Source organism: Methylophaga thiooxydans DMS010, assembly GCF_000156355.1.
Classification (GTDB): domain Bacteria; phylum Pseudomonadota; class Gammaproteobacteria; order Nitrosococcales; family Methylophagaceae; genus Methylophaga; species Methylophaga thiooxydans.
Genome location: NZ_GG657888.1, coordinates 1 through 55411, shown reverse-complemented (window position 1 = coordinate 55411; position 55411 = coordinate 1). Strand labels below are relative to the sequence as shown.

Below are 55411 nucleotides of genomic sequence, written 5' to 3'. Positions count from 1 at the left end.
TTTACCGGCTTCGATAACAGCGCCATTGGTGCCGGTGACTTCACATTGGCCGATCGCGTATTCGAATGGGTTTCGCTCGGTGCCTTCAATTGATGCGAGACGACCAAAGTGCGCTTCATCGGCGCTATCAGGCAATAACTGCTTCGCTTTATAGGCTTGATAGCCATACATCTCATGCATGCCACCCGCCATGACCGTGGCAAAGATATTAAACGGTGAACGGCGCAGACGTGGCTGACCATCGGTTCTGCTATCAATATTCGCCGTTAAACGGGCATGTAATTCTGCCAATGAAGGACGTTTAAACGCCATTGAAAGCCTCCCAGGCATAATTGAAATTTAAAAGCTGGCCGTCTGCTGTTTCGATGTCGATATCTAAGGCTAACCATTCAGCGCGTGGGTAACTGGCTGTGACTTGCACGGAATCAACCACTTCATCATCAATGAGATGCTGCAAGGCTTCATCGGCATAGTCTTCAGCGGCTTTTCGCACAGGCTCGGTTTGCTTTTCACGTTGTAACAACCAAAGCCGTGAGCCGATCAAGTCACCAGAAACAGACGCCAAGGCATCGCCCCACCAGCCACGTTTATCATTGGTGCCATCGGGGATGACGTCATCTGAGTCGGCTTGTCTGTCAGTGAAAAGCGCCACGATGACGGCTGTTTCCAGTATCGCGACGTAGGTAATTTTTAATGGATCGGTTTCCAGCACAAAGCGTGGACGACCATTTTTATTCACCATTTTGATAACAAAATCCATCATGGTGTCATACTCTGATTAGGGTTACTGGTGGTGCCGCCACTATCGCCATTATGATTGTGGCCGTTATAAGTAGAACGCATGCTCGCCATGGTCAGACCATCGCTATCGACGTGATCGATAATGTCGCCGGTGACGTTCAGTTGGCCTTCGATACGAAAAACCGGCACTTTGGCCGTGATTTGTGTGTTGGCAATCAACTCCATCAGGCCACCCTGCTTGAGGTGAACGAGTTGTCCTTGACTATCGTAGAGTGCAACTTCGCCCGGCTTGAGACTGACTTGACGATAGCGCTTATCATCCATCTTGATGCAAACATAGCCATTGGTTTTACCGCCAATAGCCGCGACGACACCTTTTGCTCCGGGTAGTGGCACGGATGTTATGCCGTAATCTTGAATGCGAGGCACCTCAATCACCTCACCAGATAAGGTTTCGATCTGCACCATTTGAATCGGTGGTGCGTCATTGACTTTAAGCAAGGCACCGACACGTAGCATTTGTTGCAGGCCACGTTTTAATGGTGACAGTAATTTCTGTAAGCGACGCATTACCAGACACCGCCTTCATCGTTTGGCTCTGGCAGGGCTTGTAGTTCAAACGCTTCAGGCAAACCAAGGATCAGCTCAGCGCGCAGCCCTTTATCATCAACTATATAGGTGATGCCTACGATCAATAGGTCACGATTGACATTCAGGTAGTGGTCTTTCACTGCGATAAGGCAATTGGGTTCGATCAATTCATCGTCTAAATACCAGCTCAGCATCGTGTAATTAAATGTCTGAGCTTTCGCTGCAGAAATATTTCTATGCCATGTGGCTCTGGCTTTGCAGCCAGCGGCATCTAAGGCATCTTCAGCTAGAATAATTTTAGGTCGATGACGAGTAACGGCTTTATCTGCCACGGTAGCTGACACCGATACCGTATCTATCCAGGCACTGCTGGTTTGGCCTTTAACCGTGTAGTGACTAAAGCGTTCGCGTGATGAGCGTTTACGACTACCGGCTTTAATGTTGACACCGGTTTCTAAACTGCCTTTCAGGCGTCGGGTTCCGGAACGTGTGATTTTTAGGCCACCCAAACCATCAGACACTAGCAGTACTGCTCTGATTTTAGCGACGGTATCGAGCACTTCAAAGGTGCTTTCACCTTCATCTGATTTCATTGTGGCAAACGGTTTGCTGGTATCAACCGTTGAGGACACCGGAATACCGTATGGCTCACAGAGTACTGACGCACCCTCTAATTGGTTACGACCAGCCCACTGAAACGATGGCGCGCTACAATCAACCAGGTCACCGGTTGCATCACGCCCTGCTACTTGAATGCCATTAGTGCTGTCATCATAGCTATGATCAACTTCATCAATATAGCCAGTGATGACCGTGTGATCATCAATCGTCACCTTGCAGGAATCGCCATCGTTAATAGGGCGTGGCGCGCTGTTTTCAGACCATTTATCAGTCAGCTTGAGATTAAACTCATTCGCAATTTGAACAATTGAACGATTGATCCGAACCTCTTCCCAGCCATACCAGTCCAGACCATTCACTTTCAAGGCGACATCATGCATCCAACACCTCCAAAGTCTGACCACCGGGTACAAATCCGGGGTGACCGATGTTATTGCGAGAGACGATATCGGTTGCACGATCAGCGTCTTGGTAGAGCTGATGCGCAATCACTAATGAGGGCAATGTCGCTTGTGGTGTATAGCGACGAACTTGCTTGAGGTTGGCGGCACGTTCTGTCAGGTCTTGAACCATGGAAGCCCGTAAATCTTGCAGTGCGATATAGGTCTCATCGTCTGCCGCTTGCATTTGCTCATCTAATACCTCAGACAGTTCATCACGTGCGGCAATCGCATCTTGAGCCGAGTCATAATCACGGGTACTAGCCACTCTGGCCGCTTCAATTTGTGATGATTGTTGTACCAGGTTAATGATTGCCTGCTGATTTGAGGCTTGCTGAACACGACTTGGCGTGGTGGTTGGCACGGCGGCTGATTCGCTACCAAAGCTGAACAGTTTACGAAACTGAGTCATGGCAGAAAGACTGCCGACACTGCCAATCACCTGCCCCGCTAAGGCATCGGGCAAACCAACAAAATCGGCAATGGTGGCATCGATAACACCTAATCCGGAAAAGCGTGACTCGATATCGGATAAGACGGTTTTCGCCTGTTCTTTCACCCAACCTGGAAAGCCGGTAACGCTGTATGCCGATGTAAATTGTTGCTTCACTACAGCTTGTGCGTTTTTGGCCGCTGCATTGACGCGTTGTTGCGTGTCAACTTTTGATGTTGGCTTGGCGCGTGACTCAGCTTTGTAAAAAGTCAGAGTAAATCGGGCAATACCACCTTCTTTATTGGTTTCACGCAAACTGCTGGGGCCAGCCTGCACACGGACACGTCCGAGGTAACGATGAACTAAGGTGCCAGAGCCTTTTTTGTTTAAAGCCTCAATCAGTTTGTCACGCTGCTGCCTGTAATCTTCACCCACTACAAAAGCAGGAAAGGAGTACACAGCATCTTTGCCGCCTAAGTCTTCGGCATAGGCATCATCTTTAAAGGGATAATCATGCAACTGGACACGGCGACCAAATTCGAGCGTATGGTCATCAACATAAAACTCAACGCCACGGAATGAGGATTGTTGAAGTTGCTCGCGCCATGTCAATACTTGTTCGGCCATTACAGATTCCCCACTGTAGGGCCAGTATCGACATTAATATCCATGTCATCGCTTTGGATATTTTTGACCTGGACACGCTTATCGGTGACTTCAATTTGCAGTTGGCTGCGTTTTTCCGCACTTAATGCGGCCTGAGCATTATCATTACCAAACAAAGCCAAGGCTTTAGCAATCGAACGGCCTAATGCGTCAGCAAACTCAGTGCCTTCTAATGCATTATCATAAATAACCTTACCGGCTCCGTAACCTGCCAAACCAGCAGCGCCAACTGCTAAACCAGCAGTACCCATCGCTCCGGCACCCATCGCTGCTATTGTTTTCATATTTGGCGCTGCTCTAAGCATTTGCCTACGATTAGGTTTTTTTACTTTTGGTTTCTTTTTTGGATCCATACCCGTTGGATCCATGCCGCCGCGCATATTGACAACATAAACAGGCGTTACCCCATCCATCCCGCCTAGTGCACCACCCATGGCGGATTTAGCTTTGCTGCCTTTAACAAAGTCGGAGATACCCTTGCCACCTTTATAGAGTTTCCTCGCTAGGATAGCTGTGCCACCGACTGCAACCAGACCTGCTGCACCTTTGATGAGCATATCCAGTGTTTCTTTATCAATGTCATTGATCGTGTCCGCCAATGATTGAATGTAGGTAGTCAGGTTTGAGTCAGCAAATTGTTGCCAGGCAGTGTAGAGGTTTCGCATAGCGCCTGCGGCATCATTTGCTGCTCTGGTCGAGTCTTCTAATGTGGTGGTGCCATCAGCGTGGACATTCATGAATTTATCTAAGCTTTCCAGCCCACCAGTGCGCTGGAACTCGGCAGTGGAAGAATTGAATGCACGCATGGCTTCTGCATCAAACACGGTGCTTAACAGTGTTTTTTTGCCTTGTGTTTTTTTGATAATGTCGACCATGATTTCATTGATTGGTCGCAACACTTCTTCGCCACGACTTAAAGCTTCAGCATCAAATATTTTGATGCCGCCGCTTTTGAGCATGTCTATTTTCTTAGCATCACTCAGTGTCCGCATTAAGGCTTCAAAAGCCGTCGCTGCCATCTCTGATGAGCCGGTACCCTGACGGATAACCTGCAATGCCGCACCCATCTCACGAATAGCAGGAATACCTTGCCGCCCCATCGAGGTGTAAGCGGTGACAACACGAGGGCCTAATGCCGCAATATTTTGCAAGGTGAACGCGCCTTCTTTACCTTGCACATTGAGTGTGTCGAGTGCCGTAAGCACGTCTTTTTCCAAGACGATGCCCATTTTCTGGAACTCACCTAGCACTTCACCAATCGATGTGCCTTCTGCACCGGTTGCCTGGATGGCTAAACCAATGTTGCGGATATTGGCTTCAGCAAAGTCCAGGTCACCGGTTTTCTCGACAATAGATTCAATCGCGCTGGTGATTTGACTTGGGTCAACTCTGATGTCGGGTGATTGTGCCGTTTCATAGATTTTCTTTTTCAGTTCATCGATTGCTTCAGCACCGATATTGGCTTGAATGCCTAGCCGAGTGAAGCGACGCTCAAGCGAGACTAAAAACTTGGCTGTTCCGGCACCAGCGGCACCGGTCAATAGTGCGGTGTAACGATTGCCTAACTTATCAAGCCCGTTACCAAAGCTGCTGACACTTCTACGCAACACGCCCATTTGACGTTGGCCTGTTTTGCTAAAGCGTTTCCAACGGTCTTCATTAACACGCATCTGGCGGCCGAAGTTACCTCCGGCGTTGATGTTGATGCTGGTTGTTAAGTCGTTTTGGCTCATCGTTTCATTAGCTGCGTATAAAAGAGTCTTAAAGGTCTATTTAATGTGTAGTTAAGAGGCGTCTGGCTGTACTGGCTGAACTTAATCGTCTGCCAGTTCAGGTTCTCCGCCAGACGCATCATGCTTCCCCCGCTGCATGACAGACTCCAGCACTGCCTGGTCTAATCGTTCTGCATGAAACTGAAGCAGCTCAAAATCTTCACGGTGAAATTTACGCAGGTCATCAATATCAACAATGCCGTCATAATCACCAATAGATTCAATCTGCTTCGCCAAGGTATGAAGCCCCATCAATGTCGGACTGACAGCAAACACATAGCCATCATCTGATGCCGTGACACGTTCAGACGCTAGCCCCGCATCAATGATGTCTCCAGGGGTTAACTCTCGCAGCAAGACTGTAGTGTGGGTTTTATCGCCCATTTTGACGCCGTGTTCGAGTGAAATTGTTATCGTGGCCATGCGTTTATACCTTCTCCGCCATATCGCCTGACATCTCGACATCCGCACTGGTCATGCCATGCTCAATCACATTCACAGTGAAGGCGTTACGCATTAAATAACGTTGGCCGGTATCAGTGATAAACGTGACGGTTTTGTTTTTCCACTTATTCACCTCTGTCACGTCAACCGTTGACGTGAGCAGGATTTTAAACTTCAGGTTCGGTGGTGAATCTGATTCGGTGAAATAGGTTTTGCCACCATGGCTCGACGGTTCTCTTGAAACACCACCCGGATCTAACGTGGCTTCGTTTTCTGACTCAATAACACCGCCGTCAATTCTGACTTTTACTTTTCCTGTGACTTGTTCGCTCATTGCTTACTCCTAAATTTAACGACGATATTCAGTGTGCACAGCCGTGACACGTAGGTTATTGATGAGTTTTGGTGAGTCATACATATCCAGACGGTCTGGATCGTCATCATGAATTTCAGCGATGATTGTGGCTTTATAACCTTCATAATCCTGGCACCAGCCGCGATCCATAAAGACGGTATACAAGGCTAAAAACTCATCTTCCATGGCATTACGCGTCACCACCGCCTGACCGGCTGGAATATCAAAATCATCATCCGCCAGCTTGTGACGCGGGAATTTTTGAGACACCATTGCCCGTTGCTCAAAGCGGATGCGTTCTAATGTTTCTGCCGTGTTGATGTTGAGATAACTGTCATCAGCAAAGCCGGACGCATTGGTTTGATACATACTGATTTGACGTTCAATTCGTACCAATCCACCACGATCAACACTGTAAGTAGCAATACCATCGAACAGCAGCTGATTACGCTCGGTACCATCCCAACGCAGTTCTTTTTTCGGTGGCTTAATACCAGGCAATGCCAGCGTTCTTAGCTGACGTGCCGGGTCAATTTGCAAGGAAGCGGCAGCGACAACACAATTGACGCCAGCCCATAGATAAGGCGGAGTCGGTGAGTCATTGGTACCCATGCAGGTGACGTGTGGGCCATTTCGTCCACTGCCAAAAGTCCCGGTTTCTGAGTGGGTGCCTTTAAACGCAGTAAATGCCCGAAAGCCGATGGCACGCATTGGCCCCCAGCGACTTTCTGCTTCGGCTTCTAGCACCACTAAGTTGGCTGTATCGGTATAAGGCACTGCAAGCCAGTTGTACCATTCATCACCAATAGCAGTGAACACATCAGTAAGATCAGGATTACCGGTACCGCCAGACATGGCCACAAAGGTGAGGCCGACACCATCAGGCAAGGCTTCATCGTAGAAATTGAGTCGCATATCAATATCGTTGCCGGTTTCACCTTTCCACTTACAAGTGATATCGACCTCAGTCGACTCTGCACCATTAACTTCGGCTGTTACCGGTAAGGTCGTCTCTGCCGTAATGGCTGCAACGATAGCGCTGGCAATATCTTCATCCGTGTCAGCAGCGTCAACACCAATGAGTAAGCGATAGCCTGCGATGTAAAGAAAGACTGTGCCTCCTCGCGTGGCCGGGCCAGTAACGGTGATTGACCCGGTTGCTTGTTCACCGCCTGATGCATCATCTAAAGCCAAGAACCACTTTTCAGTAAACTGATCGGCATTGATTTGTGCCTTGCCCATTTCAGCCAACATAGAGCCTCGACCAAAATACGCTTCCAATTCTTCAGGGCTATTGGCACGAACTGCTTGCCCCGCTGGAATCGTGCCGGTTGACAGTCGCTGACCGATAACCAGCATTTTAAAATCAATATTGGCATTACCTGCCAACCGATTACTGAACTCAATGGCTGTAAACGGTAGACGTAATTTTTCAGGAATCGTATCAAAAGAAATAGCCATGCTTATGCATCCTTATCAGTTGAATCTGTGGGTTTGGCAGCAACGGCTTTTTTGGCATCCGTTTTAGCCTTGGCCAACGCTTTTTTAATGTCGGCGTCACTGGTTAGCTCAATCGCATCACCGTCTTTTATCCGCTTCAGGTAATACACTTCACGTGGCACGTATTCACCGTGCTGATTTAACAGACCGCCGCGTAGCTTTCGCACATTGACAGCCTGCTTGGCGGGTTTGATAAAAATTCGGTCTGGCATGGTTTATTGCTCCAATGTTATGTGGTCAATAGCGTCGGGTTCGTCGTCGCCGTCGACCAATGAATGTTCAGCATGAAAGGTGACAAAATCAGCCAACGTTGATGGGTCAAAGTCATTAGGAAATGGCATATTTGGCAACTCAAAAGTGACGGCATACATCGTGGCTTTGAAGCTTTGCTCCAGCTGCATTGAAAACAGATTCCTGACATTCTTCAGCGCCAGTGAACCGACCCCTGCAATCGTCGATTCATGCAGCTTAGGAATCAGTGCCGCTAAAATGTCATAAGCACCAATGGTGGTTGTGTCACCTCGACGCCGGGCGCTGTGGTTACCAACGTGACGGGTGATGACATACACATCAAAACGGCCATTGAGGCTACCGCGTGAGTTGCCTTGACCACCGAGAAACGTGGTGTAAACGCCCGGCGTTCTGTTTGAGGCAACCAACTGTTTCAGTACTGCCAAGTTCAACGCGCTGGGTAACACTTCAGCAGCGCTTAATGTATTGCCAAATAACGCCTGTGCTTTTTCAATGATGTGATCTTCAACGGTGCTAATGCTGTTCATATAAAGCTCTTATCTTTACGGTTAAAGACATTGCCACCGGTGTTGATTTTCACTGTGTTTTGGCTGAGAGGTTTGGCACCTTCTGTACTGATACCAATGCTCAATTCGCCACGGGCGATGCTTTTGAGTGACTTGACTGCTTCGTTGTACCGGTCTTTTACTTCATCGGGCGCTAGATTTTCGTACAAGTAATAGCGTGTAATTTCGCAAGCAATACGCACCAATGACCTTGGCAGCGGGTCAATCGGCAGGCTGTAACGGCCACCCAGATAACCATCAATCATGCTGTCTGAGTCGGCAATGGCTAAATTAATGACGTCCGTGTCCAGCTGACCCGTGTTTTGCTTATCCGTAAGCTGGATCAGTTCATCCTCTCCATATCGGGTGACCAGGTCTTGTTGTGTGCAGTAAGGCATCGTTGAGATATCCGCTTATAGCTCGACAACGCTGAACATCGGATCGGCTTCCAGGATGGCGACCTCTTCTTCGCTCAGCTCGACATCATCACTGCCTGACCAGGCACGACCTAAACGACGAAACCCATCCCGCATCACGGTCACACGGTAGTGTGGTAAAGCGTTCTGTTTGGTGCTTGGTTTAGAATCAGGGTCACTGTCGGTTGTAGTGGTTGTTGTGGTTGTGCTGTTTTTGTCTGAGTCACCGCCACCCCCATTATCATCAGCTTCTGAATTCGTTTTAGACTGAGCCTGCTTTTCGTCCTGAATGACTTTCCAGGCTTCATCACGCTCTTTGGCTGTAATGCTGTCCAGACCATCAAACTTTTTCAGTTCTTCGACGGTAGGCTTTTTGTCGAATGCCTTCTCACGTAGCAGTTGTAGTAAGTTTTCCATCATGCGTTCCTTATCTTGGTTATCAGGGCGGAAAACCGCCCTGATAAAGTTGTCTTAAAGGCTGATTAACTACGCGCCGCCGGTGGAACCGACAGACAGTTGCCAGAAGCCATACACGCCAGTCGCTCGCGCTTCGGCACCAAACTTGTATTCACGCTTATTGAATACATCATCGTTTTCCATATCCGTCTGGCTGACGAAGACAGGCTTCTTACGCATCTGGATAATGAAAGGCTTCACAGCGTTGCGGGTGTGGTGGAGGAACCAGACAGTATCAGACGTTAACCCCGGATTGACTTCAATTTTGGCTGTGCCTTTGTAGGGGTTCGGGCTGTCATCGTCGAGCTTGTCGGCTTCGACCAATTTACGTGCGACAGCTTCCAAAGCCGGTGGCACTTCGAGCAAGTCGGGTACCAGACGCAATGGCATGCCTTCGTCATCGGTGAACTTCATCATTGCAGTACGTGCCGCACCGTAAGACGCCGCTGCAGCCGCTGATGTTGCCGCGCTCAATGCCACTGTCAGTTTGTTCGATACCGAATCTTCATTCACTTCATGATCGGTGTCATAGAAGTACTGACCATCAAGACCTTCATTAATAAAGGCGTTGTTTTTCAGATCGTCCAAGATGATGTCGTGCAGTTCACCCGCTGAGTCACCCGCCATATTGGCTTGGGTGTTGTAGATACCCAAGGTGTCATCTTCGATATCGTTACGATCAACCGCGATGGTCGTTTCCCAATCTTCATTGGTGGCAGTGTATTTACCGGCTTTCAAGGCTTTGACATGCTTTTCACCCACCCATTTACGCATTTTCGGGAAACGTTCTAACCAGGCGTAGTCTTCGGTCTTGGTGCTAGACATGACCTCCATCGCAGTCAGTTGCCAGTTACTGGTTCGGGCTTTGAGTGCGTTATGGAAGACGGTTTTCAGGCCAATAAAAATATCTTGAATAGCCTGTTTGTTAATGATGATGCCGCCAAACGCCAGCATTGGCATTGCATCACCCATCATGGCCGTATTCAATGAGGCAGGGCCGGTCATTAGGCTGGCTGGCAATGACCAGTCAGCCGCCATCGCGGAGGTCATCATTACGAGAGCGCCGACGATGGCCATCGGCAAGAGAATCAGTTTTTTCATGGTGTCATCCTTATTAATTAGCTAAACCAGTGAAGTCTTAGTCGAATTTGACCCAGACGCCGTCAACATCAACGTCGACAATCTTGCCTGCAGCACTACGGGAGCCGGTGTCGTCAGTGTTAGCCACTGTCTGGTCATCGACGATGTAAGCGGTGGCTTCGATATCGGTGCGGTCAATCGAGCCATCGTTTGCAAACAAGAACGTGCCTTTGCGTACATCAATGGCTTTATCACCGGCAGAGCCAGCACCGTTATCAACGTGCTGGTCTGCACGGCCTACGGCTTTCAAACCGGTTGCCGTTGAACCAGCCTCAGCATTGCCAGATGAATCAAGCACAACAATAGAGCCAGCAAAGATGACACTTGATGCCGCCACTGGATGGTTGTGAACTTCACCTAACCGTTGCGGGGTATTACGGTCTTTGGTTAATGCGGCCATTACTTATCTCCTTTGAGTGATTTGGCGTATTCGGCTGGCTCGACACCCAATTGCGTACAAACCGCCAACTGCGCATCAGACAGAACGGGGTTGCCGTCGTCATCGACTTGCTGTGTGGTGGTTTGTTTACCTGTCAGGGCGGCAATGGGGGCGGCTGATTTAAGGTAGGACTTCAGCACATCAACCGGCTGGTCTTTAGCCCACAGCTCCATGGCGGGAGTGAGCTTGCCATCTGCTTTGGCTGCGGCAATCATGGCGTCCTTGTCATTGCCATCCAGGCGCGCTGTCAGAGCAGCAATTTCTTCGCCTTGCTCTTTAATAACAGCCATAGCGGTGTCGGGGGTAGCCGCAGTGGCAGCAGCAACAGCTTCATCAGCGCTATCGGCTTTTTTCTTTAGCTCACCGAGAGCATTGCTAACCGCTGTCAGCGCAGCAAGCCCTGAAGTGTCTTTCAGCTCCAATGTGGTTGCCATGTTGGTAACCTGCTTATTCATAGCAGTCAGAGCTGCAGTCACCGCTGATTCATCGGCATCAGCTGCAAGGCCAAATAATTGGCGTAACAGCTTTAAAGTCTCCTCGTTCATAGAAGCGTCCTCTTGTTTTGGTTGCGGGAGAAGGGAAGCCGCTGCCAATACATCATCCATTCCATCAATGGCTGGGTTATTGGTTAACGCGACATGAAGTAAATCCAAGACATGACCTGTTTTGGGGTCATAGGTGAAAACGGGTGAAATATATTTATATTCTTTGTTGGTGATGAAGCCGTTGGCTTTTGGTGTCCATTCAGGACTAGACAACATGAGACCTTTATCAGGCACCCAACTCAACGCGGCAGGCTTACCCCAACCGGCAGCGGGTGCAGGCTGACCATTTTTAGCAGCCAACAAAGTTTGGTGTTCGTAATCGAAAACGATGTCGTTCTTGCGTGATTGAACGCGATTAATAAGTGCAGCTGCAGAAACATCATCAAGATACCAAGGGCCACTCCCTGCCATCGCACCGCGAGGGGCATCGAACTTGCCAGCAGGAAATAACTGGACGGCACCATCAGTGCCGACCAGTAGTGAGCAGATTGCAAGCGCTACGTTATGCATAGCGACCTTGAGGGAATGATGTCATGGCGAGTCTCCTGTTCGTCGTTTATTTCAAGAACAGGTGCCACTCTACGAATGCGGGGCAAAAAAAATGCCCTGAAACAGTTCAGGGCATTAAATATTTGTTGTTATTGAAGATACCGTCTACGCATAAAAACGGCAACAATCAGAAGTTAAGATGCAACCGCTTGACCTATGCAATTAGCTTCAGCATCCAGCATTGTCCATTTACTACGTACACTTTTTGACGTGACAGCATTATCAATCTTGCGATTTTTTAGAATTAGGAGCAATGCCGTCATATATAGTACCGCCCTTAAAAAGAGTGAACCTCTGACAATGTGATAAAAGACAGTAAGGTGCATTTCTTTTTGGGCTTTTAATATCAGTTTCTTTTGATGCTCTGACTCTGTTTTTAAGAAAGCATCCTCCCAACGCTCTTGATAACGTTTTAACTGAGGACTATTTTTAATATCATTCCGGCCCAAAAATAACGTCAGGATAAAATGCATCGCACTTAACTGATGGGTGTATCTAATCACCCCATTCAAAGTCGTGCGTGTAATGCAATACAATTCATTATCAAAATCAATTTCTCCCGCTTCAGCGGCATTGAATAATTGATCACGTATATCAAAAAGGCGCTGACGAGTAGAGTCGTTCAAATAGCTTCTATACTCAACAAACCAGGCGTACCAAATCCCAATAAATAACGCGATCAGTAATATTGAATCATTCAATTGTGAATCCATCACACATCCTCCGGTCTTGTTTCGCCTCTTGGCGTTAAGTCACTAGATGTTCTCTTACTGTCCACTTCTTTTTCATACATCTCTTTATATGGTTGATAGCGTTCAACCACATTTTTTCTATGTCTTGACTGACCTCTACCATATAAAATCCCGAACACACCAAAGAGACCACCGAGCAAGCCAACTAGATAACTACTCTCTTCAGCTGACTTTTCATCCTTGTTAATTTCAGCGTGGATTTTCGCGTTAATGCCAATATCAGCTTTTGTTGTTTTACCAGCCCATGAAATTGCAACTGGCGATAAAAGATATAGCCCTAAAACCAATGCTGACCCAGCAATAAACCACCTTATAGTTTTTGACCACTCAGCAGCTCGCATTGTTGCGATACTTCCCCGAAGCGATGCATTTTCAACGAGTAAGTCTGTTCTTGATTGATATTTGTCTGCCATCAGGCACAAAAAAACCCGACACCAATCAAACCATCAGCATCAGGGTTACTCCCTATTAGTAGTTATCCATAATAAGGCATATTGTCACAGTTTTACATATCCAAGCAATAGCAACACTATTAAAGACCGCTTAACCCCGTTTAAATTCCCGCACAATCGTTTAATACTTTTATATTCCAATACTGACCGCACATCAACAGTTAAAACAGCTTAGAACGGCACACAGAGATTCAACGTAGTGCATCTTGAAAGTGTTCGTAAAGGGTATCAATTATCATTTGTTCATCGTCTTCTGACACACCCAAGTAGGGCCTGGCGGGAATACCTCGGTCTTCATCACCGAACTGATGGGTCGCGCCCTGGATAAGGTTGGTACCCATTTCCATACTCTGGCTGCTGGTGTTATAGGCTAGCGTGTCACGCATGAATCCTTCTAGCACCAGCACCTTGTCGGCGTTTTTCTTTTTACGTGCCTGATATTTCGGATCGAGTGGCTCCCATGGGTTACTTTCAGGATCGACTTGCTGATCCCATCGATCATGGGTGCTGTTAAGTAAACCTTCACCGATATCGATAAAGGCGGGTTCCAAGTCTTCACCGGCATCGACCAGGGCGCGTAGCCGGGCGGCGATGGCTTTATCCGGGAAGCTATAGTCGATACTGATTGATGCGCCTGCCATTATTCACCTATACTATGTTTATCGGTTGCGATGCTGGCGCGTACGCCCATAGCATCAAAAACCCGCCAACCTGGTGCGTCAGGAAAAGTGGCCCCATCATTCTTCATCCCCATACACCAGATACCCCTTACGCTGACTGTTCAGGTAATTACGGCGTGATGTCGGGATAAACGTCCAGCTTTCCAGTAACCCCTTTCTCACATTGGCCACCGCGACCAGGTACCGGCCTTTACCGATATCGTAGGCTTTGACAATGCGAGAGCGCAGCACCACTTTGCCAGTGCCGTTGTGTTGCTGGAACGATAACCAGACTTCATAAGGATTGGTCAGCAAGTCGTCCAGTAACGGCAGGAACTCAGCACGGGCGGGATCAATATGTTCTGATAATGCCTTGCTGTTGAGCAGAAACGGTAAGCCTCCGGGGGTGTAGAGTTTCTCTTCACCCACTTGTTTTTGCAGCTGCTCATATACTTCTGCTTTTTTATTTAAGCGTGATCCCAACTTCACCGGCGACTTGGTGAAAGGTATCTGTTGTTCTCTGCCAGCTTCAGCCCAGCCTTGTGGTGTGAGCGTTGTCCACTGAGTGCGTGTTTTTGTGTATTGCGCCATCACATCATCAGCCAGCTGCTCACCAAAAGCGGCTCTGCCTGGATTATAGGCGAAGCCCGGATCAACACCTTTGGGTACGCTTACGGTACGAGGCGACGGGCCTCGGACACCGACCACTTTATCTTCCAGTTCTACTGCAGGAGCGTTATCCGGGCCAGTTTTACCGAGCTTATCCATATCGCGTTTGCTGAGTGTTCTGACCCGACACTTGCAACCCCAGCCGTTCTGGGGGTAATGGGTCTGCCAGAATGGGTCGTCGGCATCAAGGATTAATCCGTCCCAGGCTACATGCTCTGGCCGTGGATGCTCGACAGCATCATTGTGTATGTACTGCCAGAATGGTCGAGTGTGTTTGACTTGCTGCATCTGGGCATATCGACCAGCGTTATGGCTTTGATACAGATTGGTCTCGTAGATAACCCGGCTGCGCCAGTTGCGACCACCGTTATAGCCCCAGCCGTGCTTGCTGACTATCTGATCAAAGTCTTTGCGAAAGTCCTTCAGGCTCATGCCTTCAGTAATCACTTTGTCCATTGATGAACGAAAATCGTTAAGCAGGTCTTCTTTCATCGCCCCGGCAATGACAAAGGCACGGGCATGCTGGCCCTCATAGATATCTGTCCAGGATGCCGTCGGCAGGTTCAGCTTGTCACGAAACGCATCAACCGCTTTATTGAAAGGCATGGAGCCGTAATTGATGTTCATTTAGCCAGCTTCATGCAATTTTTGCTTCAGCAGATAACCTTCCAGTTGCCAGATTTTATTTTTGGCATTCTCATAGGCTATCTTCTCACCTATTTCAGCGTCGAAGTTTTCTGGACTAGCGCAAGCTGATTCACCTGTTACAGTAAAGCCATTTTGTAAAGTTAAGCAGCAGACAGTTAATTGGCTTCCTTCAAATACGTGATACTGCTCTGACTTGATTACAGCCTGAAGCATATCTGGAGTTAACCTTGGAGCGTTAAGTTCTTTCTTTTGAATTTCATTTTCTATTTCAGTCATTTTCAGACACCTCATAACGCCCAGCCAGCTCAGCGGTGGCCAGCGCCATTTGAATCACGTCAGCAAGTTCTTCCGGGTCAAGAAAACCGAATGCTTCGACCAGGCGATCCTGAAAGTCTTCTAGCGTGCCACCGTTATCATCCACTTCCTCTAATAAGGATTTAATACGGTTATAAAGGTCGTCTAACGGTGACTGTGCTTGTGTTGCCAGTTGATTCACAACACCATCTAACTCTGTTTCATTATCACCGGCTTTGGCTGCAGCGGTAGCGGCGGCATTCGGGCGTGCAGCATCATTTTGTTCAGGGGTGTTAGTTGGAACCGGTTCATAGCCTTCACCATAGATCTCCGTCAGTTTTTCTTGGTTAAGCCGGTAGCCCATATCGAACAAAAGCTTATCGCGTTCGGCGCGTTCGTTAAGTTCTTCACCTTCCTCAGAGATGAACTTGATACGTGGGCCACGGCGTGGATCGGCACCGGGAATATTGAGTGCAACCATTGGCCAAAGTAGGTCACGGTTTAAGGTGCCAGCAATTTGCCGCACGTCACTGACCAGCAGATCATGACGCACTTCATTATGGATATCACCCAGGTTAGAACCCAGACCGGTATTTTGTGCCGTACTGGTTAAGGTGCCACCGAGAATCGCTTTAGACTGAACCGACTCGCACCAGTTGATCATAAACTGGTATGGGTCGCTGGCTCCCTTGGCGGCCTCTTTAAAATCGACATCCATACCATCGGGCATGATGCCTGCAGCACTGTGGCCGATACCAATGACGGCGCGAAGCAAGGTATTTTTTTCTTCATCACTGGCACCGCTGGGGTAAGTGCCGAGTCGCATTGGTATGCCATAGACTTCCAGAAACTCGGCCAGATCCCGAATGCTGTAGTTTTTAAACAGGTATGGCCATGCGAGGATACGATGCAAACCGCCACGGGCAATGCTGCCAGACTTGGCTTTATGAACATGCGTTACCCAGCCAAACGGCCACAATTCATCACCTCTGCCACCACTGTTACGCAGCAGAATCTTTTTGCGATCATTTTCATCGATGGTAAATAGGCGTGCTGATTGATGCTCTAGCGTTGGTAACAGCGTTTTACCCAGCTTATGCCAACCGAGTTCCAGCATCGAATAGCCTTTGCCAATCGCATCACCGATATCGAAAAGGTGATCTTCGAAGTCTTCCATGTCAAGCAGCCACTCTTTGACCTCTTCGGCAAGCGCTTCTTCTTTTTTATCGGCATTACGCGGTGCGACCACATCCCAATCGACACCCATCAACGCCCGTTTTCGCTTACTCATTTCCGCAAAGACATGGGCATCTTTTTCTTCCATATCTTCAAACAGGTCGGCCTGTTCGACCAGATTGCCTTGTTCAGCTGCTTGCAGAATGCTGGCTAACTTGCGTGGTGTTAAACCACCTGAAGGATGGTTCTCAAACTCTTTACTGATAAAGCCGAGCTTGGATGTTTGCTCTTCACTCAGTGCTTCTCGCACCTGTACTGGCTTACCAGCGGCATCTACGATTTGACTTGTTCTTACTTGTTCCATTGTTACCATCCACCGCCTTTTTGCATCAGGCTGCTGTAGTCGTTGTCGGGGTTGTCGCGTTCGGTTTTGCTGGGGGCTGCTGTCCACTCAATCGGTGAAGCCAAATCAAAGCTGGCAGCATGCGCCATGACCAAACTAATCGCTGCGTCACCGTGTCGGCTTTTGGCAGCATCGGTTTTACCATCGGGCAATTTCGGTACACCTTTAATCACTTGCAGCGCACCGATATCGTCTGCGACATCGGCATCACGCGGGATAAGAATGGTGTCGTCCTCAAACGCAGCTTTGAACTTGGGCATATTATCCAGGTACCAGCTTTGGCTAAGCATCACTTCTTCGACCACATTGACGCCATAGCGGTACTTGGCTTGCTCTGCCAGATACTGACCATTACCACGGGCATCCAGCTTGGCCGCACTGAATCGAGGCAAACGATCACAGATATAAAACAGCACCTGCTCTTGCTGCTTGAACGGCACGTTGTGCAGTTCAACCATAAATGGCACTACGCGCCTGAGCTGCTGACTGATGGTCATCGGTGTCAGCACGGTTAAGTCACCGGAGCGACCAAAATCTTCGCCTAAAACGTGGCGTAAATTGGGATTTAACTGGTCTAAAAGCGGCTTTAAATTAACCTCACACCAGGCCAGCATTTCTGCCTGGCGAAGATGCTCTGGCCACAGGTTGAACTCGGCGGTACCGGAATAGCGCAGCACCGGCACATCATGCATGCGGGACTCACGTAGGGCGCGGCTGATATAGGTGCCACCGCCTTGTTTGGGGACGCAGTCATATTCTTCTTCGGCATCTTCGGTACTGGCAGTATTTTTACGAAGCCCAGCTTTCCATTCGTCTTCGCCTTCTTGTGTCCATTGAATTTTCTGAATTTGGCAGATGCGTTTATAGAGACCCATTTCACACGCATCATCCAGTGTGATTCGATGAACGCTGTAATCTTTTTTTCCAGATCGACTGTCTTCGATGAGTTCATTGAACAGGTTTTCTACGCCATTATGCGTAGAGATGATTCGAATTTTGCTGCCCCACATCGTCAGAGCTAACGCAGCTTTTAAAAGCTCATCAAGTGCATCATGGAATGCCGCCTCATCAATGCAGACATTACCCTGACGACCACGCATATTGCTGGGTCGTGAGCTGAGTGCCTGAATCTTAAAGCCGCTGGCAAAGCGAATAGTGAAGGTGAGAATATCTTTGTCTTCATCTTCAAAGATTTCCTCTTCAATGGCTGAGGCAGCCTTATTGAATGACTTAGCCCACATCGAACAAGCATCAATAAACTCTACGGCCATCTCTTTATTAGAACCAACGTAGTAGCAGTTGGTACCGCCCGCAGCCTTTGACGATGAGGCGGCTAATACTTGATCGGCTGCTTCAGCCCAAGTTAAACCTGTACGTCGTGACTTTTCAGCAAGCTTAAGAATACTGTCATCTGCCATCCAGTTCTTTTGATATGGCAGCAGGACATCATTCGGATCGTAATCTTTGTATATGGCTAAAGCAGCGCCCATCGCTTAACCCAGCCCCAGTATTTCTGTCTTGATTGAATCAATTGCTTTTTGGCTCATGCCTTGGCTGACCATAGACTTTTCAGCTGTCGCTGCAGCTTCGTTAGCGGCTTCGGCTCTGATGGCTTTCTCTCGCTCTTCATTCATATTGGCCGCTGACTCCAGTCGCTGAACAGCGAGTGCCAATTGAGCCAGCATTTTTGGCTCTACAGGGGTATCACCTTCAGCCATATGCATTGCTGAATCAAACGCCATCGTGCGGATGATTTCATTGACTAACTTACCAACCTGGCCTTGCGGTGCAGCGCCCAGCTTGCCGATCCACATGCTGGCCAGTTCGCGTGATTGCTGTAGTTTGGCTCCGACATCTTTCATCTTGACGGCATATCGATTGACCGCAGACTTGCTGACGCGATCATCAGTGCCGAGCTGTTCAAGGATGGCATTGATTTGTGCTGTGGCATCCAGTTGTGAGACTCGCGGATCTCGCAACAGGGTTTGCAGCTGCTCCAGAATATCGGCTGGCAATTGCTCAATGGATGAGGCGCGAGCCATTATTCAGTCGTCTCTACGCTGATGGTGATGGGTGAATAAGAATGTGACATCCCAACACCAAAGAAATAACCAGCGGCAATGATGTAGCAAAAAATAACCACACTCTTTAACACTTCTTTGCCGAAGCTCTTTATATCTTGCTGTAACAGCCAGTTCTTTAATTTTCTAATCATGGTCGCGCTCTCCCAATACCATCAATTCGGCTCCGCCCCAGCGCAACATCGACGCCACGCTGAGTCACCTTGGCAATCAACAATTCACCAACCGTTGTAATCGCCAGCAGACCTTGCTCTTCCAGCCAGCGCAATTCGGTACGAACACGATCAGCAGACACATCATGACCAACACTGGCCAAAATCATTTGCAAGATGTTTTCGTTATGCGAGTAGCCAGGGTCTTGCTCCAATGCCTGCAATAAGGCAAGACGAATAGATTCTGTGAGTATTTGATTAAAGCTCACCGCTTATCTCCTCGTAACAGATAGTCATTGATTAGCGTTAGCTGGGTTGTCATGGCTTTCAAAGAGCCAGTCATTTCGCTGATGTTTTCACTCATTCCATTCATGCGATTGTAGATATTGCTAAGGTCGGTATGCGTTGGTGCACCATTCATTCGCTCTTCAACGATATCCATTCGGCTAACTACTTTAACTATCTGCTGGCTCACTTCTTTAATCTCTGTTTTATTCACGCGATGGCGATTGATTAGCCAGGTGTAAACCCAATTACCTGCAAACAAAAAAGCCAGAAACACATCAAACCAAAACCTGTATGCGGTGTAATCTAATTCCATTTATCGCTCCCGCTTAGCCTTAATGTTTTGACAGTCCACACAGCGCACCGCGTCTGGTCTTGCTTCCAGTCTTTTATTTGGAATCGGCTCACCACAATCCAAGCAATAGCGAATACCGTTTTCTTCATCAGGTTGTTCTGTTTCTCTGCTACTTCGAAGCACCGTCTGAATCGCGATATCCCTGTCTTTTTGTTCGCGCTCCTGGGCGCGGTCGAACACGTCCACCATGCTTATTTACTTTCCTTGTTACGGCTTAAAAGAGTAGATAGATTCTGAAATACGCCCGGAGGTGGCGTTTGTCCGGCTGACACTTGTTTATCATCAGAACGCTTTTTCACTGAGACACCCAGCACAGCAAGCGCGATTGCCCACATACCAGATAGGTTGACCATGGCATTGATAACAGCAGGAGCGTCATTCGGTGAAATAACGATCACAATGCCCAAAGCAGACATTTGTACAAACCATGTCACGGCAATGGTGTAACCGAAGAAAGGTCTCCAGCGACGGACGAATGAATCGCCAGAGGTGTACTCGGTTCGCATGGTGGCGTTGATGGTGGCCAACTGCTTGTTCTCGGCTTCTAGTTCGGCGAGAACGATAACGTTCATTTCTTTTTGCAGTTTTAGTTGAAGCTCTGGATCATGCTTTATTTTGGCTAAGGCTTCATCAGCGTTACCTGCGCCCGTTACTGCATTGGCTGCTTTAACAACCTTATCAGCGACGTTACCAGCCCTATCCCCCATTAAAAGCCGGGTTAGCCCCGGCACGAATTGCGCTAATCCTAAAGCAATGCTAATCGGCTCCATGAGTCACCTCTGTATTGATAAATTGCTGCAACACAAACAGACGGCGCATCCAGCCCATAATGAAGCGTTCTTGTGATGGGTTTTCAACGGCGAGGTCATGATAGAAGTCAGCCCGATAGGCAAGGCTGAGAGTGAGCTTGTTAGTAAGGTAGTCTTCGTTATTAGCGAAACGTCTGATAGCGCCAAGCGTTTCATCACCGATCACACCATCTACTTCCACGCGATAAGCGCATTGAAGGAATTTGATTGCTGTTTTGGGCCGGTGGTTTACTACCGAGTCAAACAAGAAACAACCAATGACTGGTGGCAAATCGCCACAGCCATAGGCTTGCCAGTAGTCACGGAAATAGAGTGCAATGGCATCATCTAATGTCAGCAGTCTGATATTAAGATGGGGGTATTGACGCTTGCTGATGCCGTAGTTGGTTTCGCCACCGGCATCGTTTGGATCATCCACATAGCCGCCTTCAATCTTCAAGACATGATTGACTGCTTTGAGGAAAAGTTCTGGGTAGGTTTTGTTTGTGTCCATGGGTTGCATGATGCTTTCTGGCACAAACAAAAACGCCCTGAATGAGTTCAGGGCGCTGGGGTGTTACTACAATTTAGTTAAGCAGGTTTTAGAAGTCTGGGCAATCTTGAGTTATTTTTTTCAGACTGGCTGGAAGTTATAACCAAGCTGGAAATTTACCTATAAGATTCATTGGACTTGGTCTTTCAGCTGACACCGTTGAACCCAACCGTTTGACATTGCATCCATATCTACTTTTTCAAAACTCTGCCCGGAACGGGCTGCAAATCTCTCAGCTGCCATTCGGTAGCTATTATTTACCCAGTTACTACGCGACTCATACTGCTCATCATTCAATGTACTGGGGCTGCCATAAATGCGATTCGCTGCCAAACTCACCATACCCTGAGCAGTGAAAGCATCACACCATGGCTGGAAGAGTGAGTCATCGGCTGCAAAAACTGATGAAGAAAGTAGTAGCGCATAGATACAAAAAGCGAGTTTTTTCATTTTTAAGTTCCTTTTATCAACAACCGATACAACCGCTACAACTTAGCAGATAGGTTGTTCGCGTTGTAGTGGTTGTTAAACCAAACTATAGGTGTAAGCACCTTTTATTTTCTCAGATTGCCAGTGAATACGGTCAAAGCGATCTAGTCTATCACGGGCGGTTTTATCATCTTTTTTGTGACCGCAGGCGTCCAGTAGCTTGGTTTTATTCAAACTACCTTGCTCCTTCAGCACGGTTTTTACCTTGTCGATAAACGCTCTTTCTTCATCGTTGAGTGTGACTTCGTCGAGATCCAGTTCGGTTAAAAACAGATCTGCCACTTCTATTCTTAGTGCGATATTGGCAATGGCAGCACGTTCTTTTTTAACTTCGAGCAGCCAGCGAATTTCACCTTCGGGCGAGTCCGCTTTGATAAGACGGTACATATTATCGACGCTGTTACGTAGGTTGTTTGATCCTTGATAGTTGCTGCCGTTCTTGGTGGAGTGATGCAACACAATAATGGTGGCACCGGCGTCACGTATCTTTTTCAGCTTGTTGCCGATCCGCATGGCTGTCAGGTCATTATTGATATCACCAAAGTCTCTGAGACTGTCCAGCATCAGCAGCATGTTTTTAAACGCGTTGCCATAGGCTCTGTTTTCAAGCTCATCCAGCAGTTCGAGTGGCTCACCATTGAACTTACTGCGGTGCGAGTAGGTTAGATTCGGGCAGGCTTCGATCAGTTTATGTTCGATGCCACGCTCTTTCAGCACACTGATGGGGTTATCGACATCGATGTACAGCACATTCATCGCGCCTTGCTCACTACCACTGTTGTGTTCAGTGGCATATTTTGCCAGCCCGAAAAGCAACCAGCTTTTACCCATGCCGCCATCGGCATAGATCATAGTGATTTGTTTTTTAGGCAAAAAATTAGGGTATAAAAACTCAACACTATCGTTGAAGTCATCAGTTGTGAGTGGATTGATAAAATCGAACATTAAAAGAGATCCTGTTGTTTGTCATTTTCAAGTTGACGCTGTTTAGCCTGGCGTTTGTAGACAGCGCGTTCAGTAATTTTTTGTGTCCGGGCGACTTCTGCTTTGGTAAAGCCTTGATCAAGCAGACGGCTTGTCTCTGCCAGATCCACTTGGTATAGCCTTGCTTGAAGCTTGGGGATGGCGATTTTCTCATTACGGAAGGTATGCACGAACTGTTTGTATTGATCTGGACTAAGCACTTGCTTTAGGTCACCTTGCCCCGGCACTCGAATAGTGACACCACCGAACTGTTTCACCAGACGCAACAGTCCATCAAGACCGATCACATCGGCTATCTCTCTGGCTACAGGTGGTAAATAATCAGGTAAATTCACTGGCTCGGTACCTTGCTTATGGCAGCGCTACTTGAGTGGCACGTTCAAACGCGACTTTGTCATTAAGGTGATCGACGATGGCATTGAGTAGCGGCACATTACGACGCCACTTGCTGGCATTCGCACGGCCTGCTACCAGCTTCTCGACATAGCTTTCGCTCAGGTTCATGGCATCCAGTAGGTACTCAACGGTTTGCAGCAGGCTGCGTTTTTTCTGTTCCTGATATAACGCGGCAATGATCGCTTCAAACTGCTGACGCTTGTGCACCCACTCCAGACGTTCAATACCAGGACGGCCTGTTGTTGCATGGCCTTTACCACCGGTGACGTGCCAGGCTATGGTTTCAGCGTATTCCCAACTGAGTTGCATATCGGTCAGTAAGGCTTCAATTTTTGCCATATACGGGCTGCGATTGAATGGCTTTCTGCCTGCGCGTTTAGGTGGTTTAATCGCTTTGGCATCACGTAGCAAATTGACTAAATGTTTCAATTCTTTGTCCGTCATCTTGCTGCACGAACGTTCACCGGTATGGTCTCCTTGCCATGTGCGACGAGCTTCTTCGTCCTTAAACAAGCGGCTAGCGCCGATATGAACAAGCTGGATTAGCTTTTGTCTTGAACTCATAGCTGCCCCACGATTTGTAGATAACGGCCAACAAACATTAAAAACGCTGTGCTGGGAGACACTGGTTCAATGGCTTTTTTTAATGGCTCAATATCTTTAATTAACGGCCATTCATCATCGTGTGGTGCCATCAAGTCACGCTGCTCTGTGGCTAACAAGACCAAGTCTGCGTGCTTCACTTCTGCAGGCATCTCAGCGTCTAACCCAAAACGGCCTAACACGGCTTTTTCAACACGCTTCTCTATTTCACGATAATCGGGCAAGAGGTTTTTCAGTGGTCTGGCCACATCACCAACAAACGCCTCTGCGGCATCATGCAGCAGTCCGTGCAAAGCCATTTCAGGCGGTACAATTTCAGACACATAAACCGAATGTTGGGCTACGCTGTAGAACTTATTAGTGTGGCCAGCGAAGCGGCAAATGTTTGATAGGCCATGAGCGGCAACGTAAATGTCGAACTCAGACTCTTCAGGACACATAAAGTTAAAGTATTCACCACTGATAGTGAGTATGTCTGGTCGCATCTCGCTTGCTTCTTTCATGTTCATTATTTGGATTCCTCTAACGATCCCCAGCTCCATGCAATGGAGTTATGGCCACAATGTTTACAGCGGAGGATATGAATGTTTTCCGGTGTAACCTCTTTTGCTGTTTTGTACTTGTGACCAGATATATACCGACCACGACTAAGCGACCGCCAGATGCAACGTGCAAAACAGATTGGGTTCCTTAATTCATCCATATCATCTCCCGGATTTTTCACTGCCTTAACCCCAACGAAGGGGCTAAGTAATCCGTCTCGTGGATCAGTCGGCGTTGCCCGGCGGGGAGAAAGGTTATAAAACCCACCGTCTCAGCTGCAGTCTGTTAGTTTTTTGCTGGCACCACCTGTCTGCTGACGCGCCGTTGGTTAAGCGGATTTAGGCTGAATATCGATGACGCGATACTTCAACTGTCGTTGAACCCCATCACGGGGACTGGTGACGGTTGGTCGCTCACCAACTTTTATGTCTGATACAAACGTGCCACTCCAGATACCAGCCTGAAATGGTCTTGAATCAACAACGACGCCATCTTCATCGATGTCCCACTCCAGAAAGTCCTGGCCCCTGTCTTCGAATACAATCATTTCCATAGAAGACCTCACAGAGCAGCCATATCGAGAGCCAGATTCTGAAACTTGCTCTCGGTGGTCGGGCGGTAATAGAAACGCACATAGGCGCTGGAGCCAGTGATTTGCATCGAATCTTTCAGCGCCTCCATGGCTTGCTTCCATTTGTGATCGTCAATCTCCAGCCGCAGCAGTCCGAGGATTCGGGCAGCACTAAGCTGGCCTTCAGTGTTGGTTTTGAAGGCGTGATCGACCAGGGCTTTGATATTGTCGTTGCTGCCTTCTGACCATTCTTGAATGCATTCATCAATCAGGGATTTAGCTGCTTCAGCACGCTCATCGAAGTGCAACAGCTCGGCCATTTGAATGCGAATCTGGCGTTTACCGTCATAGCTGGTGAGGCTGATATTGCCTTTTTTGCCACCGAGCTTGGCATCGTATTTTTCTGCAACAAGCTCGACGAAGGCATAAACGTCATTCATCGCCTGAGCTTTGAAGGCGACCATCTGCTCTCGCAGCAACTCGGCCTTACCAAACAGTTCTTCGATAAGATCATCACGATCCAGATCGATTTGTTTGATTTTGCTAATGGGTACAAGGTGACCTTGTGCGTTCACCTTGTGTTGCTCTGTATTGATAGCTGTATTCATGGGTTACTCCTGTTTAAGCCACAACTTTCCACTGCACCTGGCAGCCGCTGACTTCTGTGGCGTAGGTTTCGAGACGACGTAGGCCGGTTTTAATGCGGGTTTTTGTGCCGCCCTTAAGTCCACCTGGACTGTCGTTGTAGCCGACGATGGTGATGGTCGGCTTTCTGGCTTCACCGATGTTGATATCGGTAATGGTGAGGCCACGTCGTGCTAGTTCTGCTAAGCAGTGGCGAACGTCTTCTACTTTTTTGCTGATGATGTCGTTACCCAAATTCTTGTTCATGATTAGGCTCCAATTTTGCTGTGTTCACAGCCGCCACGGCAGGCTCTATAAAGTTGAATGCGTGTCGGGTTTGTTGCTGCATACGGGCGGCTTTGGTATTCAATGCATTGGTCGCTGGGGATAGCACCAACCACCGGGCATTGCACACTGCCGGACATAAACTTGCCTTCAATGAGTGCTTGCAGTCGGTCAGTTCTGCCGGGGTATTTACTCTTGATGACCTGGTTAATCACGGTTGGTGAAGGAAAGCCATCATTCTGTCTGAGAACAGCGGCCACCTTGGCTTGTGATGTTTTCTCACATTCGGTTTTGAGTACTTGTTTCCAGTCGCTCATTTGTTGTCATCCTTTTCTTTCTGAATGCGGTTATAAATTTCTTCACGATGAACAGAGACATCTTTTGGGGCTTCAACCCCGATCCGGACTTGATTACCTTTGGTACCAAGCACATTCACGACAACGTCATCACCGATAATCAGGGCTTCGCCCACACGTCTTGTTAAAATCAGCATTACTCACCTTCCTTTAATGAAATGGGTAACTTGCCAAGCAGTGACAAACTAATCTTCACGCCTAAATGAACGCCTTTGAGCACCTCCGGATCGGTTATTTCAATCTCTTCACCGATTTTGATAGAGGCACCTTTTTGATCCACTATCAGCTGCAATTCATCAACTCGTTTCTGGTGCCATGCCATTAATTGTTGAATTACGTCTACTGTCGCTTCATCCATTACTCACCATCCTTTGGCCATACGACCTTGTTTAAATTGGGATCAAAGACTTGTTTAATGCGTTGAATCATCGGCGGCTTTGGACCGGTATTCATCGCGGGTAATAGTTTGTATCGCGCCAGACCACCACCATGGTTGGCTGGGATTATCTCTTTGAGATAATTCGCCTTAGCCAGAAAGGTGATGTAATCCTTGGCAGTGTTCGGTTCGATAGGTGTTTCTTCCGTAGAGGCTGATGCCACCAAATCACGCCAACTGAAATCACTCAGAATTCGCATGGTTCGCCACATCTGTTCACGGCTCTCGCCACCAGTGACGTGGTCACCTTTGCGGTTGACGCGAGGTGCATTCACACCGACATCACGAGTCAGCCTCCAGACAATGGCACCGCCCATGCGCTTGGTGGTGCGTTCCAGATAGCCAGCACCTTCCAGCCCTATCACGTAGGTTCTGGCTGTTCGGCGATTCACTTCATTCAGCTGTTTGTGATCACTGGTGTGTGCTTCCAGGTCAAGTAAAGAAAACACTTTCAATTCACGTATGGCTTGCCAGCAGGCATCTCTACCTGACAGCTTGCCGTTTGCTCTTGTGATATGAACAGGCTGTGTCATTTAACCTTCCTCCTGGGTGCGTCGCCGGTATAGAGGGGACGGTTACCCCAGAGTTTGACGTCGATTTGGTCGGTACCAGCTGAGTAGGCGGCTTGCTGAACTTGGTTGAGATTGACGCAGATTCGACGGGCGACGCCCATGCTTTCACGCTGGATGCGTTCGAGCAGGTCATCAGCAATGGTGATGTCCGGGCAGTAAAGTTGGGACAGTTGTCGTGTGTCTTCCAGATCGGCAGGTTGAGCGCCTTGCCAAGCCAGCATTCGATTGTGGAACCGTTCCCACTTGAGCAGCTTGGTCGGGAGCTTCTCTTCACCGATCAGCAGGATGGCAGCGTTTGATCCTTCATAAATGTCACGCACTACTTCGACGGCTTTCTTTTCGACGATGTGATCCATCTCATCGATGATGAGCGGCAGACCACTCAGCGCCAGCTGCTGACTGATTTGCTCGACCATGTCATAGTTGGTCTTATCTGGCTGGATGCCCATTTCTTTGAGAATGGAAAGGAGCAGCGCTTTTTTTGTCCAGGTGCTTTTGCATTCAACGTAGTAAGCGCGGTATTTATTCGCTGCATAAGCTGCAGCAAACGATTTACCCCAGCCACTCGGGCCAAAGAAAGTGACCATACCTGGTAGATGTGCTGGGCGATTCATCGCTTGTTCCAGCAATCGTGTACAGAGCATGACGTTTTTCAGTGGTGCCGTGGTGACAGAGGCTTCGACTCTGTCTCCCAAGTTGACCACGTTTTGATTTGTTGTCATTATTTACCTCATCACGTTTTACTTACCCGCCTGCCAGCGGGTTTGTTTTTTTATGCCTCGACAGTTTCGTCGAAGCTCTCAAAGTCAGCGCTGAACTCGCTCATAAAGCGGAACTCATCGCCTTTCTGGTACATCGCCCAGAATTTCTGATCAGCTGCTGAGAGTTGACTCCCTTCTCGCAACCGACGGTCTAAATTGACCCAACGCTTGTAGCGCGCTCTGGGGTCATCATTTCTTATGATTTGTGCTGCAGGCTCTTGTGGCTGTTGGAACTCGGCTTGGAATGTAGCCAGATCCTGTTTTTGTTCGTCAGTTAGTTGTGGCTGCGGTATGTGTCGGCCTAGTTCTGGCGCTGGGCGAAGTGGTCTGACCACTTTCGGGTTGGCGACTTCAGGCTGTGGCTGCAAAGGCAGGCGACTTGCCACTTCCATTGCATCCATCGCGACTTCGGCTTTCGCTGCCAGCTTGGTGGCCTTGATAAAGCGAGTGCGATGCTTGTTGAAGCTTCGAGCCGCTTCAGTATCACCAAACCCAGTAGCTTCAATACATTGCGCCTCACCGATATAGCGATTATCTAAGGTGTAGGCATAGACGATTTCATGCAGCGCTTGAGGGTCAAAACGAACGGTAATCTTCTGGCCTGCAAAGTCGAGCAACGCTGGCGCGTGGTAGCGGTTTTTGCCTTGTCCTGTGGCTGATCCGGCATCAAGATTAAATGATCCATCTTTCTGCACTTTGATGGCTTCAGCCATCAGCAGCCACATGCGACGTTGTTCTTGGTTAGCTGTTTTGATAACGGCGGTTTGATAGCTTTCGGTGAAAGCTTGATCAAAACTTTTTGTGCCGTTGCAGATTTCAGTGCGTCGAGCCGGTTTGGCATTCCAAGCAATGATTTCTTGTTCCAGTACTGCTAGGAACGTTTCAATGGGTACCGCTTTTTTGGCGTAGTTTTCTGGCTTGGCCATTGGGTTTGGGCCGGTATAGGCACCTTCAAACTTAGGATGCTTGTCCAGATATTCACCAAGACCACCAACACCAAAGGCACGTTCGACAGGTTTAGCCTGACCGTGTCCTTTGCCGCCAATCACTGATGTCCAGTGCACTTTGATACCGAGCGTAGGGAATAGGCCGAGTGGATCATCTTCTTTTACGGTGAAGCGATAGCGGTTTTTAACGCCACCGGTCATCCATTTATTGGCTGCAGCGCGGGTGTTATCAATAGTGACGTGTTCGGGTATGCCGAACTGATCCACAACATCGCCAAAACTGGCTCGGATTGAGTCGGTGTTTTCTGATTCATCGACGCGGTAAGCCAGTATTTTGCGGCTGTAGACGTCCTGCCAGAACCACGTTTTCATGCGCGTTACATCGCCATTTGGCAATAGAACAAACACGTTGTGTTGGTAGCCATCACCATTGATCCACTCAAGCGCATGTAGCTCTTGGACTGTTCGCTGTTGGGCAGGAAACAGTTTGATCAAACCGGCTTCACCTTCACGTAGATAAACGCGGGTTGCCAGCGGTATGGCTTTGATGCGACGTTCCAGTGTTTTTTTGCTGGGGATTTTCCAGCCTTGTTCGGCTGCAGTACGTTGTAGTCGGTAGTAACAGGCTTCGAACTCTGGCTGCTCCAGGCGAAGGTAATCGGCTTTGTAAAATTCCCAAGCCTCAGTATCCATATCTGCTGTGACCGTTCGGCCAACAAAGCCGGGTACCAGCGCGGCTAACCAGTCTTGACGAGCATAGAATTTCACCCCTTTCTTGCTCTTGGTACCGTGATACCAGCCTTGCATGGTGCGTTCACTAATGTCGTTTTGATCAGCCACCAGTAAGAAGGCATTCTTAAGTGTGGCGCCACCGTTTTCTGTCAGAGCCATGACCTGCAAAAGCAGGTTGAGTTTGTTCTGAGCTGCGTCCTTTTGTTTTTGTGGCTTGTTGTCATAGTGCTGCCATAATGCTTGAGGATCGTAGCTAAATTCAGTGCTTTCCGAGCTGCTCTTAACTGGGGTCGGCAGGTGTTGTTTTATCAACGCGGCCTGAGTTTCTACTGGCAGGCTGGAAAGGTGGTATTCATTTGCTGATCCACCTCTTACTTTTACTTGCCTTGTATTCCAGCCTTGTTTTGAGGCCTGCTGATTAACGCCACGCTTGTACTTTGGAAGACCTGGTTTGTTTGCTAATTCAGTTGCTGTGAACCATTCCCTGTTTTGTTCAGTCATCTTCACCGCCCTCAAAATCTAGACCTGGCTGACTCTGAGAGATAACATTTTCTCTGTGGTATGCCACGCCAGCTAACAGTCGAGTGAGCGCTGAAGTAAGGATATCTACCGACTCACCCTCACGATAAAACTTGATTAGCAAACTCATTGCATCTGCAGAAAGCTGCTGTAGTTCGGCTAAACCTAGTTCATCCACTTTTTTCCCTGTGGGGATTTGAATCATCAGCTTGTTACTTCGGTAACCCAGATATTGGGTGACATAATCCATCTCACAGATATGCTCATATGCCGGGATAAAACTGACTGGCATATCACCAGTAGAGAGCCATTTGTATAAGCGGTCTTCACTGACAGCCATCAGTTCAGCGATAGCTGGAACAGTTAGCCTTTTGAACTGTCTGGCGTACTCTTTATTAAGCCGCAGCGCGTCTTTTATATTGTTCGGCTGGATGCGTTTCCAAGCCACCTTACTTTTTGGAATTCTCATCACAACACCACTTCCAAATTTATTGATTGTTGCGGCAGTACTGCACGGGATAGGCTGGTTCTGCGTTTTAACCAAACAGGAGATAACAAAGTGAAAACAACCAGACCAGCACCCGTCAGTGCCGCGTATTTACACGGGCAGAATGATGGATTCATCATCATTTCATCGACCATGCTTTTATCCGAGCTATCAGCTTTTTTAAAAGCATTGAAAGTTGACAAATCGGACATACGTGAACCGGACAATTCAGAGGAACTTCCACAACTCGCTGAGACTGTTGCTTGGCAAGTTGTTGAAAACGTATTGCCGCCTTCATCCGCGACGCTTTGTAAGCAGATTGGCGATCTGGATCACCAAACCCAGGAGAAACTGGCATTCCGTCTTTATCAACTAAAAAGTTTGATTGCGACGTTGAAGCGCACTCATCCAGCCGATACTTACCTTGTGCCGCCGAACTGGAATCGCCGTTGGTTTGAACTGCTTTGTGGGCGCGTGCTTTTTGCGGATGTAAGTGCTCTTGATGCGGATAGTTATCAACCATGATTAGGCGCTCTCAGCAAGACCGGCTTCTGCCAGACGCGCTTTTGCTTGATCAATTTTGGCTTGGCGATCAGTTTTTACATCAGACTGATAGCGGGGAATATCCCGGAAAACTGCTGCATATCTTTCTCGATTAGCACGGATATTGATCGTGCAACTCTTAAACTTTCCGCTCGTCTTGCACAAACATTCATTACATGCTGATGAGTGCAACCAATTACTTCACCAGCGACTAACCAAGAAAGACCTTTGGCTTTCAATGCTTGATGTATTTGCTTGTAGTTCATTGTTACAATCCGTAATTAAATATATAAGCGTTTACATAAATGCAAACAAAACATAACACCTGCAAAAATTATGTACACATAAAATAACATTGTCAAGGGCTTGTAATGGAATCATTAGTTTACATTGGCGGCAGAATACTAGAGGAGCGTAAGCGTCTACGCTTAACCCAGCAGGATGTTGCTGACTTTGTTGGAATCACAAGGCAGTCACAAGCCAAATATGAAAAAGGTGAACGTAGCCCTGATGCTATTTATTTAGAAAAAATATTAGGGCTTGGGTTTAATTCGTATTACGTGCTGACGGGGAACGAAACCTTTCCAACTCGATCCCACTTAGATGTTGATGATAATTCATCATCAACACATAGAAATTCAAACGAATCAGAAACTTATGAAAAGCGGGATCGAAAATCTAAAGTGGGGCAAGTCGATCCCACTTCCAACGAAGAAGTGGGATCGAGCATCAAAGACTATTCAGCAGGAACTGGTAGCATTATGGAAACATTCGCCCACATCCCACTGTTTGATGTAAAAGCATCAGCTGGCAACGGTTATGTCATTCACGAGGAAGAGGAAACTGATGCACTTATATTCAAAAAAGAATGGATATATAACGAGCTACACAGCAGCCCAGCTAATTTATATCTGATTTATGTAGAAGGTGAGAGCATGGAGCCTGCATTGCGTCCAGGCGACGTTATACTCGTTGATCACACTGACAACGTTGCTAAACGTGACGGCATCTATGTAATCAGAATGGGTGAGTCATTACTAGTTAAACGGCTACAGCGCCTACCAAGTCAGCGGTTAAAGGTTACCAGTGATAATCCAGCTTATGAGCCTTTTGAGATATCACTGGATTTTGATTTGCAGAACGAGCTTTCGATTATTGGGCGAGTTGTTTGGAGTGGTCGTCGTCACTAATGAGCTTGATCGCAATTCATGTGTCTAAATGTTTACTATATTTAAAATGATCGCGATCCATAATTAATTATTAAATAAGCTTTAAATGTTACTCAAACCCTCATTATTAAAAGCTTCTTCCCATTTAAAACCATTAAATCCCGTTATATCCCGTCTTACTTAATCCATCTGTCCTCATTCACTCCCCCTTTTTTGTACCTCGGTTAAATATTAAGAGGGTTCTTCCTTGAACAAACTTTTTTGCTGTGGAGTCAAAGGGTAAATACAGCTTGTTACAATTTAAAGTACGATAAGATTTAATATATATCAAGCGTTTATATGCGGGGGGGCACTTGAGGGGGCTCTATTTAATTGATCGGGCACATCAATTCCGTATCAATAAAAACACGGTCATCAACATGGTTGTTAAAGAAGCAAAACACCATTTGCTTGTCGCTAGTTGAACGCTAAAGCCGATGTTTTTTGTCTGTGAGTGCACTCACCGCCGGCAGTCTGGTCTTAGCAGAGCTGACCGGCGTGAAGCGGTTAACGGATTAGATAATGCCAAATGCCAGCATGGCGTTAGCCACACGTCGGAAGCCGGCAATGTTGGCGCCCAACACGTAGTTGTGTGGTTCACCAAACTCTTCGGCAGTATCACAACAGTCGCGATGAATATGATTCATGATTTCGTGCAGGCGCTCTTCACTGTACTCAAAGCCTGAGCCGTGCGTGGCGTTATGTTGCATTTCAAGCGCTGAAGAAGCAACACCACCCGCATTGGCGGCTTTACCTGGCCCAAATGCGATGCCTTTTTGCTGGAAGACCTTTATCGCATCAGGCGTGCTGGGCATATTGGCACCTTCACAGACAGCGATGCAGCCGTTTTTAGCCAGTGTGATGGCATCGGCTTGTTGTAACTCATTCTGAGTAGCACAGGGCAGGGCAATATCACAGGGGATATCCCAGATATTACCGCCATCGATGTATTCCGCATCGTGATGAAAGTCGAGATAGGTTTTGATGCGGGCCCGTTCGACTTCTTTGATATGAATGACGGTATCTACATCAATACCATTGCGATCAATGATGACGCCACTTGAGTCAGAACAAGCAATGACTTTGGCACCAATGACGCGTAATTTTTCCATGGCGTACGTTGCGACATTACCTGAGCCGGACACCACGGCAACCTTGTCTTTCAGTTCTTCATTATGCACCGCACGCACCATTTCTTCACAGAAGAACACGGCGCCATATCCTGTCGCTTTGTGCCGAATCCAGGTGCCTCCCCACTGCGGACTTTTACCGGTAATGACACCGGATTCATAGCGTTGAGTAATACGTTTATATTGACCGAAAAGGTAACCAATTTCGCGCGAGCCGACACCGATATCACCGGCAGGGACATCGGTGTTTTCACCTAAATGGCGATACAGTGCGGTCATAAAGCTTTGGCAAAACCGCATAACTTCATTATCAGACTTACCCTTAGGGTCAAAGTCAGAGCCACCTTTACCGCTACCAATTGGCAGACCCGTTAACGCATTTTTAAAGGTTTGCTCAAACGCCAGAAACTTCATCGTGCCTATTTTCACGCTAGGGTGAAACCGCAGGCCGCCTTTGTATGGGCCTAAGGCACTGTTGAAACCTATCCGGTAGCCTCGGTTGATTTGTATTTCACCGTTATCGTCTTCCCACGGCACGCGGAAAATGATCTGCCTTTCCGGTTCGCAGAGTCGTTCAATAATTTTGTTTTTGGCATATTCAGGCTGTTTCTCGAGCACTGGTGATAAGGTTTCCAGTACTTCATACAGCGCCTGATGGAACTCATTCTCACCTGGATTGCGATCGACGATTTGTTGGTAGATAGATAAAACGGTCTCTGAATGAGTCGACATAATATCCTGCATCCTCTTCAATATAACGTGGCGTCATTGCCAAGAATAGCCTGAGACAGCTATGCGTTGCCATCCAGCTTATAAGCTGAAATGCCAACTAGCAATACGCTTGCTAACAAAAAGTGATTGTTATGGTCATAAATAAAATACGAGAAGGAGTACATCATGCTGCGAGGGTTGCTTTTATCGTTATCGGTGTTGCTATTGTCACCCGCAGTCCAGGCTTTCCAGTGTTTCGAACCGTCGCCGGTTTATCTGAGCTTAGGTGAGCAATACTTTGAGTCTGATGATGATCGTATTCAGGTGCAAGGCCATGAGAAGAAGCTTGAGGTATTAGAAAAGCTGAAAGGCGAGTGGGATGGCCAGCTATCCGAGCTTATCTGTGAAGGATCCGAGGAACAACCGGAGCCGTATTACCGAGAAGGAGAGGTCGAAGCGGACATACGTCCATCCAATACGGCATTATTGCTGATGTCACTGAGCAAAGAGTACAACAGCCATTATTTTGAAGGCGACAAGGTGTTTCTGATGAATAAAGGCAGTATGTTCTCGTTACGCATTAATGATGATTACGCCATGGCACATGAACGCGAACGCCGAGGTCATGGTGGCATACGTCATGGTAGTCGTTTTGTGGAAGTCTTTTCTGAGGTGTTTATCCACACTGCCGATGCCATCACGGTGGAGTGGATGTTGTTTTCAAATGGTGTGTTTGTATATAGCCAGAGACTGGTTTTAGAGCGGGATTAATAAGGCCACGCTGTTGAGTGTCAGCGTGACCTAAAAACTTATTTCAACAATAAAAACATTGCCCGCCTGCCGCGCACAATATTCAGCAGAATCTGCTCGGTATTTTTCACCATGGGTTTGAATTGTTCCAGGTTAGCCACAGAACGGCGGTTCACCGAGGTGACAACATCTTCACCGCGCAGACCTGCTTGCCATGCCGGGCTGCCGCGTTTAACCGAATACACCATCACGCCTTCAATTTGCCCGAAATAGGGTGAGTCTTCTTCAATGTCTCCGAACGTCGCACCAGCTAGTTTTGGATGCACCGTGCCATTAGACTCGGTTTGACGGGTTTGCTTGACCTTGGCTGTGAGTGTTTTGGCTTTTCCATCACGAATGATATCCAACTTCACTTTCTGGCCGACCATCATCAAGCCAATTGTGTTGCGAAGACTATCTGCATTGATTAGTTGGGCATTGTCGACGGCGGTGATGATATCGCCGACTTTAAGACCTGCGGCATCAGCTGCTGAGTCAGGCACGACATGGGTGACGACCGCGCCTTTTTGTATATCAATAGAAAATGCCTGCGCCAGTTCAGGGGTGATATCTTGCATTTGAACGCCAAGGTAAGCCCGTTTGACTTCACCAAATTCTAGTAACTGATCACTGATCTGTTTGACCATATTGCTCGGTATCGCAAAGCCTATACCGATATTACCGGCAGAGGCACCGCCCGGTGAGAAAATAGCGGTATTAATACCCACTAATTCGCCGCGCAGGTTAACCAAAGCACCGCCAGAGTTGCCTGGATTAATAGAGGCATCTGTCTGGATAAAGTTTTCGTAACCTTCAATACCGAGGCCACTACGACCTAATGCACTGACAATACCGGAGGTGACTGTTTGCCCAAGGCCAAACGGGTTGCCTATCGCCACGACAAAATCACCGACGCGGAGCGACTCAGAATCAGCTAAGGGCAGAGCAACCAGACCGTCAGTGTCAATTTTGATCAGAGCGACATCGGTGGCCGGGTCGCTACCAACAATCTCTGCTTGAAAACTACGACCATCATGAAGCGAGACGGTCACTTCATCAGCACCACGAATTACATGATTATTAGTGATGACCAGCCCTTCCTTGGCATCAATAATGACGCCTGAACCTAAGCTCTGGCGTGGGCGGGTGCGAGGCTGAGCAGGTAAATCAAAAAAGTGGCGGAAGAATGGATCATTGAGCAGTGGGTTATCTTGAACTCTGACTTCACTACGGGTAGCAATATTGACCACGGCCGGTTTGGAACGATCCAGCATAGGCGCCAAAGTGGGCATCTCGCCTTTTTCTGCAAACCAGTCCAGCGGCAGCGCAGCGGTTGCCACTTGTGCTACTAAAGTCAGGCCTGCCAGCCAGAGCAAAAATGTTCGGATGTTCAATTTCATCAGACACTCCCTACTCAATATTTTCTAAGGTCTCACGTGGGTTAAAAGTCAGCTCTTCAGCCATTTGCATATACAACTTCTTGGCTTTGTCCGAGTCTGCTGCTGGCGTCATGATTTGTAGTACCACAAACTCATCACCAGGTTCTTTGCCAGGCAGGCCACGGCCTTTTAATCGCATTTTCTGACCGCTACGGGCGCCTGCTGGAATGGTTAGGCTAATTTTGCCAGCTAATGTCGGAACCGTCACCTTTGCGCCTAATGCGGCTTCCCACGGAGCCAAAGGCAGGTCCAGATAGATATCTTTATCTTCCAAGCGGTAATGCTTGTGCGGGGCGATCTGAACTTCCAGATACAAGTCGCCCCCTTTGCTACCCATACCGGCTTTGCCTTGTCCACTCAGGCGAATTTTTTTGCCAGAGGTAATACCTGCAGGAATCTTAACGTTAATGGTGCCACCCTGACTGGCACCGGATGGGCGACGAATGGTTTTGGTTGCACCATGAAACGCATCTTCCAGTGACACGGTGATTTTGGCATTAACATCTTCGCCTTTGGCAAAGAACTGGTCGCCGCCCATGCCTGCACCACCGCCCATTCCGCCCATGCCACCAAACATGTTTTCAAAGAAACTACTGAAGTTGCCGCCGCCAAAGCCGCCTGTCTGGTCATCCCATCCTGGTGGTGGGTTGAATGACTGGCCATGACGATAATTGCTGCCGAATTGATCGTACTGTGCACGCTTTTGCTGATCTCTCAGCACTTCATAAGCTTCGCCGACTTCTTTAAATTTATCTTCAGCGTTTGCTTCTTTACTCACATCGGGATGATATTTACGAGCAAGCTTACGGTAAGCCTTCTTGATATCTTCTTGCGAGGCATCACGCGGGACGCCTAAGATTTTGTAATAGTCTTTGTATTCCATAAATGGACTTATACACCTGAAATTGATCTAAATCTTTAGGTGGGGTCGCAATCGCCGCATTTCAACAGAATTTAGGAATTTTCCTGATGTGATGAATGGGCGGGTATGAGAAAATTCGCCCACAAAAATAAAAAGGAAGCTGAAAAAATGATAGGCAAAACAAAAATTTCTCTCCTAGTCACGGCGGCATTGTTCTCAAGTGGACAAGTCATCGCCGAAAAAGGCAGCATCGCGCTGGATGAATTGGTTGTGACCGGAACGCGTTCTGAGACTGCTTTGCGAGAATTAGCCGGTAATACAGGCAAGGTCAGCGAAGAAGAAATCGATCTTATAAACGCTGATCATATCGAAGAGTCACTTGCCAGAGTGAGTGGTGTTCATATTCAACGGGGTAATGGTGCTGAGTCACTCGTGGCATTACGTTCACCTGTTCTAACGGGGCCGGGCGCAGCCGGAGCCTTTTTGTTTATGGAAGATGGTATTCCACTTCGGGCAGCAGGTTTTGCTAACAATAATGGTCTTGCCGAAGCGCATTATGAATGGGCGGGTGGTATGGAAGTTATTCGTGGCCCAGGTAGTGCTTTGTATGGTTCTAATGCGGTTCATGGACTCATTAATGTTTTATCACGTGCGCCATCGCTGGAGTTGGAACGCGAGCTTGATTTCACTTTTGGTTCAGACGATTTATACAAAGTGAAGGGTACCGTGAGTGATACCGTCGGTGCGCATGGCTACAGGGTCAGTTTCAGTGGTACTGATTTCGGTGGTTGGCGTGATGAAGAAAGCTATGGACAGCAAAAAATCACAGCGCGCCATGATTACTTCGCCCCTAATGGAGATAGTTTTCAAACGGTGTTTTCTGCTTTTAATTTGAACCAAGAAACCGCAGGTTTTATTGAGTCAAGTGATAAAAAAGCTTATGAAGATAGCTCGCTTATGAAAACAAACAACGATCCGGACGCTTACCGTGATTGGTGGTCAGTCAGACTATCGACACGATGGGATCATGTTATGGATAACGGGAATACCCTGAGTATCACGCCTTATCTGCGTAATAACCGTATGGAGTTTCGTCAGCACTATCTGCCATCACGAGCAATTGAGGAAAATGAGCATACTAGCCTCGGGACCCAAATAGCCTATTACATGGATCTCAATGGCGGCCATGAAGTCATTGTCGGAACAGACCTGGAATATACCGACGGTAGTCTGCAACAGACTCAAGAGCGAGCCAGCTACGCTTTCTTTGGTAAGAATAGGCAGCAAGGTATTCACTATGACTATGACGTCGAGGCTGTGACGATTGCGCCATACATTCACGCGGAATGGGTTTTAGCGGAAAAGTGGCGAGCGACTACTGGATTACGCTTTGAACACGTTGAATATGATTACGACAACAACGTCGCGGCAGGAACAGGGGAAGCTGATGGCAGCGCTTGCTTTGCGGCCCCTTCGGAGTGTTTATATTTACGTCCAGCTGATAGAGAAGACACCTTTAATGACTGGAGTCCTAAACTTGGTTTAGTCTATTTGTTGAACGAAAATCACAGCGTTTTTGCCAACTACGCACGGGGGCATCGGGCGCCTCAAACGACAGACTTATATCGTTTGCAAAATCAGCAACTGGTTGGTGATCTAGACTCTGAAAAAGCAGATAGCCTTGAAATTGGCATGCGAGGTAATGCCGGTATTGTGGACTATGAAGTGGCCGCCTTTTACATGAAGAAGAAAAACTTTTTCTTCCGTGACCCGGATGGTTTAAACGTCTCAAATGGCCGCACCAAACATAGAGGCATCGAAGCATCAATCAGTCTACCTCTTGGTGAACAGTTCGATGTAGCAGCGAATTATACCTATGCCAAACACACATATGATTTTGATAATGCCTCGAGTGGAACAGCGTCTGGCAATGAAGTAGATACTGCACCTCGCCACATCGCAAACGTACGTCTGGGTTGGAACTTCAACACCAACAGCCGCGCGGAACTTGAGTGGGCACATATGGGGGACTATTTTCTGGATCCGGCCAATGAATATGAATACGATGGCCATGATTTAGTTAATCTACGCGTTGAAACTCAGCTTTCTAAAAGTTTGACACTGCATGGACAGGTCAAAAATATTTTGGATGAGGAATACGCTGATCGTGCCGACTTTGCATTTGGCTCATATCGCTTTTTCCCCGGCCAGAGCACAAGCTATCAAGTGGGTGCTAGCTACAGCTTCTAAAGCAGCCCATTTAGTAATAAAAGGCAGCCCTAGCTTTTAGGGCTGCCTTTTTTATGGTCGACAGCTCAACGACTCGCCGATTTTTTTTCTTCGAGACGACGTAAAAACTCACGCATGATGTCGTCATAGAGCGCCATACCGAGGTATTCATCTTCAACGCCACTATCAATGCTTGGGTTGTCGTTGATTTCGATAATGACGATGCGATTACCGCTTTGTTTGATATCAATGCCATAAAGGCCATCACCAATCAGTTTGGCAGCTTTGGTTGCAATACGAATCACTTTTTCGGGCACTTCACTAACGGGAATGGCAGATGACTTGCCGCTGTCGGTGCCTTTTTTACTGTTGTGATTATAAATTTGCCAGTGGCCTTTACTCATAAAGTATTGGCAGGCGTAAATGGCTTTATTGTTAAACACACCAATGCGCCAGTCGTAGTCGGTGTACATAAACTCCTGCAACAAAATGATGGCCGATTGTTGGAAAAAGACGGCGGCTTGTTGCCTTAATTCTTCTGCATTTTTGACCTTGATGACACCAATCGAAAAGGCGCCATCAGGAATTTTCATGACCAGCGGGAATGTGGCTGTCTCGCATAAGTTATCGAGTCCGGCTTGATCGTTGCGATAGAGAAGATGTGATTCCGGCATCGGCAAATCATGTGCCGCCAACAATTCTTTTAAAAAGATCTTATTGGTACAGCGAATAATCGAGGTCGGATCATCAATGACCACCAAGCCTTCACTTTCTGCGCGACGGGCAAATTTATAGGTGTGGTTGTGGGTTGCCGTGGTTTCTCGAATAAATAAGGCATCGTATTCCGCCAAGCGGATGTATTCCCTTGGCGTGATTAATTCCACATCAATGCCGATACGGCGACCACTGCTGATAAATTTCTTTAACGCAGCCATATTGCTGGGCGGCATCGCTTCTTTAGGATTGTGCAGAATCGCCATATCGTAACGGAACTGGCGACGTTTGGATGGCTTGCGCCATAAACGATGGCTAAAGCTATCGAGTGCTTCAGCAAAGAAGTCTTGTTCTTGTTCTGTCAGTTTATTGATAGCGCCGGCTTTAATTTGGCTGATGATCCAGTGGCCTTTAAAACTGAACTCCACTTCCAGAATCGGGCAGGGGAAATGCTCGAAGATCTGCCGCGCCAGTTTTTGCAGTGACGCAATGGGAGTTTGACCAAAACTAATGGTTAGGATAAAGCTGGCGGATTGCTCGGTAGAAGCGAGCTGCTTATCCAGTTGCGATGACATGTCCGATAAGTCATAGGCGTACAGACTTTTACGCGATAAATCGTTAATGGTGCGTAAGCCGGGCAAAACACGGTGACCGCGTGCCTCAGCCACCATTGAGCAGTAATAGCCGCGACTTAAGTACTCAAGGCTGCGGCACAGGTTAAGAATTTGCGCACGACTGTCGCTGCGTTGCGAAGGGGATTGCAGGTAGTCATCAACGCCAATGACCTGTTCACTTGGAAAATAAGGGCTCCAATCCTGAATATTTTCTACTACGATCAAATGCTTAGTCATGGGTAATCCTTATGTTCTTTCGTATCTACAGGGTACGCAAAAGCGAATGATAAAGTCATTTGACTTTTGGTGTGTTAAAAATTTTTGCGTGAGTTTTTAATTACTGGTCAAAATGGAAAAACTCACATATCCTTCGCGAAAATTTTTGCACAGGAGGCCCGTTGCCATGTATGCAGATGCCGTTTTGAGTGTTTTTTCGCAGCGCTATGCTGGCGCCCGTGACAAATTCATCAGTAATGTAGAAACCAGCTCCATCGTTGAGAAGCTGACTAACCTTGCGCACCCCTTGAAAGGGCCGAAAAATGAGAAGCTATTTTGCGATATCGTTTGGGCGGGTAACCTTAAAGCGGAAAAAGTGTTGGTGTTGGTTTCAGGCGTTCATGGTGTAGAGGGCGGCGCGGGTTCGGCGGTTCAGGCCGACTTTGTGTCTAGACACCGTCGCTTGCCACCTGATGTGTGCGTGGTCTTGGTTCATGCACTTAATCCGTGGGGTTTTGCCTGGGCCAGCCGTAATGATGAGCAGGGCATAGACGTTAATCGTAACTTTGTTGATTTCGATGCCGCCTTACCTAGCTCACAGGCCACCCAGATTTGGGAACAGTTACAACAGGGTAAAACGGATCTCACCAGTATCGCCGAGGACAGACAACAGTTTGATCTGTTCTCCGAGGGGCAGTACGAACGCGAAGATATGCCTTATTTTGGCGGTAAAGAAGCAAGCTGGTCACGGCAAGTCATCGAGCAGTTGATGTCCCAGCTTAAACCTGCCAAGCGTGAACAGATCATTGTGCTGGATATTCATAGTGGTTTGGGGCCTTATGGTTACGGTGAATTGATCTGTGATCATCCGGTTGATAGCAAAGCTCACGATTATGCTGTTGAACTGTTTGGGGCAACGGTTACCGAACCTTCTTTGGGTAACTCCAGCTCTGGTACTAAACTCGGCCTGCATGATTACTACTGGCATAGTCAGGGTGAGCATGTGTGTTACCTGACGCTGGAGTTCGGTACCTTCGGTAATCAAAAAATGCTGCAAGTCTTGTCGGACGATCAAAAGCTACAGCAGTCCGGTAAGCTGGATTGGTCTGATGACAACACGCTGGATGTGAAACATGCAATGCAAGATTTCTTTTGCCCCGATGAAAAGCAGTGGCAAGAACTGGTTTTATTCCGCGGCCGTCAAGTGATTGAAATGGCGCTGGACGGGTTAACTGATGCCAACCACAACAAACGCTGATTTTCTCATTCGAGAAGCGACGCTGGCAGATGTGTCAGCCCTGAGTGATCTGGAAACGCAATGCTTTGAGACAGATAGACTGTCACGTCGCAGCTTTCGCTGGATGATTGAAAAAGGACATGCATTACTGCTGGTAGCAATGCAAGACGAACGCTTACTAGGCTATGTCTTATTGTTGTACTCTCAAGGCACATCATTAGGACGTGTCTATTCGCTGGCAGTTGATGCCGAATTCCGAAAAGCGGGTATTGCAGTAAAACTGATGCAGGATGCTGAGCAGCACGCGCTTGAAGATGGGCGCAGCTTTTTGCGACTGGAAGTCCGACCTGATAATGACGGTGCTATTCGGCTCTATGAAAAGCTGGGTTACCAGCCTTTTGATATTGTCACCGACTTTTATGAAGACCACTCTGATGCTTTGCGAATGATGAAGGTGTTGCATCATCAGCCAGAAATCACCCACCCACAGGTTGCGCATTATTCACAGACTACGGAGTTTACCTGTGGCCCTGCCTGTCTAATGATGGCATTGAAAACCTTCGATGAAGCGTTGAGCTTGAACCGACAGCTTGAGTTGCAGTTATGGCGTGAAGCCACAACCATTTTTATGACGTCTGGTCATGGCGGTTGCAGTCCGCAAGGGTTGGCGATAGCAGCTAATCGCCGCGGTATGAATACTGCATTATTATGTAACTCTGATGATATTCCGTTTATTAACGGGGTACGCAGTGAGGAAAAGAAAGCTGTCATTGAGTGCGTGCATCAGGACTTTGTCGAACAGATAGATCGTTCTGCGATTGAGCAAATACACACTAACGTCGATGCCAACACCTTAAGTCCATTTTTGCAGCAAGGTGCATTGGCATTGGTTTTGATCAGCTCCTATCGCTTGAACCAGAGTAAGTCACCACACTGGGTTTTAGTGGTGTCCATCTCCGATACCTTTGTTTATTTTCATGATCCCGATGTGGACTGGGACGATAATAAAAGTGTGACGGATAAAGGCTATATTCCGGTCACGCATAAGGAATTTAATCGCATGTTAGGGTATGGTAAGCCTCGATATCAGGCGGCCGTTATTCTCAAATCACGCTGAACTTTGTGTGCTGTCATCGGTCGTTTTAGGTGGGAGATTTTATGATCGAAAAACTTAAACAAATTTTCAGCGGCACTTTTGGCGCAGATACCGACGTAATGCTTAATGATCAAGAGCAAACCAAAAAGCTGGCGGCTGTTGCACTGATGGTTGAGATTATTGCTGTCGATGATGAGCAACATGATGCTGAGAAAAACATGCTTCGGCAGATTTTGGTGGAACAGTTTGACGTTACCCAGCAGGCGGCCAATGCGCTGATCACTAACGCAGAGCAGGCTCATGAAGAAGCGACCGATTTTTTCCGTTTCACGTCAGAAATCAATGAATTTTTTGATGCCGATGAAAAAATCGATCTTATTGAATCATTCTGGAAGCTGGCCTGGGCAGACCAGCATATCCATGATCTGGAACAGCATGTGATTCGCCGGCTGGCAAATCTTTTACATGTGTCTCATAAAGATTTTATTGCAGCCAAAATTCGCGTCGTGGGTGTCTGATTAACGGCTAAAACGAGCACGCTGAACAGCAGCGCGAACTTGTTCTGGTGCGGTTCCACCTAGGTGATTACGAGCAGCAACAGAACCTTCCAGGGTCAACACATCGAATACGTCATCTTCAATCTGATCTGAGAACTGCTTTAGTTCTTCCAGACTCATTTCAGACAAGTCTTTATTGTTTTTCAGGCCATACGCAACGGATAGACCGACGACCTCATGCGCATCACGAAACGGTGTGCCTTTACGTACCAAGTAATCTGCCAGATCGGTCGCTGTGGCATAACCACGTAATGCAGATTGACGCATATTGCTGGCTTTGACGGTAATAGCCCCCATCATATCGGCATACACTCGTAATGAGCCGATTAAGGTATCGATGGTGTCGAAGAGCGGTTCTTTATCTTCTTGGTTGTCTTTGTTATAGGCCAGAGGCTGGTTTTTCATTAGCGTCAGCAGGTTAAACATATTGCCGTAAACACGGCTGGTTTTACCCCGAATCAATTCAGGAACATCCGGATTTTTCTTTTGCGGCATGATTGATGAGCCGGTACAAAACGCATCACCCAAGTCAACATAGTCAAACTGAGCCGATGACCAGATGATCAACTCTTCCGAGAAGCGCGATAAATGCATCATCAGGATAGAAGCAAAACTGTTGAACTCAATCGCAAAGTCACGATCACTGACAGCATCCAGCGAGTTTTGACAGATACGGTCAAATCCCAGCAAATTCGCGGTCATCTCGCGATCAATCGGGAAGGTTGTGCCAGCGAGCGCAGCCGCACCCAGCGGCATGGAGTTCACACGTTTTTCGCAATCATCAAGACGTTCCGCATCGCGAACCAGCATTTCGTACCACGCCAGCATATGATGACCAAAGGTAACCGGTTGAGCGGTTTGCAGGTGGGTAAAGCCGGGCAAAATGGTGTCGGCTTCACGTTCAGCTACATTTAATAACGCTTCTTGTAAGCGGCTTAATTCACTGCGGATAGGCTGAATCATATCGCGCAGATAAAGACGGACGTCGGTGGCCACCTGATCATTGCGAGAGCGACCGGTGTGTAATTTTTTGCCCACTTCACCAATCAAGGCAATCAGGCGTGCTTCGATATTCATATGCACGTCTTCTTGTGCTATCGACCACTCAAACTCGCCATTTTCGATTTCAGTTTCGATGTTTTGTAAGCCATCGATGATCTGATCTCGCTCTTCAGGGGTGAGTACGCCAACTTCCGTTAACATCGTGGCGTGCGCGATAGAGCCACGAATATCTTGCCGGAACATGCGTTGGTCAAATTCGACGGAGGCGGTAAATTCCTCGACAAATTTATCGGTTGGCTGGGTCAGGCGGGCTGAAGAAAGTTTTTTGTTTGTAGTCATGGCGATTCAGATCAGGACGTTGAAAACAGGGCGTCATTATAACGTGCTTAGTCGAGAGATGAGGTGTGAAAATGCTAGAATCAGCTATGTTTTTCATTATATAAGCGAAAGTGACCGCAACCCATGAGTAAAAGAACCGTACGAATCGCTACCCGTAACAGCCCCCTTGCCGTCTGGCAGGCTGAGTTTGTCAAAGACAGTTTGCTGGCTCTACACCCGGACTTGACGGTGGAACTGGTCAAGATGAAAACACAGGGTGACATCATCCTGGATACACCGCTAGCGAAAGTCGGAGGTAAAGGGTTATTCGTCAAAGAACTCGAGCAGGGCATGCTGGATGGGAGAGCGGATATTGCCGTGCATTCAATGAAAGATGTGCCGGTGGAGTTTCCTGAAGGTCTGCATTTGCCGGTCATTTGCAAGCGTGAAGATCCGCATGATGCCTTTGTCTCCAATCATTATCAGACGATTGATGATTTACCGCACGGGGCACGGCTGGGCACATCCAGTTTGCGTCGTGAATGTCAGGCAAGGACTCACCGTCCCGATCTGGAGGTTTTACCACTTCGCGGCAATGTGAACACCCGATTGCGCAAGCTCGATGAAGGTCAGTTTGATGCCATTATCCTGGCCATGGCAGGACTCAAACGTCTTGGCTTTGATGACCGCATTCGCAGTGCCTTAACCCCTGAGCAAAGCTTACCGGCAATTGGACAGGGTGCTTTAGGCATTGAAACACGTATTGATGATGACGAGATGAATGCTTTGATTGCGCCTTTGCATTGTCCACAAACTGCTATCGTGCTGACTGCCGAGCGTGCTCTGAACCGACGTTTATCCGGTGGTTGCCAGGTGCCGATTGCGGGCTACGCGATGTTGGAAGGTGATGAGGTATGGCTACGCGGATTAGTAGGTCGCCCGGATGGAACCAATACACTCTATGCTGACGTGCGTGGCGCAGCGAAAGATGCTGACAAACTGGGTGTTCAGATCGCAGAAACCTTGCTGACAAAAGGTGCCGATAAGATTCTAGCTGATGTTTATGGTGACTGAGGCTTCGCTGGCAGGCCAAAAGATCCTGATTACGCGGCCAAGGCAGCAATCGGATCAGCTGGCCGAGTTGATAGAGCAAGCAGGGGGCAAACCGATCCTGTTTCCTGTGATAGCGATTAATCCTCTTTTGCCATCAGATTGGCAGCAGCCAGCGTTCAAGCTAGACCATGCAAATTGGCTCATTTTTGTCAGCCGCAATGCCGTGCTCAGCTTTATGTCGGGTTGGCAGACTGAGCTACCCAAACATTTAAAGTTTGCTGCAGTGGGTGGTGGTACCGCTCAGGCAATGCGAGAATCAGGCTTGAAGGTGGATTGTCAGCCAGAAATATCATCGGGTAGTGAGGGCTTGCTAATGATGCCCGAGATGCAGGATGTGGCGGACTGTAAGATAATCATTATCAGAGGCGTTGGCGGCCGTGAACATCTCGCCGATACCCTTGCCTCTAGAGGTGCTAGTATAAGTTATATGGAAGTATATCGGCGCGACGTAGCGGTGCAGGATAAGGTGTCCATAGAGCGAGCGATGGCCGCTGATAAACTCATCTGTACCAGCGTAGCCGGCATTGATAATGTCTGTCAGATTTTAAGTGACGATATGACTAATCTGCTTAATAAGCCCTTAGTTGTCGTCAGTAACAGAATTAAAGCACATGCCGAATCTAAAGGGTTTAGCTGTGTTCGCGTGAGTACAGATGCTAGTGATGTGGCGATGTTGCAAACATTGATAAGAATGGATGGATAGCATGGCAAACAACGACCAAAAACAACAGATAGATGACAATGTTCAGGAAGCAGAAATTGTCAATGTTGAAGCAAAGCAGCAATCAGCCAATCGCTGGTTGTGGCTTGCTATCGTTTTATTGTTGATCATATCCGCTTTAAGCAGTGGCTGGTTGTATTGGCAACTACAACAAAATCAGCAGCTGCAACAGCAGCAGATAACGGTACTGAGCACCGACAACGAAACGCTGGCAGATGCTTTACAACAAAGTCAAAACCAGCTGGGTAATGCTGAGCAAAAGCAGCAACAGATCGCTGAGCAGCTTAGTGAGTTGGTGGCGCGGGAAAAATTATCCAGTGCTGACATCAAGCGAACATGGGCATTACAGGAGATTGATTACCTGCTCAATATTGCCAATCAGCGCGCTTTGTTAGCGCATGATATCGCCGGTGCTCGGCAGGCTCTGGAAATGGCTGATGAGCAATTAGAAGCCTTGTCTGATTACCGCTTGCATCCATTAAGAGCACTGATTGCAGAAGATATGATGGCTTTAGATGCGCTGGCTGACTTGGATATCGCCGGTATGGCCTTGCAGTTACAGGTTGCGGCAAAACGAATTAATCAACTGCGTGTTGCTAAAGGACCGGAGGTGACTGCTGATACAACTTCAGAGGTGGCAGCGCCAGCAAACGAAGCAAGTTGGCAGCAAGCGGTGAATGATGTCTGGCAGCAAATCCGTTCTCTGGTGGTTATCCGTCATGATCAAAGTGGAGAGTCGGCGGTGTTGGTGCCTGAACAGCGCTATTTCCTCTATCAGAATCTTCGTTTACAGCTTGAAAGCGCCCGGTTAGCGCTGCTCAATGCGGATGCCAGCAGCTACAAGCACAGTCTGCAGACAGCGCTTAGTTGGTTAGAGCGTTATTTTGCTGGCGATGAACGTGATGCCATGCTGAATACGCTCAATGCACTGCAGCAGAAGCAAATTGAAATTGCGATTCCTGATATCTCAGCCTCTCTGAACTGGCTGAAGGAGTATCAACGATGAAAGTATTGATCATCGTTGCTTTAGCGTTGGTGTTGGGCGCGGCGTTTATTTGGGCTGCGGATTTTGAGCCTGGCTTTGCGTTATTGCAGTACGGTAACTGGAGTTTGGAAACCTCTTTAGTGGTGCTGTCGACAGCATTTATTTTTCTGCTGGTGGCCGGTTATCTGTTGTTACGAAGTGTTGTGCTGGTGAAGCAATCACCGAAACGATTGTCAGCATGGAAACAAAACCAGCGTCATAAACGTGCCAGTCAGGCATTGACTCGCGGTTTGATTACGCTGGAAGAAGGTCGTTGGGCAGAAGCCGAGCGAGTGTTATTGCGCCATGCGAATAATAGTGAAACACCGCTGCTGCATTATCTGGCAGCAGCACGTGCTGCGCAAAAGCAACACGCACCGGATCGACGTGATAATTACCTGCGCTTGGCGCATGAAACCACAGACGGTGCAGATATTGCGGTTGGCGTAGTTCAGGCAGAGCTACAACTTTCTGCCGGTCAGAAAGAGCAGGCGCTGGCGACCTTGCAGCATTTACGAGAAGTCGCCCCCAAACATCCCTACGTTTTGCAGTTATTACAGACGCTTTATCAAGATATGGATCAGTGGCAAGAGGTGCAGTCTGTATTACCTGATTTACGCAAGCGCCATGTTTTGGAGACCGCCGAAGTTCGCGCTTTGGATCAAGAGGCTGCAGTGGGGCAATTAGAACTCGCCTTGAGCAGACAGGAATGGAGCAAGATGGCACGTGTTTGGGAAAAGTCACCCGCACGCATGCGCCAGACAGAAGCAATGTTACGCCCTTATGTGGCAGGTTTAATCAAACAAGGTGAGCAGGAACAGGCAATTGAGTTGATCGAACAGTTTTTACGCAAGAACTGGAGTGATCAACTGGTGTATCAATATGGCCAAATTGCGCAGGGTGATTTACTGAAGCGTCTTGCTATTGCGGAAAAATGGCTGAAAGACAAAAAAGATAATCCCTGGTTATTGCTTACCTTGGGACGATTAGCGAAAGCCAGTGAGCTGTGGAAAAAAGCAGAAGAATATTTGCATGCCAGTCTTGAACAGGGGGCGCGAGGCGAAACCTATCAAGCACTAGCAGAGGTGCAATTGGCAGAAGGTAGACATGACGCTGCAGCGGAGACCTATAAAATAGGTCTGAATTTAATGCTCAGACCTGTCGATGGCGCTAAGTAGAGGGTTACCGTGCAAGAGGCTGGTGGACATTATCTGGTAGACATTCTGGCGCTGCTGTTAGCCACGGTTGTCATTATTCCTTTTTTTCATCGTATTCGTCTTGGCGCTATTCTGGGATATCTCACCGCAGGTGTAATCGTTGGTCCATGGGGATTTGGCGTTATTACCGAAGTGGAAGATATTCGTCATTTAGCGGAATTTGGCGTCATTTTCCTGCTTTTTGTACTCGGTATTGAACTGAAGCCCGACAAGCTCTGGCAAATGCGCAAGATGGTGATTGGCCTAGGGTTGGGGCAAGTATTAATCACCGCAGGCCTTATCTATGGTGTTGCTATTTGGTTCGGCGTTTCCAATAAAAGTGCGGTTATTATCGGTTTTGGTCTCGCTTTGTCATCAACGGCATTTTGTCTGAAATTGTTAGCCGAACGGGGTGGTATTTCCACCGTCATGGGGCGAATGTCCTTCTCGGTGTTGCTATTGCAGGATATTGCAGTGGTGCCCTTATTAGCACTGGTATCCTACTTTGCTGGCGGCAGCCCCGATATTATGGAGCCCAGCCTTAAACCGGTTTACGCCATTCTGGTGATCATCGCTTTGCTGTTTGCTGGCCGTTATCTGCTCAACCCCGTATTGGGGCGGATAGTTGCCAGCCACGATCCGGAAGTATTTATCGCCTTATCCGTTTTATTAGTATTAGGCGTTGCCTGGATCATGGAAACAGTAGGTTTTTCTATGGCATTGGGTGCTTTCCTCGCTGGTGTAATGATGGCTGAGTCACATTACCGCCATCAAATTGAAGCCGATATTCTGCCCTTCAGAGGGATCTTGCTGGGTTTATTCTTCATGACCGTCGGTATGGGCATTGATTTTAGTCTGTTGTGGGAGCGCTTACTGGACATCGTTTTGCTCACATTAGGACTGATGGTGTTAAAAACACTGGTGGTATATTTATTGTCGCGTGTGTCAGGGGCTCGGCATGATATTTCACTGCAAGCAGGGGTTTTGCTGTCACAAAGCGGCGAGTTCGGCTTTGTGCTATTTGGTTTTGCTGCGGCATCTGGGGTGTTGGAAGAAAAGCTTGGCGATATCTTGACCTTGGTCATTGCCTTAACCATGGTGCTAACGCCGTTTGTGGTTAAGGGCACCAACATGTTGTTGATTCGGTTTTATACACCGAAAGAAACAGAAGACGATGATTATGCTGAGTTTGTAGAGTCCAGTGATGAGCATGTCATCTTAGCTGGCTTTGGTCGGGTCGGTGCCCGGGTTGGCACTTTGCTGGGTGCGGCAGGTGTGCCTTATATCGCTTTAGATATGAAACAAAAGCGCGTTAAAGATGCCCGCTCTCAAGGCTTCCCGGTTTTTTTTGGTGATGCCAGTAAAGTAAAAGTATTACAGGCAGCTGGCGCGGATCACGCCAAGATGATTGTCGTTACCTTGGATGATCCTGGGCAAATTGATCGGCTGGTCTCACAGGTCAGACAGTTCTATCCCAGTATGCCAATCCATGCGCGAGCCCGAGATCGTAAACATTGTGCCGACTTGATTACTCAAGGTGCGACCACGACGGTTTCAGAAACACTGGAAACGAGCTTACGGTTAACTGAGGAAGTGCTATTAGGTAGTGGTGTGGAAGAAACGGTTGCAACGCGGGTTATTGATGAATTCCGTGATGATTACTACTCGAATGTCGTGCAGAAAGTTACCGAGAACAAAGTGGTTCTTGGTGAGTTAAAACACTAAATGGCGTAGTTACTCAGATAAGATTTAGTCCACAGCGACAACAAAAAGCCCCGGCATAGTATGTCGGGGCTTTTTGTTATCGTGGTTTTAACCAGACCGACTATTGAGTGCCGCAATACTCAGTCTCGCACCGCTGTTCCCAGCAGTTAACCAACCCATTCTGCAAACACATATAAGTGTCATCACTTTCGTGTTTGTTACAGTCAGATTGAGACCAAGTAATTTGAGTTTTAAACGTGTCGCCACACAATTTTGCCGCCTGATTTCTCAGGTTGGTTTGCGCCAAATCAATCGCCGTATCCTGCCCATAGTAAGTTGTGGATGTACCTGTCATCTTGTAGTCGCGAGCACTGTCGACAAGTCTGTTTGCCTGCTTTTGCTTTGAATCTTTGCTGTCGGCGTCTTGCTGAGCAGGTTCAGATTTCACTGAGGCTGAGTCAGCGCTTGCTGTAGTGTCAGTGTTATTGGTTTGATTAGATGCGGAAGTCAGTTTTTGATCGGATATCAGCTTTGCATTGTTGGCGTTGGCCCTCACCTGCGAATTGATTTGGGCAATCATACGCCGGTTGTCTTCCATTACTTGGTCAACTTGATTGTTAAACTTTTGAATTGCATTCATTGAATTATTAACTTCTTGATCAGCATAGGCTGCATTTTGCGCCTGCATCTGAGCCATCTCTGCGTTATCTCTTCTTTGTTCGTACACTTCCTCAATTTGCCTACTGGCATATTCAAGATCCGCGACTGCATCGTCCATCATCTGCTCAGCAGAGTGAATTGGCACTCTGTATTCAGAGTCCTTGTAACCCTTGATATTGTCTCGGAGTGTTTTTTCTTTATTTTTGAGATGTGAATATTGATTGATATAAGGGGCTAAATCATAGGTTTCCAAGGCTTTGCTAGTGCAACTGATAAACCGACGATTTCCTCTCAATGCTTCATTATCGTTACCCACCCGGTCGTCACCATACCATCTATAAGCTACGGGCTCTGCGGCGCAACCCTGTTTTTTAGCCCAACCTTTAAAAGTGAGAGGCCGATATGTATTTTTGATAAAGTCTTTATAAGCTTTTTTATTTTCTTTTATATCATTCATCGCCGCCATCAGCGTGACTTTTTGAGCTTGATAACTCTCAAGCGCCTCTGAGGCTGCTTTACCCGAAAAAATGGTAACCTCCTCGTTCTTCATCTCATCCACTTTTTCTTTGCCCAGGAAAGACAATTGTGTAATCTGCCATCTCTTCGGCCTTGAGGCACGATAACGATTCTCGTGATTAATCCGGGTAAGTTCGCCGACACTCATATGGCTAGGACTTTTGGAGCGGCCGCCGAAACATTCAAAGCAAAAATGCCAGTCAGTGGTGACGGTACCGTTGGTGACTTTATCAGGCATGTGTGCAGGATACTGATTCTCAGAAGCAGAACGCCAGTCTGCTATATATTTTCCCTTGCCTTCTTCAATAATCTGCTCTGCGGTGATGCCTCTGACAGGTTTGAGTACATAACGATAAAGCTGCTCAAAGGGACGTGTATTGGGGATGCTTTTGAACTCTCGATAAGCCAGAATAATTTCATCACTCGATGATGAGGGGCGCCTGTCGAATTTGCTGTCTTCGTAATCGATTAAGATAATTCTTACTGCCTTGGGAGCACTCTTATCAAGCCAGCGCGCAAGCTCTGGGCTTGGATTTACTCTGACGGCATCAACACCGTAGTCGTATTTACTCATTTGTTTTACGCAGCCTGTCAGGGTGGTAACAGTAAGTAATGAGAGTGTGAAAACGAACGTTCGAGATGACCATAAAGGCATGAGTTAATTATCCTTCTGAGAAAAGAGGCTATTTGATACCGTGACCTTGTGAAGGCAGCATTAACTTAGCCGTGGCCAGGAGAAAAGTTGTCGTCGCAAAATGATCGGACGTGGGTTTTGAGCGGAGAATGTGGCGGGCTAACTTCACATTTCTTTCCCTGAAAAATGAAAAACAGATATACAACGATGCTCTAGAATCTCTGTGATCTTGTCAAGACCTGTCGCGGCAATCCATATACCTTGGCAGAGAGGTAAGGCTCCTCACTGTGATTACAGAAGGCGCATAAAATTTAAGCTGCGTCTTAGAGACGCATCGGCATCACAACGTATTGACGTTCAAATTTTTGATCCGCTGGTGTGACCAGTGCACTGCTGGTTTCATCGGTGAAAAGAATCTTTACTTTTTCATCTGGGATTGCATTGAGCAAGTCCAGCAAATACGCATTGTTAAAAGCGATCTCTAGCGGTGAACCTTTGTAATCAACACTGATTTCTTCTTCTGCTGACTCTTGCTCTTGATTGGTGACCGTTGCTTTTAACTGGTCAGTATCCAGGTTGATACGTACGCTACGGTGTTTATCATTAGACAGGATCGCAGCGCGTGATAAGGCTTGCTTGAGCTCATCCCGCTCGGCCAACACTTCTTTGTCACCGCCTAAGGGCAGCACGCGCTCATAGTTTGGAAACTGGCCATCAATGAGCTTAGAGGTGAAGTGAATATCCGGCAGTTCAACTTTAATTTGTTGGTTGCTAAATGCCAGTTTAACGTCATCATCCGTTTCATTAAGCAAACGGCCTAGTTCGATAATGGCTTTGCGCGGTACGATCACGCTGTTTTTTTCAGCAACAGGGTTCGCTGTGGTTAAGCTGCCCATTGCCAGACGGTGACCATCGGTAGCAACAGCACGCAATGTGGTTTCTTCGCGCTCCAACAATAAGCCATTCAAGTAATAACGTACGTCCTGACTTGCCATGGCAAAACTGGTTTCATCCAGTAAAGACTTCAAGGCTGACTGCGGCAGACTAATTTCATCGATATAGTTGGCGCCTTCGCTATCAGGGAAGTCATCACTGGGTAAAGTTGACAGCGAAAAACGACTTTTGCCTGCTTTAACGACGGCTTTATTGTCTTTTGCGTTAAGGCTTATCGTTGCATTGCCTGGTAGGGCTCTGACGATATCGAGAAATTTACGGGCTGAGACCGTTATCTTGCCTTCTTCTTCGACAGAAACCGGCAGAGTCGCAATCATTTCCAGCTCCATATCGGTACTGGTCATGGAAAGCTGGTTGCCATGAACTCGCAGCAAGACATTAGACAAAATCGGTAAAGTGGCACGCCGCTCTACAATGCTGCACACCAGTTGCAATGGTCGGACGATAGTTTCTTGGCTGACTGTGAATTGCATGATGATTCTCTCGGATTAACTCGACAGGGTTCGTAAAAGGTTACGGTAGTCTTCTGCAACGCGGGTATCCGATTCTTTCAACTCGGCTACTTTACGGCAGGCATGAAGCACCGTTGTGTGATCACGACCACCAAACGCGTCACCGATTTCCGGCAGACTATGGCTGGTCAGTTCCTTGGCCAGTGCCATCGCGATTTGTCGCGGGCGGGCAATTGAGCGGGTACGTTTTTTTGCTAGCAGATCGGAGACGCGCACTTTGAAGTATTCGCCGACGGTTTTTTGAATGCTCTCCAATGTGACCAGTTTTTGATGTAAGGCAAGCAGGTCTTTCAATGCTTCTTGCGCCATATCAATTGATAAAGGCTGATTGGTAAAACGCGAAAAGGCCAACACGCGCTGTAATGCGCCTTCTAAGTCACGCACATTCGACTTGATACGTTTAGCGATGAAAAAGGCGACGTCTTCTGGCAGTGTTATCAGATTTTGCTGTGCTTTTTTGATTAAAATCGCGACGCGTGTTTCCAACTCAGGGGGCTCAATCGCCACCGTTAATCCCCAACCAAGACGGGATTGTAGACGTTCATCGAGGTTTTCGACTTCTTTCGGGAAACGGTCACAGGTCAGTATGATCTGACGCTGGCCTTCAAGCAGGCTGTTGAACGTATAAAAAAACTCTTCTTGTGAGCGTTCTTTTTTAGCAAAAAACTGAATATCATCGATCAATAAGGCGTCTGCACTGCGATAGTGAGATTTAAATTGATCGATGGCGTTATTGCGCAATGCGGTGATCATATCTTGGACAAACCGCTCCGAAGACAAGTAAATCACACGTGCTTTCGGGTTGTCCTGCTTGATTTTATTACCGACGGCGAGCATTAAATGCGTTTTACCCAGACCCGTGCCGCCATATAAAAACAGCGGGTTATAACCACTGGTTCCGGGTGCTTCAGCGACGTGCAAAGAAGCGGCGCGTGCTATCTGATTTGATTTACCTTCGACATAGCTATCAAAGGTAAATAGCGGGTTCATCGGGTTGCCGATGGCTGGCTCAGCTTTAGTTTCGCTGGGTTTGCTGTTTACGAGAGGCGTCGTTGTTTCTGGTTCGGTTGCATCGGTTTGACGGCGTGAGGGCATATTGCCCATCGCCTTAGTGCCTACTTCAATCGCGACTTTATCAATAGAACCCTGACTCAGTGCAGCGATTAACGTGTTGATTTGGCTTTCCAGTTGCTCTTGAACCCATGCTTTTACATAAGGGTTCGGCGCGAGTAAGC

At 47.7% G+C, this 55411-nt stretch carries 66 protein-coding genes (1 of these 66 cut by a window edge); 12 read left to right on the top strand and 54 right to left on the bottom strand.

Going from position 1 to position 55411, the window contains the following annotated elements:
- From MDMS009_RS03015 to MDMS009_RS02800, 45 genes are all read right to left on the bottom strand, one after another.
- Positions 1-312, bottom strand: the 5' portion of a protein-coding gene (locus tag MDMS009_RS03015) for a baseplate J/gp47 family protein (protein ID WP_008290140.1). Its footprint begins 753 nt before the window's first position; 312 of the gene's 1065 nt are visible here — the first part of the coding sequence; its start codon is at positions 310-312; its stop codon lies beyond the left edge, outside the window.
- Entirely contained in the window at positions 302-763 is a 462-nt protein-coding gene (locus MDMS009_RS03010; RefSeq protein ID WP_008290120.1) for a phage GP46 family protein, read from the bottom strand. The genes MDMS009_RS03015 and MDMS009_RS03010 overlap by 11 nt, the downstream gene beginning before the upstream one ends.
- Positions 760-1311, bottom strand: coding sequence for a phage baseplate assembly protein V (locus tag MDMS009_RS03005; RefSeq protein WP_008290167.1), 552 nt, complete (start codon positions 1309-1311; stop codon positions 760-762). The genes MDMS009_RS03010 and MDMS009_RS03005 overlap by 4 nt, the downstream gene beginning before the upstream one ends.
- A complete protein-coding gene (locus MDMS009_RS03000; protein ID WP_008290121.1) occupies positions 1311-2333 on the bottom strand; it encodes a phage baseplate assembly protein in 1023 nt (340 codons plus the stop codon). Before MDMS009_RS03000 ends, MDMS009_RS03005 begins: the two co-directional genes overlap by 1 nt.
- Positions 2326-3453 carry a DNA circularization protein gene (locus MDMS009_RS02995; protein ID WP_008290153.1) on the bottom strand — a complete coding sequence of 376 codons (1128 nt, stop codon included), beginning with the start codon at positions 3451-3453 and terminating at the stop codon, positions 2326-2328. The genes MDMS009_RS03000 and MDMS009_RS02995 overlap by 8 nt, the downstream gene beginning before the upstream one ends.
- Positions 3453-5225: a phage tail tape measure protein gene (locus MDMS009_RS02990; RefSeq protein WP_008290161.1), complete on the bottom strand. Its 1773-nt coding sequence runs from the start codon at positions 5223-5225 to the stop codon at positions 3453-3455. The genes MDMS009_RS02995 and MDMS009_RS02990 overlap by 1 nt, the downstream gene beginning before the upstream one ends.
- Positions 5226-5306: 81 nt before the next feature.
- Entirely contained in the window at positions 5307-5687 is a 381-nt protein-coding gene (locus tag MDMS009_RS02985; RefSeq protein WP_043887794.1) for a phage tail assembly protein, read from the bottom strand.
- Between the two features lie 4 nt (positions 5688-5691).
- The gene (locus MDMS009_RS02980) at positions 5692-6042 is read right to left on the bottom strand and encodes a phage tail tube protein (RefSeq protein WP_008290154.1); all 351 of its coding nucleotides are present in this window, start codon (positions 6040-6042) and stop codon (positions 5692-5694) included.
- Between the two features lie 15 nt (positions 6043-6057).
- The gene (locus tag MDMS009_RS02975; protein WP_008290329.1) at positions 6058-7524 is read right to left on the bottom strand and encodes a phage tail sheath subtilisin-like domain-containing protein; all 1467 of its coding nucleotides are present in this window, start codon (positions 7522-7524) and stop codon (positions 6058-6060) included.
- Between the two features lie 2 nt (positions 7525-7526).
- Entirely contained in the window at positions 7527-7775 is a 249-nt protein-coding gene (locus tag MDMS009_RS02970; protein ID WP_008290139.1) for a DUF2635 domain-containing protein, read from the bottom strand.
- A 3-nt stretch (positions 7776-7778) separates the two neighbouring features.
- The gene (locus MDMS009_RS02965; protein WP_008290165.1) at positions 7779-8342 is read right to left on the bottom strand and encodes a phage protein Gp37; all 564 of its coding nucleotides are present in this window, start codon (positions 8340-8342) and stop codon (positions 7779-7781) included.
- Positions 8339-8758 (bottom strand): gp436 family protein, encoded by a 420-nt coding sequence (locus MDMS009_RS02960; protein WP_008290132.1) that lies wholly within the window; start codon positions 8756-8758, stop codon positions 8339-8341. Before MDMS009_RS02960 ends, MDMS009_RS02965 begins: the two co-directional genes overlap by 4 nt.
- Positions 8759-8773: 15 nt before the next feature.
- On the bottom strand, positions 8774-9196 hold the full coding sequence (locus MDMS009_RS02955) for a hypothetical protein (protein ID WP_008290141.1): 423 nt from the start codon (positions 9194-9196) through the stop codon (positions 8774-8776).
- Between the two features lie 66 nt (positions 9197-9262).
- Entirely contained in the window at positions 9263-10333 is a 1071-nt protein-coding gene (locus MDMS009_RS02950) for a Mu-like prophage major head subunit gpT family protein (RefSeq protein WP_008290173.1), read from the bottom strand.
- A 37-nt stretch (positions 10334-10370) separates the two neighbouring features.
- A complete protein-coding gene (locus MDMS009_RS02945; RefSeq protein ID WP_008290156.1) occupies positions 10371-10772 on the bottom strand; it encodes a hypothetical protein in 402 nt (133 codons plus the stop codon).
- Positions 10772-11866, bottom strand: a complete 1095-nt coding sequence (locus MDMS009_RS02940; RefSeq protein WP_008290138.1) for a phage protease — start codon at positions 11864-11866, stop codon at positions 10772-10774. The genes MDMS009_RS02945 and MDMS009_RS02940 overlap by 1 nt, the downstream gene beginning before the upstream one ends.
- Before the next feature lie 173 nt (positions 11867-12039).
- Positions 12040-12618: a hypothetical protein gene (locus tag MDMS009_RS02935; RefSeq protein ID WP_008290118.1), complete on the bottom strand. Its 579-nt coding sequence runs from the start codon at positions 12616-12618 to the stop codon at positions 12040-12042.
- Positions 12618-13070, bottom strand: coding sequence for a hypothetical protein (locus tag MDMS009_RS02930; RefSeq protein WP_154646946.1), 453 nt, complete (start codon positions 13068-13070; stop codon positions 12618-12620). Before MDMS009_RS02930 ends, MDMS009_RS02935 begins: the two co-directional genes overlap by 1 nt.
- Positions 13071-13300: 230 nt before the next feature.
- Entirely contained in the window at positions 13301-13750 is a 450-nt protein-coding gene (locus MDMS009_RS02925) for a phage virion morphogenesis protein (RefSeq protein WP_008290150.1), read from the bottom strand.
- Positions 13751-13846: 96 nt separating this feature from the next.
- A complete protein-coding gene (locus MDMS009_RS02920; protein ID WP_008290145.1) occupies positions 13847-15064 on the bottom strand; it encodes a PBECR2 nuclease fold domain-containing protein in 1218 nt (405 codons plus the stop codon).
- Positions 15065-15361 (bottom strand): Gp49 family protein, encoded by a 297-nt coding sequence (locus tag MDMS009_RS02915; RefSeq protein ID WP_008290712.1) that lies wholly within the window; start codon positions 15359-15361, stop codon positions 15065-15067.
- Positions 15354-16919, bottom strand: a complete 1566-nt coding sequence (locus MDMS009_RS02910) for a DUF935 domain-containing protein (protein WP_008290130.1) — start codon at positions 16917-16919, stop codon at positions 15354-15356. Before MDMS009_RS02910 ends, MDMS009_RS02915 begins: the two co-directional genes overlap by 8 nt.
- A 2-nt stretch (positions 16920-16921) precedes the next feature.
- Positions 16922-18448 carry a terminase large subunit domain-containing protein gene (locus tag MDMS009_RS02905; protein ID WP_008290169.1) on the bottom strand — a complete coding sequence of 509 codons (1527 nt, stop codon included), beginning with the start codon at positions 18446-18448 and terminating at the stop codon, positions 16922-16924.
- 3 nt (positions 18449-18451) lie between these two features.
- Entirely contained in the window at positions 18452-19000 is a 549-nt protein-coding gene (locus MDMS009_RS02900) for a DUF3486 family protein (protein ID WP_008290117.1), read from the bottom strand.
- Positions 19000-19173, bottom strand: a complete 174-nt coding sequence (locus MDMS009_RS16205; protein ID WP_008290347.1) for a hypothetical protein — start codon at positions 19171-19173, stop codon at positions 19000-19002. Before MDMS009_RS16205 ends, MDMS009_RS02900 begins: the two co-directional genes overlap by 1 nt.
- Positions 19170-19460: a VpaChn25_0724 family phage protein gene (locus tag MDMS009_RS02895; RefSeq protein WP_008290323.1), complete on the bottom strand. Its 291-nt coding sequence runs from the start codon at positions 19458-19460 to the stop codon at positions 19170-19172. The genes MDMS009_RS16205 and MDMS009_RS02895 overlap by 4 nt, the downstream gene beginning before the upstream one ends.
- Positions 19457-19792 carry a DUF2730 family protein gene (locus tag MDMS009_RS02890; RefSeq protein ID WP_008290353.1) on the bottom strand — a complete coding sequence of 112 codons (336 nt, stop codon included), beginning with the start codon at positions 19790-19792 and terminating at the stop codon, positions 19457-19459. The genes MDMS009_RS02895 and MDMS009_RS02890 overlap by 4 nt, the downstream gene beginning before the upstream one ends.
- Positions 19793-20020, bottom strand: coding sequence for a TraR/DksA family transcriptional regulator (locus tag MDMS009_RS02885; protein WP_081443580.1), 228 nt, complete (start codon positions 20018-20020; stop codon positions 19793-19795).
- A gap of 2 nt (positions 20021-20022) precedes the next feature.
- Positions 20023-20601: a 3TM-type holin gene (locus tag MDMS009_RS02880; RefSeq protein WP_008290135.1), complete on the bottom strand. Its 579-nt coding sequence runs from the start codon at positions 20599-20601 to the stop codon at positions 20023-20025.
- The gene (locus MDMS009_RS02875) at positions 20588-21133 is read right to left on the bottom strand and encodes a glycoside hydrolase family 108 protein (RefSeq protein ID WP_008290134.1); all 546 of its coding nucleotides are present in this window, start codon (positions 21131-21133) and stop codon (positions 20588-20590) included. Before MDMS009_RS02875 ends, MDMS009_RS02880 begins: the two co-directional genes overlap by 14 nt.
- A 168-nt stretch (positions 21134-21301) precedes the next feature.
- On the bottom strand, positions 21302-21622 hold the full coding sequence (locus MDMS009_RS02870; protein WP_043887798.1) for a hypothetical protein: 321 nt from the start codon (positions 21620-21622) through the stop codon (positions 21302-21304).
- 75 nt (positions 21623-21697) lie between these two features.
- Positions 21698-22606, bottom strand: coding sequence for an AAA family ATPase (locus tag MDMS009_RS02865; RefSeq protein ID WP_008290124.1), 909 nt, complete (start codon positions 22604-22606; stop codon positions 21698-21700).
- Positions 22606-22980 carry a hypothetical protein gene (locus MDMS009_RS02860; protein ID WP_008290342.1) on the bottom strand — a complete coding sequence of 125 codons (375 nt, stop codon included), beginning with the start codon at positions 22978-22980 and terminating at the stop codon, positions 22606-22608. Before MDMS009_RS02860 ends, MDMS009_RS02865 begins: the two co-directional genes overlap by 1 nt.
- 16 nt (positions 22981-22996) lie before the next feature.
- Positions 22997-23605 (bottom strand): regulatory protein GemA, encoded by a 609-nt coding sequence (locus MDMS009_RS02855; RefSeq protein ID WP_008290338.1) that lies wholly within the window; start codon positions 23603-23605, stop codon positions 22997-22999.
- Positions 23602-24153 (bottom strand): HD domain-containing protein, encoded by a 552-nt coding sequence (locus tag MDMS009_RS02850; RefSeq protein ID WP_237700449.1) that lies wholly within the window; start codon positions 24151-24153, stop codon positions 23602-23604. The genes MDMS009_RS02855 and MDMS009_RS02850 overlap by 4 nt, the downstream gene beginning before the upstream one ends.
- Before the next feature lie 362 nt (positions 24154-24515).
- On the bottom strand, positions 24516-24740 hold the full coding sequence (locus MDMS009_RS02845; protein WP_008290122.1) for a hypothetical protein: 225 nt from the start codon (positions 24738-24740) through the stop codon (positions 24516-24518).
- An 8-nt stretch (positions 24741-24748) separates the two neighbouring features.
- On the bottom strand, positions 24749-25366 hold the full coding sequence (locus tag MDMS009_RS02840) for a DUF3164 family protein (protein ID WP_008290166.1): 618 nt from the start codon (positions 25364-25366) through the stop codon (positions 24749-24751).
- Between the two features lie 13 nt (positions 25367-25379).
- Entirely contained in the window at positions 25380-25649 is a 270-nt protein-coding gene (locus tag MDMS009_RS02835; RefSeq protein WP_008290127.1) for a hypothetical protein, read from the bottom strand.
- 2 nt (positions 25650-25651) lie between these two features.
- Entirely contained in the window at positions 25652-25984 is a 333-nt protein-coding gene (locus MDMS009_RS02830; RefSeq protein ID WP_043887799.1) for a hypothetical protein, read from the bottom strand.
- Complete coding sequence (gene csrA, locus MDMS009_RS02825; protein WP_043887800.1) at positions 25981-26160, bottom strand: carbon storage regulator CsrA; 180 nt, start codon at positions 26158-26160, stop codon at positions 25981-25983. Before csrA ends, MDMS009_RS02830 begins: the two co-directional genes overlap by 4 nt.
- Positions 26160-26381, bottom strand: coding sequence for a hypothetical protein (locus MDMS009_RS02820; protein WP_008290147.1), 222 nt, complete (start codon positions 26379-26381; stop codon positions 26160-26162). Before MDMS009_RS02820 ends, csrA begins: the two co-directional genes overlap by 1 nt.
- The gene (locus MDMS009_RS02815; RefSeq protein ID WP_008290358.1) at positions 26381-26992 is read right to left on the bottom strand and encodes a hypothetical protein; all 612 of its coding nucleotides are present in this window, start codon (positions 26990-26992) and stop codon (positions 26381-26383) included. Before MDMS009_RS02815 ends, MDMS009_RS02820 begins: the two co-directional genes overlap by 1 nt.
- On the bottom strand, positions 26989-27753 hold the full coding sequence (locus tag MDMS009_RS02810) for an AAA family ATPase (RefSeq protein ID WP_008290142.1): 765 nt from the start codon (positions 27751-27753) through the stop codon (positions 26989-26991). Before MDMS009_RS02810 ends, MDMS009_RS02815 begins: the two co-directional genes overlap by 4 nt.
- A gap of 50 nt (positions 27754-27803) precedes the next feature.
- Positions 27804-29972, bottom strand: coding sequence for a transposase domain-containing protein (locus MDMS009_RS02805; RefSeq protein ID WP_008290354.1), 2169 nt, complete (start codon positions 29970-29972; stop codon positions 27804-27806).
- Positions 29965-30534 carry a hypothetical protein gene (locus MDMS009_RS02800; RefSeq protein ID WP_008290339.1) on the bottom strand — a complete coding sequence of 190 codons (570 nt, stop codon included), beginning with the start codon at positions 30532-30534 and terminating at the stop codon, positions 29965-29967. Before MDMS009_RS02800 ends, MDMS009_RS02805 begins: the two co-directional genes overlap by 8 nt.
- 15 nt (positions 30535-30549) lie before the next feature.
- On the opposite strand from MDMS009_RS02800, the gene MDMS009_RS02795 reads away from it, so the two are divergent.
- Complete coding sequence (locus tag MDMS009_RS02795; RefSeq protein WP_008290335.1) at positions 30550-31002, top strand: hypothetical protein; 453 nt, start codon at positions 30550-30552, stop codon at positions 31000-31002.
- A 74-nt stretch (positions 31003-31076) separates the two neighbouring features.
- Here the strand turns inward: MDMS009_RS02795 and MDMS009_RS02790 are convergent, their stop codons facing one another.
- Positions 31077-31286, bottom strand: coding sequence for a hypothetical protein (locus MDMS009_RS02790; RefSeq protein ID WP_008290360.1), 210 nt, complete (start codon positions 31284-31286; stop codon positions 31077-31079).
- 105 nt (positions 31287-31391) lie between these two features.
- On the opposite strand from MDMS009_RS02790, the gene MDMS009_RS15730 reads away from it, so the two are divergent.
- On the top strand, positions 31392-32210 hold the full coding sequence (locus MDMS009_RS15730) for an XRE family transcriptional regulator (RefSeq protein WP_008290350.1): 819 nt from the start codon (positions 31392-31394) through the stop codon (positions 32208-32210).
- Between the two features lie 533 nt (positions 32211-32743).
- Here the strand turns inward: MDMS009_RS15730 and gdhA are convergent.
- Positions 32744-34090, bottom strand: a complete 1347-nt coding sequence (gdhA, locus tag MDMS009_RS02780; RefSeq protein WP_043887865.1) for an NADP-specific glutamate dehydrogenase — start codon at positions 34088-34090, stop codon at positions 32744-32746.
- Positions 34091-34255: 165 nt separating this feature from the next.
- Between gdhA and MDMS009_RS02775 the strand changes: the two genes are divergently transcribed.
- Positions 34256-34840 (top strand): hypothetical protein, encoded by a 585-nt coding sequence (locus tag MDMS009_RS02775; RefSeq protein ID WP_008290351.1) that lies wholly within the window; start codon positions 34256-34258, stop codon positions 34838-34840.
- A gap of 38 nt (positions 34841-34878) precedes the next feature.
- Here MDMS009_RS02775 and MDMS009_RS02770 read toward each other — a convergent pair whose 3' ends face one another.
- A complete protein-coding gene (locus MDMS009_RS02770; RefSeq protein WP_008290334.1) occupies positions 34879-36258 on the bottom strand; it encodes a DegQ family serine endoprotease in 1380 nt (459 codons plus the stop codon).
- A 10-nt stretch (positions 36259-36268) separates the two neighbouring features.
- A complete protein-coding gene (locus tag MDMS009_RS02765) occupies positions 36269-37180 on the bottom strand; it encodes a DnaJ C-terminal domain-containing protein (protein ID WP_008290340.1) in 912 nt (303 codons plus the stop codon).
- Positions 37181-37327: 147 nt separating this feature from the next.
- Between MDMS009_RS02765 and MDMS009_RS02760 the strand changes: the two genes are divergently transcribed.
- Positions 37328-39409 (top strand): TonB-dependent receptor, encoded by a 2082-nt coding sequence (locus MDMS009_RS02760; RefSeq protein WP_043887867.1) that lies wholly within the window; start codon positions 37328-37330, stop codon positions 39407-39409.
- A gap of 65 nt (positions 39410-39474) precedes the next feature.
- Here the strand turns inward: MDMS009_RS02760 and MDMS009_RS02755 are convergent, their stop codons facing one another.
- The gene (locus tag MDMS009_RS02755; RefSeq protein ID WP_008290355.1) at positions 39475-40953 is read right to left on the bottom strand and encodes a RimK family protein; all 1479 of its coding nucleotides are present in this window, start codon (positions 40951-40953) and stop codon (positions 39475-39477) included.
- Positions 40954-41065: 112 nt separating this feature from the next.
- On the opposite strand from MDMS009_RS02755, the gene MDMS009_RS02750 reads away from it, so the two are divergent.
- The 3 genes from MDMS009_RS02750 to MDMS009_RS02740 are packed head-to-tail and all read left to right on the top strand — an operon-like array spanning position 41066 to position 43783.
- On the top strand, positions 41066-42190 hold the full coding sequence (locus tag MDMS009_RS02750) for a DUF2817 domain-containing protein (RefSeq protein ID WP_237700461.1): 1125 nt from the start codon (positions 41066-41068) through the stop codon (positions 42188-42190).
- A complete protein-coding gene (locus MDMS009_RS02745; RefSeq protein ID WP_008290325.1) occupies positions 42168-43286 on the top strand; it encodes a GNAT family N-acetyltransferase/peptidase C39 family protein in 1119 nt (372 codons plus the stop codon). Before MDMS009_RS02750 ends, MDMS009_RS02745 begins: the two co-directional genes overlap by 23 nt.
- Before the next feature lie 41 nt (positions 43287-43327).
- Positions 43328-43783: a tellurite resistance TerB family protein gene (locus MDMS009_RS02740; protein WP_043887862.1), complete on the top strand. Its 456-nt coding sequence runs from the start codon at positions 43328-43330 to the stop codon at positions 43781-43783.
- On the opposite strand, the gene argH is transcribed toward MDMS009_RS02740, so the two are convergent.
- Positions 43784-45163: an argininosuccinate lyase gene (gene argH, locus MDMS009_RS02735; RefSeq protein ID WP_008290328.1), complete on the bottom strand. Its 1380-nt coding sequence runs from the start codon at positions 45161-45163 to the stop codon at positions 43784-43786.
- A 123-nt stretch (positions 45164-45286) separates the two neighbouring features.
- Here argH and hemC point away from each other — a divergent pair, with 123 nt between their 5' ends.
- The 5 genes from hemC to MDMS009_RS02710 are packed head-to-tail and all read left to right on the top strand — an operon-like array spanning position 45287 to position 50921.
- Positions 45287-46216: a hydroxymethylbilane synthase gene (gene hemC, locus MDMS009_RS02730; RefSeq protein WP_008290332.1), complete on the top strand. Its 930-nt coding sequence runs from the start codon at positions 45287-45289 to the stop codon at positions 46214-46216.
- Positions 46206-46958: a uroporphyrinogen-III synthase gene (locus MDMS009_RS02725; protein ID WP_008290321.1), complete on the top strand. Its 753-nt coding sequence runs from the start codon at positions 46206-46208 to the stop codon at positions 46956-46958. Before hemC ends, MDMS009_RS02725 begins: the two co-directional genes overlap by 11 nt.
- Before the next feature lies 1 nt (position 46959).
- Positions 46960-47982: a uroporphyrinogen-III C-methyltransferase gene (locus MDMS009_RS02720; protein WP_154646957.1), complete on the top strand. Its 1023-nt coding sequence runs from the start codon at positions 46960-46962 to the stop codon at positions 47980-47982.
- On the top strand, positions 47979-49178 hold the full coding sequence (locus MDMS009_RS02715) for a heme biosynthesis HemY N-terminal domain-containing protein (protein WP_008290352.1): 1200 nt from the start codon (positions 47979-47981) through the stop codon (positions 49176-49178). The genes MDMS009_RS02720 and MDMS009_RS02715 overlap by 4 nt, the downstream gene beginning before the upstream one ends.
- Before the next feature lie 9 nt (positions 49179-49187).
- A complete protein-coding gene (locus tag MDMS009_RS02710; RefSeq protein ID WP_008290333.1) occupies positions 49188-50921 on the top strand; it encodes a monovalent cation:proton antiporter-2 (CPA2) family protein in 1734 nt (577 codons plus the stop codon).
- 100 nt (positions 50922-51021) lie between these two features.
- On the opposite strand, the gene MDMS009_RS02705 is transcribed toward MDMS009_RS02710, so the two are convergent.
- From MDMS009_RS02705 to dnaA, 3 genes are all read right to left on the bottom strand, one after another.
- Entirely contained in the window at positions 51022-52650 is a 1629-nt protein-coding gene (locus MDMS009_RS02705; protein WP_008290336.1) for a hypothetical protein, read from the bottom strand.
- A 383-nt stretch (positions 52651-53033) separates the two neighbouring features.
- Positions 53034-54137 carry a DNA polymerase III subunit beta gene (gene dnaN / locus MDMS009_RS02700; RefSeq protein WP_008290346.1) on the bottom strand — a complete coding sequence of 368 codons (1104 nt, stop codon included), beginning with the start codon at positions 54135-54137 and terminating at the stop codon, positions 53034-53036.
- A 15-nt stretch (positions 54138-54152) separates the two neighbouring features.
- A partial coding sequence (dnaA, locus tag MDMS009_RS02695; protein WP_008290349.1) for a chromosomal replication initiator protein DnaA occupies positions 54153-55411 on the bottom strand: 1259 nt, incomplete at its 5' end.

Excerpts from the sequence above, each read along its gene's own strand:
- MDMS009_RS03010 (WP_008290120.1), bottom strand. The coding sequence starts at position 763 with ATGATGGATTTTGTTATCAAAATGGTGAATAAAAATGGTCGTCCACGC.
- MDMS009_RS03005 (WP_008290167.1), bottom strand. The coding sequence starts at position 1,311 with ATGCGTCGCTTACAGAAATTACTGTCACCATTAAAACGTGGCCTGCAA.
- MDMS009_RS03000 (WP_008290121.1), bottom strand. The coding sequence starts at position 2,333 with ATGCATGATGTCGCCTTGAAAGTGAATGGTCTGGACTGGTATGGCTGG.
- MDMS009_RS02995 (WP_008290153.1), bottom strand. The coding sequence starts at position 3,453 with ATGGCCGAACAAGTATTGACATGGCGCGAGCAACTTCAACAATCCTCA.
- MDMS009_RS02990 (WP_008290161.1), bottom strand. The coding sequence starts at position 5,225 with ATGAGCCAAAACGACTTAACAACCAGCATCAACATCAACGCCGGAGGT.
- MDMS009_RS02985 (WP_043887794.1), bottom strand. The coding sequence starts at position 5,687 with ATGGCCACGATAACAATTTCACTCGAACACGGCGTCAAAATGGGCGAT.
- MDMS009_RS02980 (WP_008290154.1), bottom strand. The coding sequence starts at position 6,042 with ATGAGCGAACAAGTCACAGGAAAAGTAAAAGTCAGAATTGACGGCGGT.
- MDMS009_RS02975 (WP_008290329.1), bottom strand. The coding sequence starts at position 7,524 with ATGGCTATTTCTTTTGATACGATTCCTGAAAAATTACGTCTACCGTTT.
- MDMS009_RS02970 (WP_008290139.1), bottom strand. The coding sequence starts at position 7,775 with ATGCCAGACCGAATTTTTATCAAACCCGCCAAGCAGGCTGTCAATGTG.
- MDMS009_RS02965 (WP_008290165.1), bottom strand. The coding sequence starts at position 8,342 with ATGAACAGCATTAGCACCGTTGAAGATCACATCATTGAAAAAGCACAG.
- MDMS009_RS02960 (WP_008290132.1), bottom strand. The coding sequence starts at position 8,758 with ATGCCTTACTGCACACAACAAGACCTGGTCACCCGATATGGAGAGGAT.
- MDMS009_RS02955 (WP_008290141.1), bottom strand. The coding sequence starts at position 9,196 with ATGATGGAAAACTTACTACAACTGCTACGTGAGAAGGCATTCGACAAA.
- MDMS009_RS02950 (WP_008290173.1), bottom strand. The coding sequence starts at position 10,333 with ATGAAAAAACTGATTCTCTTGCCGATGGCCATCGTCGGCGCTCTCGTA.
- MDMS009_RS02945 (WP_008290156.1), bottom strand. The coding sequence starts at position 10,772 with ATGGCCGCATTAACCAAAGACCGTAATACCCCGCAACGGTTAGGTGAA.
- MDMS009_RS02940 (WP_008290138.1), bottom strand. The coding sequence starts at position 11,866 with ATGCATAACGTAGCGCTTGCAATCTGCTCACTACTGGTCGGCACTGAT.
- MDMS009_RS02935 (WP_008290118.1), bottom strand. The coding sequence starts at position 12,618 with ATGGATTCACAATTGAATGATTCAATATTACTGATCGCGTTATTTATT.
- MDMS009_RS02930 (WP_154646946.1), bottom strand. The coding sequence starts at position 13,070 with ATGGCAGACAAATATCAATCAAGAACAGACTTACTCGTTGAAAATGCA.
- MDMS009_RS02925 (WP_008290150.1), bottom strand. The coding sequence starts at position 13,750 with ATGGCAGGCGCATCAATCAGTATCGACTATAGCTTCCCGGATAAAGCC.
- MDMS009_RS02920 (WP_008290145.1), bottom strand. The coding sequence starts at position 15,064 with ATGAACATCAATTACGGCTCCATGCCTTTCAATAAAGCGGTTGATGCG.
- MDMS009_RS02915 (WP_008290712.1), bottom strand. The coding sequence starts at position 15,361 with ATGACTGAAATAGAAAATGAAATTCAAAAGAAAGAACTTAACGCTCCA.
- MDMS009_RS02910 (WP_008290130.1), bottom strand. The coding sequence starts at position 16,919 with ATGGAACAAGTAAGAACAAGTCAAATCGTAGATGCCGCTGGTAAGCCA.
- MDMS009_RS02905 (WP_008290169.1), bottom strand. The coding sequence starts at position 18,448 with ATGGGCGCTGCTTTAGCCATATACAAAGATTACGATCCGAATGATGTC.
- MDMS009_RS02900 (WP_008290117.1), bottom strand. The coding sequence starts at position 19,000 with ATGGCTCGCGCCTCATCCATTGAGCAATTGCCAGCCGATATTCTGGAG.
- MDMS009_RS16205 (WP_008290347.1), bottom strand. The coding sequence starts at position 19,173 with ATGATTAGAAAATTAAAGAACTGGCTGTTACAGCAAGATATAAAGAGC.
- MDMS009_RS02890 (WP_008290353.1), bottom strand. The coding sequence starts at position 19,792 with ATGGAATTAGATTACACCGCATACAGGTTTTGGTTTGATGTGTTTCTG.
- MDMS009_RS02885 (WP_081443580.1), bottom strand. The coding sequence starts at position 20,020 with ATGGTGGACGTGTTCGACCGCGCCCAGGAGCGCGAACAAAAAGACAGG.
- MDMS009_RS02880 (WP_008290135.1), bottom strand. The coding sequence starts at position 20,601 with ATGGAGCCGATTAGCATTGCTTTAGGATTAGCGCAATTCGTGCCGGGG.
- MDMS009_RS02875 (WP_008290134.1), bottom strand. The coding sequence starts at position 21,133 with ATGGACACAAACAAAACCTACCCAGAACTTTTCCTCAAAGCAGTCAAT.
- MDMS009_RS02870 (WP_043887798.1), bottom strand. The coding sequence starts at position 21,622 with ATGAAAAAACTCGCTTTTTGTATCTATGCGCTACTACTTTCTTCATCA.
- MDMS009_RS02865 (WP_008290124.1), bottom strand. The coding sequence starts at position 22,606 with ATGTTCGATTTTATCAATCCACTCACAACTGATGACTTCAACGATAGT.
- MDMS009_RS02855 (WP_008290338.1), bottom strand. The coding sequence starts at position 23,605 with ATGAGTTCAAGACAAAAGCTAATCCAGCTTGTTCATATCGGCGCTAGC.
- MDMS009_RS02850 (WP_237700449.1), bottom strand. The coding sequence starts at position 24,153 with ATGAACATGAAAGAAGCAAGCGAGATGCGACCAGACATACTCACTATC.
- MDMS009_RS02845 (WP_008290122.1), bottom strand. The coding sequence starts at position 24,740 with ATGGAAATGATTGTATTCGAAGACAGGGGCCAGGACTTTCTGGAGTGG.
- MDMS009_RS02840 (WP_008290166.1), bottom strand. The coding sequence starts at position 25,366 with ATGAATACAGCTATCAATACAGAGCAACACAAGGTGAACGCACAAGGT.
- MDMS009_RS02835 (WP_008290127.1), bottom strand. The coding sequence starts at position 25,649 with ATGAACAAGAATTTGGGTAACGACATCATCAGCAAAAAAGTAGAAGAC.
- MDMS009_RS02830 (WP_043887799.1), bottom strand. The coding sequence starts at position 25,984 with ATGAGCGACTGGAAACAAGTACTCAAAACCGAATGTGAGAAAACATCA.
- csrA (WP_043887800.1), bottom strand. The coding sequence starts at position 26,160 with ATGCTGATTTTAACAAGACGTGTGGGCGAAGCCCTGATTATCGGTGAT.
- MDMS009_RS02820 (WP_008290147.1), bottom strand. The coding sequence starts at position 26,381 with ATGGATGAAGCGACAGTAGACGTAATTCAACAATTAATGGCATGGCAC.
- MDMS009_RS02815 (WP_008290358.1), bottom strand. The coding sequence starts at position 26,992 with ATGACACAGCCTGTTCATATCACAAGAGCAAACGGCAAGCTGTCAGGT.
- MDMS009_RS02810 (WP_008290142.1), bottom strand. The coding sequence starts at position 27,753 with ATGACAACAAATCAAAACGTGGTCAACTTGGGAGACAGAGTCGAAGCC.
- MDMS009_RS02805 (WP_008290354.1), bottom strand. The coding sequence starts at position 29,972 with ATGACTGAACAAAACAGGGAATGGTTCACAGCAACTGAATTAGCAAAC.
- MDMS009_RS02790 (WP_008290360.1), bottom strand. The coding sequence starts at position 31,286 with ATGAACTACAAGCAAATACATCAAGCATTGAAAGCCAAAGGTCTTTCT.
- MDMS009_RS15730 (WP_008290350.1), top strand. The coding sequence starts at position 31,392 with ATGGAATCATTAGTTTACATTGGCGGCAGAATACTAGAGGAGCGTAAG.
- gdhA (WP_043887865.1), bottom strand. The coding sequence starts at position 34,090 with ATGTCGACTCATTCAGAGACCGTTTTATCTATCTACCAACAAATCGTC.
- MDMS009_RS02775 (WP_008290351.1), top strand. The coding sequence starts at position 34,256 with ATGCTGCGAGGGTTGCTTTTATCGTTATCGGTGTTGCTATTGTCACCC.
- MDMS009_RS02770 (WP_008290334.1), bottom strand. The coding sequence starts at position 36,258 with ATGAAATTGAACATCCGAACATTTTTGCTCTGGCTGGCAGGCCTGACT.
- MDMS009_RS02765 (WP_008290340.1), bottom strand. The coding sequence starts at position 37,180 with ATGGAATACAAAGACTATTACAAAATCTTAGGCGTCCCGCGTGATGCC.
- MDMS009_RS02760 (WP_043887867.1), top strand. The coding sequence starts at position 37,328 with ATGATAGGCAAAACAAAAATTTCTCTCCTAGTCACGGCGGCATTGTTC.
- MDMS009_RS02755 (WP_008290355.1), bottom strand. The coding sequence starts at position 40,953 with ATGACTAAGCATTTGATCGTAGTAGAAAATATTCAGGATTGGAGCCCT.
- MDMS009_RS02750 (WP_237700461.1), top strand. The coding sequence starts at position 41,066 with ATGGAAAAACTCACATATCCTTCGCGAAAATTTTTGCACAGGAGGCCC.
- MDMS009_RS02745 (WP_008290325.1), top strand. The coding sequence starts at position 42,168 with ATGCCAACCACAACAAACGCTGATTTTCTCATTCGAGAAGCGACGCTG.
- MDMS009_RS02740 (WP_043887862.1), top strand. The coding sequence starts at position 43,328 with ATGATCGAAAAACTTAAACAAATTTTCAGCGGCACTTTTGGCGCAGAT.
- argH (WP_008290328.1), bottom strand. The coding sequence starts at position 45,163 with ATGACTACAAACAAAAAACTTTCTTCAGCCCGCCTGACCCAGCCAACC.
- hemC (WP_008290332.1), top strand. The coding sequence starts at position 45,287 with ATGAGTAAAAGAACCGTACGAATCGCTACCCGTAACAGCCCCCTTGCC.
- MDMS009_RS02725 (WP_008290321.1), top strand. The coding sequence starts at position 46,206 with ATGGTGACTGAGGCTTCGCTGGCAGGCCAAAAGATCCTGATTACGCGG.
- MDMS009_RS02720 (WP_154646957.1), top strand. The coding sequence starts at position 46,960 with ATGGCAAACAACGACCAAAAACAACAGATAGATGACAATGTTCAGGAA.
- MDMS009_RS02715 (WP_008290352.1), top strand. The coding sequence starts at position 47,979 with ATGAAAGTATTGATCATCGTTGCTTTAGCGTTGGTGTTGGGCGCGGCG.
- MDMS009_RS02705 (WP_008290336.1), bottom strand. The coding sequence starts at position 52,650 with ATGAGTAAATACGACTACGGTGTTGATGCCGTCAGAGTAAATCCAAGC.
- dnaN (WP_008290346.1), bottom strand. The coding sequence starts at position 54,137 with ATGCAATTCACAGTCAGCCAAGAAACTATCGTCCGACCATTGCAACTG.